Source organism: Lactobacillus acetotolerans DSM 20749 = JCM 3825, assembly GCF_001436775.1.
GTDB lineage: Bacteria > Bacillota > Bacilli > Lactobacillales > Lactobacillaceae > Lactobacillus > Lactobacillus acetotolerans.
Genome location: NZ_AYZC01000008.1, coordinates 1 through 48,089 on the forward strand (window position 1 = coordinate 1; position 48,089 = coordinate 48,089).

Sequence of the window (48,089 nt, forward strand, 5' to 3'; positions counted from 1 at the left end):
CAAGCCTCTATTAATCCTGTATTTTAAACTGTCTAATTTTTAGGTCTCAGTTCACAATACATTCTTTTTCATATTAAAAATTTAGTTCTTGTTACCCTTCTCTTGTTTGACTAGCTTATTATCATAAAGTTTAAAGAATGGATAATAAATTAGTACGGAAATAAGTAGATTAAGAAACGCAATTATGACTGCTGGGAAATTACCGCCAGTACCGAGCCAGGCACCAACTCCGACTGGCAAAACCCATGCAATAGCAGTATTAACGTACCCGACGAAACCAATTTTAATCGCAAAATAAGCTACTGAAGCTAGCACCATTGGATTAATGATAAAAGGAATAATCAAATACGGGTTATAAACGATTGGCGCACCAAAGATAACTGGCTCATTAATGTTGAAAATAGCTGGTAAAATCGCAGTTTTACCAAGAGTTTTTAACTGCTTAGATTTAGCTTTAAACACCATCAAAAGAACCAAACCTAAGGTACCACCAGCACCACCAATGAATACCCACATGTTATAAAGTCCCCTGCAAAAATATTATGAGCACCATTAATATTTTCAGTTAATGCTACCAATAAAATTGGGTTGATAAAACTATTCTTAATAATCGCAGTTCCGTGAACACCAACGATCCAAAGCAAATGAATTAACAATAGAATAACCATTAACCCTGCCCATGAACCTGTCAGATTCTTAACAAAGCCAAATGGAGCAGATAATAGAGCATGCAAATCTGTATTAAAGAAAGCAAGGATTAAATCAATCGCGATCATTACAAAACCAACTAAAATTGCTGGAACGAGTGACGCAAATGATCTACTAACCCCTTCTGGCACACCTTGAGGCATTTTGATAGTTACATTTTTATTTACACAAAATCTATATAATTGAACAGCTAGGATTCCAGTAATAATAGAAATAAAAATTCCGACTCCGCCAAATCTTGTGATCCATCCGTTTGTTAATGAGACACCATTTACGATCGCGACACCATTAGTAAGTTTAGCGTTAGCAACTTGAGAAGCTCCAGCTTTAAAACTAATTGACGGAATAGTAAGAAGAAAAGCAAATAACGATAATAAGGAACCCGTAAATGCATTTAACTTTTTTTCCCCAGCTCTTCGATATTCGTCAACATAATAATATCCGACTGCAAGTGAGTAATAAATAGCAATGGAACCCAGTGCCATAGTATTACCCAAATTATAGAAATTACTAAAGCGCAGGATCGTATTCTTAAAGAAATTAGCAGCAAATGGGAAAATTTGCGGTAAGTTATTAATTATTAAAAAAATCGAAGAAACAATTGTAAAAGGAACTGCAGCTAAACTGGCATTCATTATTCCTCTAACAACCTTAGTATTTGCTACCTTATTAAGTGGAGGTAATAAATACTTTTGTAAAAAATTAAAAAACGATTTCACTTTTATTCATCTCGCTTCCTAAAGAAATTTTAACGGTAAGAATATTATTTTTTATTTATTATCAAAATTATATTTATTCATAAATCTGTATAGTTAAAATATATCATATTTACTCAATTATTTAGTTGATCTTGCTCATAGCAATTTTTAACGCAAAAAATCCTACTTCTATTAGCAGAAGTAGGATTACATTGAAATGCTATAAATTATTTCTTAGATTTATCTTTTTTAATTGGTACTAATGCCAACAATGCTTGATTTGTAGCATAAGTATCAGGAGCTGGATTAACTTCTTTATAATTCTTAGAATTGGTAATAATCATCATAACAGTTGGATCATAACCATCTTTTTTAATTGCCTTGTAATCAAACTGAACAAGAGGTTGACCAACTTTAACGTGATCATTTTGTTTAACCAATTTCTTAAAGTGTTTACCGTTTAATTTAACCGTATTAATACCAATATGAATTAAAACTTCAATACCATTATTTGAAGTAATACCAATAGCATGACCTGTTGGGTAAAGTGCGCTGACTGTTCCCGCAATTGGGGCTTTAACAATATCACTTGATGGGACTACAGCAATACCTTTGCCCATAGCACCTGAAGCAAAGACTTGGTCTTTAACATTCTTCAGAGGAACAATCGTACCTTCAACTGGTGCATAAACATGGTTTGGATTTATCGTCTTAGGATCAACTGGTTTAACAGTTGTTTTTGCTGGTTGATCATTTTTAACACCGAAGAAATATGTTAATACAGCTGAAACAAGAAATGCAACCGCAATACCAATTACTTCTCCAACAAAACCTTTACCAAGATAAGTCGGTAAAGCTAATAAACTTGGCATGGTGAAGGAAGTAGCTACAGCATGAGCCATAGCAGCAATAATACCACCAATTCCACCACCGATCATTGAGCAGTAAAATGGGCCCTTTAATTTCAGAGTAACACCATAAATGGTAGGTTCAGTAATACCAAACAAAGCAGTAATAGTACCAGATCCAGCTAATCCTTTCATCTTTTCATCTTTAGTCTTTAAGAAGACACCTAAAGCAGCACCTGCTTGAGCAAGAACTGCCGTAGCTGTAATTGGTAACAATGGGTCATAACCTAATTTAGCAATATTTCCTAAAGCTAACGGAAGGAAAGCCCAGTGGACACCAAAGATAACAAATACTTGCCATAAAGCACCAACAAGAGCACCGGCAATAACTGGTACAGCTTTGTAAATTGCTGAAACACCGGTTGCTAACCAGTTACTAATGTAACTGCCAATTGGGCCAACAACAATTAATGTTAATGGAACCATAATCATCAACGAGAACAGTGGAGTAAAGATATTCCTCACCGCTTCAGGGAAAATTTTATTCAAAAGTGGTTCCAAATAAGATAATGCCCAAACAGCTAACAAAATTGGAATAACCGTACTGGTATAAGTAGTTGGTACCACTGGTATACCAAAGAACGATAAGGTAATATTTTTAGCACCTAATTGAACAATTGATGGGTAAACTAATGAGAGCCCCAAAGCAACCGAAACAAATTGGTTAACCTTTAATTGCTTGGCAGCTGTGAAAGCTAGCAAAACTGGTAAGAAGTAAAATACACTATCGCCAGCTGCATACCAAATCTTGTATGCACCACTAGTTGTGCTCATCCAGTGCAACGCAACAAATAAAGATAATAACCCCTTTAGAATACCAGCACCAGCAATAGCACCAATAAATGGAGTAAATGAGCCTGAAAGAAAGCCAATTAATCTATTTAATATATTGCCCTTCTTTTTAGGAGTAGTATCCTTCTCCTTAGAAGCTTCACTATCACTTTCTCCAAGTGGTCCAGTAATATCAACTAAAGCATCGTATACTTTACCAACAGAGTTTCCAATAACAACTTGATATTGACCAGCACTATTAACAACTGTAATAACACCGTCTAAATCTTCTATCTTTTTTGTTTGCGCTTTACTATCATCCTTCAAGTAAAAACGTAATCTAGTAGAACAATCAATCCTAACCGATATTATCTTTACCACCAATATCGGTTAGGATTGATTGTGCCAATTTCTTATAATCCACTACTCTCACCTCAAAATTATTTAACGATGACTAATTTCATTCAATATACGCTGAATATGTATAGTTAAATACGCTTGTTCATTTAATGAAACTTTTTTATTAGTTTCACTTTCAACAAAAGTTACAATTTTCTTTACACATTCAAATGATGCAGGATACTTCTTAATTACGTGCTGATATAAAAAAATATCTGTTTCGTTACTTGAATTTTTTTCTTCTGAAGAATAAATTCTTTGAGCAAAATACTCTAAATGAGTAACTAAACGACGATAATTGATATCATCAAGATCTAACGTAATTCGAAATTGGTATTTAATAATATTTAAAATCCCATTAATAAGATCTGTTATCTGCTCAGTATTTTTTCTGGCAGGATTATCTAACCTATTTTCAACAAATTTTATTGCAATGAAACCTGCTTCATCTTCAGGCAATTTAATATTAAACTGCTTATTAATTAATGAAACTGCTTTTAACGCCACCTTAAATTCATCTTTATATATCCGCTTAATTTCCCATAAAATTTCATTTTTAATATCCATCTTATGTTGGTGACGGTAAACTGCAAAATGAATATGGTCCGTTAAAGATATCAATAAATATTCATTAAATTTTGTATGTAAATCCTTCATTGCTAATGAAATAATCTTATCTGTTAATTCAAAATATATTGGATCAATATCATTCATCAACAGCATAAAGTTTTTTAACCAACTTTTTGATTGTGGCGCATAAATTTTTTCTATTTTCTTTTCATCAACTTGATCTTTAGGATGTTTTTGAAAACCAATTCCACGCCCCATGATTACCACTTCGTGATCAACATCATTAGCAAGAATAATATTATTATTAAATATCCTTTTTACCTGCATCTACTACATCACTTCCCTATTTAAGATTATAACAATTAAAAAACCGGATCAAAAATAAACATAATAAATGTTTTATTTTTGATTCGGTTTTGCCCACTATTAAAAATGGTAACAATCCAAAGTGCTTATATATTTATTATAAATAATAATGGAAGCGATTGCAATAAGATTTAGACTATTTTTGCACCTAAATTATTCTTCATATTATCCAAAGCAAATTTTTGATTTTCTGGAGATGTAGCAGCAACTGCATTCTTATGAATGATTAGTTTATAACCTAAATTATAAGCATAAATAGCTGTTTGCAATACGCAAATATCCGTACAAACTCCAATTAAGTGCAAGGTTTTAACGCCTCGCTCACGCAATTTAAGGTCAAGATTCGTTCCAACAAATGCACTATACCTTGTCTTGTCCATCATCCATACGTTGGATCTGGTTGAATTTTCGTCATACCATGATTTTAATTTGCCATAGAAATCTCTTCCAACTGTCCCCTCAATATTATGAGGCGGGAATAATTTGGTTTCTGGATGGTATGGATCATTCAATTGGTGACAATCTGTCGGTAAAATAACGTAATCATTCTTTTTAATAAATTCATTAGCTAGTTTAATTATTGGTTCTTCACACTCTTGTCCTGGTTTTCCGCAAGTCAATGAACCCATGTCAGCAACAAAATCATTGGTGTAGTCAATAATTAATAGTGCTTCTTTATTATCTTCCATTCGTATCTCCTAATTTATTAGAACTATTTCTTAAATTTGATAAAAAGAAAAAATCTTTTCTTCCTATATTATACTTTTAAAACAAAAAGCAAGCCTACTTAAAGACTTGCTTTACTAACTTAACCTAATTATTTAAATCTTCAGTGATTCAGCGTTAATTGCGACGATTACCGTTGATAAGGACATCAGAATTGCCCCAGCAGCCGGATCTAATATAATTCCAAATGGTGCTAAAATACCAGCGGCTAAAGGTATGGCAACAATGTTATAGCCAGCTCCCCACCAAAGGTTTTGAACCGTCTTTTTATGAGTATTTTGAGCTAACTTCAAGAATTTAACAATATCAACTGGATTGCTGTTAACCAGTACAACATCAGCAGAGTCAATTGCGACATCAGTACCAGCACCGATAGCAACACCAATATCAGCTTTAGCTAAACTTGGTGCATCATTGATACCATCACCAACCATCATTACTTTCTTACCTTGCTTTTGCAATTCACCAACAACTTTTTGTTTATCAGTAGGCATTAACTCAGCTCTTATTTCGGTAATACCTAATTTGTTAGCTACACCTTGCGCAGCCTTCTTATTATCACCAGTTAACATAACAGGGGTAATGTTCATCGCTTTAACTTGTTTAATCAACTTAAATGCTGATGGCTTAATCTTATCACCGACCGCAATATAGCCTAATAATTTATCAGCTTGAACCAAATAACTGACAGTGTAATCAGAAGAATCAATAGTTGGAAATTCTTTTACTTGTGAACGAGCAGTTTTTTCATTAACTAACTGATAATTTACGCCATCGATCTTACCTTCAACACCTTTACCAGCCAAATTATGTGTATCAGTAGCAGGTATTAAAGAGATTTTCTTATCTTTAGAATATTGTAAAATACTTTGAGCAATTGGGTGAGTTGAATCTTGCTCTAATGAAGCAATTAAACCAAGCAGCTTTTGATCACTAATTTTATCATCTAAAGATGCAAACTTACGAACAGTAAATTTACCTTCAGTCAAAGTTCCAGTTTTATCCATTAATAAGTAATTGATATTAGAACTTACATCGATTACATTTCGATTTCTAATTAATAATCCATTCTTAGCTCCAAGTGAAGTACTACGAGCATTAACTAATGGAATAGCCAAACCTAGTGCATGTGGACACGCAATAACTAAAACGGTGACCATTCTTTGTAAACCATTGGAAATATTAGTAATTGCGGACCAAACAATCAAAGCAATTATTCCGAAGATCAAAGCAGCATAGAACAACCAACCAGAAACTCTATCTGCTAAAGACTGTAACTTTGACTTATTCATCTGAGATTGTTTAACCAAATTGTTAACGTTTGCTAAGAATCCAGAATTAGCTGCGTTGGTTACCTTAACAGTTAAAGTACCTGAGCCATTAATTGAACCACCAACAACTTTGTCACCTTTTTTACGTGCAACCGCCCTTGATTCACCAGTAACCAAAGACTCATTGACACTGCTATTACCTGTTAAAACAATTCCATCCAATGGAACACTTTCACCAGCCTTAACAACTATGGTTGCATCTTTCTTTACTTGATTAAGCGGAAGGTCTTCCGTCTTTTCACCATTTTGTACATGCACCTTATCAGGCAGTAATTTAGCTAAATCATTAACTGAACTATCAGCCTTCATAATGGAATTCATTTCAATCCAGTGACCAAGCAGCATAATCAAAATTAACGTTGCCAGTTCCCAGAAGAAATCCATAATATGCTGATTGCTGTGTAAGATATCATTTTCAACAAAAGCATAAATACTATATACATATGAGGTTGTAATACCTAACGAAATCAGGGTCATCATTTCAGGATGTTTATCCTGCAATTCATAGTAGGCTCCCTTTAAGAAAGGTCCACCACCATAAATAAATAAAATGGTAGCAAAGATTGCTACTACCCAGTTAGAGCCTGGAAATGAAAACTGGAAGAATAAATGCATCCCCATCGCTGGTGACATAAACAAAATTGGCAATGACAATATCAGTGAAATCCAAAATTTTTGTTTCAAATTTCCCATATGCATCATATGACCACCATGCATCATCATGTCATCAGAATTGTCCATCGACATATCTTTTTTCTGATCATCTTTCATATTATCCATCGTTCCTACCTCCTACACAGTTACAATCAACCATCTTTGGCGCTGTTTTAATCTTTTTACTTAAAAGTGATTGCATTTTTTTAATATCATCTTGATCGATCTCAGTTTCATTTAATAAATTAAGTAAAACTTGTCCTTTGTGCATATCGCACAAGTGCTTAAATAAATCAGATGATACACGATTCATCGCTTTAGTTTCGTCTACAAGTGGGTAAAAAATATAAGGACGCTTAGCCGTTTTTTCACCCAAAAACTTTTTGTTAACCAGACGACCAATTAATGTCTTAACGGTTGCTGGTTTCCATTTCTTTTTTTGTAAATTATCAATAATGTTTTTAGACGTAGCTTGTTTAAGCGTCCAAACAACTCGCATTACTTCCCACTCGGAAGTTGAAATTGTCTTCATATCATCGCCTCACTTTTTATAGTTTACAATTGTAAACATAAAATGTCAAAAAAAAGATTCTGAAAAACAGAATCTTCTTAAAATTAGTTTAATTAAACTTTACCAATAGCCAATGATCTTGGTCCATAAAAGACCGCCACCAAGCCAAATTATATTGAGCACTATTCCAATAATTGCACTTAATTTCCACCAATCTTTGTTAGAAACATATCCGGTTGATGAAAGTAATGCAGCTGGACCGGCAGAATAACTAGAAGTTGATAAATATAATGATCCATCAAATGCTAGCATTAAAGCAGCCATCAGTGGCGGAACACCAGCACCAATAGCAACGGACAGGAATCCAGCATATAATGCAGAAATTTGTGTAGAAACACTTGGAAACAGGTAGTGTAAATAAAAGTAAACCAAAAATAGAATTACTAATACCCAAATCCAGCTTACACCATGCAGTGCACTACCCAAAGTCTCTGAGAACCAAGGGAAGAATCCTAATGTCATCAACTTTTGGGACATTAACATAATAACTGATAACCAAGTTAAAATGTTCCAAGCAAAACTTTGATTCAACATGTCTTTAACATTGATCACACCAGTAATTAATAGCAATGCAACGGCAATAAAACTTACTTCAGTGGCATCAATTCCAATTTTTGGACCAACGAGCCATAAAGCTACAGCTAAGACAAAGACAACTAACATGATTTCTTCTGCTGCCGTCATCTTACCCAACGATTTTAACTTCTTATCTGCCCAAGCATGTGCATTCGGAGTTTCTTTAATCTTGGGTGGATAAATCTTATAAAGAATGAAAGGTACAAGTATTAATGAAATTATTCCAGGAACAATAGCTGCTAAGAACCATTGCATCCAAGAAATATTAACATTTTGCGTTTTAGCTATACCTAATGCAACCATGTTCCCGGCTAAACCTGTTAAAAACATAGTCGAAGTAACAATATTTACTTCATATTCATTGAATACAAGATAAGATCCCATTTCTCGTTGTGTACCCTTCTTAGGATCTGAACCCATTTCCTTAGAAAGGTTATCAATGATTGGATACATAATCCCGTTAACCCGGGCGTTATTACTTGGGATACCAATTGCTAAAACAGTTTCAACTAAAGACAAAGCATAAGCCAAACCTAAAGTTCTCTTTCCAAATGTTTTAACAAAGAAATAAGCTATTCTCTTACCTAAACCAGATTTAATGAAGCCAGCAGCCATGAACATACACATTGCTACCATCCAGGCAGTAGGATTACCAAATCCAGCTGCAACTTCTTTCATCTTAAAAATCCCAGTTACGGTTGCAATTGTGATAGCAATTAAAGTTGTTGCCATCATCGGCAACGGTTTGGTCACACAGGCAATAATTGTTGCAATAAAAATTGCAAATAAATGCCATGCTGGAACGCTAATAGCTGCAGGTTTAAATGGTGTTACTAACCATAAAATTATTCCCACGGCTAATGGAAGGATCCATTTTTTCCATTGAAATTTATCTAACATTTTCTTCCTCCTTCAAAATAATTATCTTTTTGCTTTTTTAATCGCATTGTTTACAGCTTCTTCTAATGCATTAGTAGTTGTTGAAGCTCCTGAAACAGCATCAACATTCGTTGAGTTAGCAGAAACTATTTCTTGGGGTAATTTCTTAACAGCAACGGCACCGATACCTTCTGTTTCATGATTTTCGATCACTTCAACCTGCTTAATCTTGTCATTTGCATAAGTCACACGAACTACAATTTTGCCACCTATACCTGTTTCAGAAGAGCCAAGGTATTGATCTGGACCAAGTTTAATTTGTCTTTCTTGATTCGTGTTTACTAAATCATTAATTGATGGAACAGCAGCTACTAATTTAACATCCTCATGAGTAGCTTCAGAATTAGCAGCACGTTCCCCAGCAATTTTGCCAAAAATCAAGCATTCAGCTAAATTGCCACCACCTTGGTAACGGTTAACACACATTCCACCCAATTCACCTGCACTAAAAAGATGAGGAATTGCTTTATTATTTGTATCTAAAACTCTAGCTTGCTTATCATGTTCAGGTCCACCTTGAGTATTTAATACTGCTGGTGCTAGCTTAATTGCGTAAAATGGGCCATTATCAAATTTCTCAAGTGTTTCTGGAGCTCGTCCAAATTTAATATCTTTGCCATTCTCAGCAAAATGGTTAAATTCTTTAACGGTATTCTCAAGATTTTCTGCTGGCAGATTGGTCTTATTTGCCAAAATAGTAATCGAATCTGCTTTTACCATTTTCTCAAAAAGTTTTTGATACTTTAACTTACCAGTTTGTTTTTCTTCAAGAAATCTCTGGTATTGTTTCTGGTCAAATATTATCCAGGCATTGTCATAAGCGTGCGGCAGTACATAGTCGCCGTGCTCATAAATATGTCCATGCCTAAACTTCACATCTTCACGCATAAAACGTGTGCCATCATTAGCAACCGCAAAAATTGAACCAGACTTCATATTCTTCCAACCACCAATCTGGCGGCCACGTTGCCCATCTTTTTCAGCAATCACATAACTAGGAACAATCCCCAGAGATTCATAGTTACTCATATGCCATATTTTGGCACCAACTTCTTCAGCCATCCGAATACCATCACCCTGGTTATATAAGGTACCTAAAGGCGTCAACTTAGTGACATGCAGATAATCTTGTTGCATATGAGCATTGTTTTCAAAACCACCAGTTGCAAGAATCACTCCGTTATTTGCATGCAGATAGTACTTTCTGTGGTTGCGTTCTACTATCACACCTATGACTTGATTATTCCCCTTAGCTTGAAGTAAATTTTCAGCTTTTGAATTAAGCCAAATATCTATCTTATCTTTCCGCTCGAGTACCTCCTTGCGAATAGCTTTCCATAATCCAGCATCAAAATCGCGATTATGAACCAAAGCAAAATCAAAGGTATCAGAGCCTTTATACTCTGGGTATTCACATAGATGAGCCTTGTTAGCTAGATGATCACCAACTTTATAATCCTGTGACCAAATAAATGGTTTAATCCCTAGGTACTTTTCAAAATACTGCGGCATATTCACAAATCCATTTAGGTAAGTATCCATCGTTTCCTTAGATATTGCATAAGGTGCTGCAAGTTCATGGTAATATTCCGTAATTTTCTTCTTGTCATGGGCCATAGCAACATGTTGTGCTGAATAACGGGTATTGCCACCTTCATGTCCATATGGAGCGGCATCAACCAATAAAACTTTTGCACCATTATCGGCAGCGAATCGCGCAGCTGTTCCACCAGCACCACCAAAACCCAGAACAATAACATCGTAATTACCATTCCATTTAGTATTGTTATCTACTCGCAAATTTTTACCTCCTAACCATTAATGCTTAACATTTTTCAACGCCTGATTAACCGCTTCTTTAAAAGCTGAACTGGTAGTACTTGCGCCACTCACAGCATCTACATCGGTCGATTGCTTATTTAACATCTCTTGGGTCAATACAGGGATAGCTTTACCACCTAGTGAAGGAGATTCTTTTTCTTGTAAAGTTTCGATTTTTTTAATCTTATTTTTATCATCTACAGTTACCCGTACGACAATTGGTAAATCATTAATGCCGTTAGCACTCATGCCGATTCCTTGGTCTTTACCAGCTTCAAAATCCATTGAAGAAGTATGTGCGTCTGACTTTAATTCAGGAACCTTAGAAGCACCCGTAACGGCATCAACTTGTTCCATCTTTCTCTTAGGCAAAGCTGCATTTTCACCGGCAATTTTCCCAGAAATTAGCAGATCTGCAATACTATTAGCACCGAGATACTTGCTAGCAAAAATATCGCCTAACTCACCAGCTTCATAAAGATGAGGAATTACATCCCCCTGCATATTGATAACTTCACACTTTTCATTGCGGCGGCCACCACCATGAGTATGAAGAATATTGTGTCTTACGGGAATTGCATAATATGGACCCGCGCCAAATGAACGCATAGTTGCAATTTTGCGGTTTAGGAACATGTCCCGCTTCTTATCGTCAGTCAAGAAATTAAAATCTTTGACTGCTTGTTCCAGCTTCGGAGCATGAATCTTATTGGCTAATTCAGAAATTGTTTCTGCTTTAACTGCGTAAGAAATCAATTGCTTAATTTGATCAGCTTTAGCAGATTTATCGTTTGCTAATTGATCATATTGCTTTTGATCCATTACAATGTGGGGATGATTTTGGTTAGGAATCATAATCCAATTACCGTGATTATATTTATAACCATGACGGTCCTCTTCGTCTTCTCGGAAATAACGAGTGCCATCATCACCAGCAACAAAAATACTTCCATTAAACAAAGTCTTCCAGTTGATCATATAAGCAAACTTTTCCCTTGCTTCACCTTCACGTAACGACAATCCATGAGAATCATAGTTTGACATATGCCATAAACGTGCGCCTGCCTCAATCGCAAGATCAATTCCTTTACCCTGGTTATATAAAGTCCCAATTGGTGCTAAAGAACCTTGACCCAAAAAGTTTTGAACCATATCCTGGTTGTTTTCAAAACCACCACAACTCAAAACAATTCCATTTCGGGCTGCAATATACCTTATCTGGTTTTGACGTTTAACTTGAATACCCAAAACTGTTCCAGTTTCTGGATCTTGAATTAAATGTTTAGCCGGTGTACTAAACCAGATATCAATTTTATCTAAACGTTCATAAACCTTCTTACGTAGTAATTTCCAGAAGCCACCGTTATACATGCCAGCGGTCATGCTTTGTGACTGCATAGCATCCGAATGACGGTATTCAGGATATTCACCATTTGGTCTTCTACCGGTAGCTTTGGCTTCAATACCAAAATATTTCTTTGAATATTCCTTCATCTTTAGAACATTATTTACAAAAGTATCCAAATCCTTAGGATCATATTTAAACGGATAATAGGTTTGTTTGTAGTAATCCTTTAAATTATTAAAATTTTTACCCCAAGCAAAGGCTCCACCAGCGTAACGGGTATTACCACCTTCACTACCTTCCGGTGCCGAATCAATAAGTAACACGTGCGCATCGTGATCGGCAGCAAATCTAGCTGCACCAGCGCCAGCACCACCAAATCCGACTACTATAACGTCATAAATTGCATCCCATTTGAGTGATGAATTATAGATCATAATATTTACCTGCACTTTCTGATTTCGCTTACATTTGCAATATACCATTTTCATAAATATAAATCTAATTTATTTTGATAGTTAAATTTACAATAATTTTAATTATAAATACCAGCATATCAGTTACTTATTGCATGTTTCAGGTCCTTTTAATATAATTAAAAAAGATATACTTATAAAAAAGATTTATTAATTTTGGACAATAAAAATGAATGAAAAAGATCTATTTTATTTTTGTAAATTAGTAGAAACTGGTAGTTATACAGCAACAGCTTCCTACTTTGATGTTACTCAACCCACTATTTCAATGGCTATTAAACGTTTATCTAATAAATTTGATGATCCGTTAATCATCCAGAAAAATAAAAAGAGTAAATTACTATTAACCACTGCTGGTGAGTTACTTTATAAAAAAGCAGTTATTCTTTTACGAGACATTTCGAGTATCAACTACGACGTTAAACATGCCAGTGATAAAAAAATCCGCCTCGCCTTTTCAGGTGAAGCGGGAAGTATTTATATTCCAGACATTATTAAGAAATTTTATCAGGCCGGCATCACCTCATTACTCGATACTCACCTTGAAAGATCATCTGATGCCTTTGAAGGATTAACGCAAGGGGATGTTGACGTAGCTATCTATTCTTGGATGGTTCCAATTAATGATCCTGATTACTTTATTCATAATTTAGAAAGAACAGAATTGGTAATCATTACCGGTTTAGATGATCCGTGGAGTAGGATCAGTGAAATAAGTGCAGCTCAGTTAAGAAATCGAAAATTTATTGCCCGTTCACATGGTTATTTAACGCGTGAATGTTTAGAACAAGAAGCAAAGTTGGGAGACTTTAATCCTAATATTATTTATACTGCTACTACGATGAAGCTAATGATCGATTTAGTTAAAAGAAATGTAGGAATCGCTTTGGCTATGGAAAGTAGTTTGAGGAATGTAAACGACATTCATATCATTCACTTACATTCCGGGCAAAAATTATGGGCTTACATGCAAATAGCCATGCGTAAAAGCTTTGTCCCTAACAAATATCAAAGAAAAGGAATTAATATTCTGCGGCATTTTCATGCATAAAAAAAATACACCTCAAATTAACTTTTGAGGTGTATTTTAAATAATAACTATTTTATTTTCTAACTACCTTATAACGATTACTACGATCTTCTTCAGGTGTTTCAGCTGCATGACCAACTGCAACAATTACAGCAGTCTCATAATCTGAATCGATTCCTAATTCTTTTTGTAAATCTTTGGCGGAATTAAGATTACTTGCTGCAGCCATTAAGTAAACCGAACCAAGGTTTAACTCAGTTGCTTCTACCATCAAATTCTCTGCAGCTACTGAAGCATCACGAAGACCAAATTGGTTATTCTTCTTTACATTAATTACGAATAACAGTGGTGCTCCATAACAAGCATTACTGGTAGCTTTTTCTATTTTAACAAGTAAATCACTATCTTCTACAGCTGTCATCTGCATAACATCTGTTTGGTGCATGCCACATGGTGCAGCTTGAAAAGCTGCGATTAATTTATCAACATCTTCCTTAGCAACTTGTTCTTTAGTATATTTACGAACTGCTACTCTCTTTAAAATTGGATCTGTCATATATATACCTTCTCTTTAAACTCTATTTATACTTTGCATATTTATTATAACAGCTTACTTTTAATTCGTATGATAAATTAAATAACTAATTATAGAAAGAGTGATTGCTTGGTAATCAACCAAACAATCACTTCTTTATGCTTTATTTTATGTACGTATGTTATTTAGCTAGGGGCAGACTAAAAATTAGCTCTCTTTAAATATTTGTCAAAATCAACAATGTAGTAAGCTTTGCCATGAATTGCAACTGGATCACCATAAGTTGGAATTGACTTCCCTTGTTTTAAGACTTTACGGTCTAAACGGTTACCGTATTGACTATAGATATGAGCATTGTGTGTTAACTTACGGTTAATAGCGTCAATGTTACCAGCTGCCAAGTAATAAACATTAGCCAAAACATAGAACTTTCGACCGTTAATCGTCTTCGTTCTGTTCGTACCTACCTTTGATTTAGCTTTCAAAATCACCTGGTTAGCCCTTTGACCATTATCATCATAAAGATAAGCGTTGTGTAATAAGGTTTGTTTGTCAGAACTAGTTCCCGTATCGGCATTAGCTTCTTGGTAGTTATTGGTTCTGGGCTGACAATTATTAATCTTTACAAAATGATTATTGCCAATAGCATAATATAACTTGCCCCGCATAATAACTGGAATACCGTAAGTCTTAATTGAATTACCGCGTTTCAATACCTGCTTATTAGCACGCTGGCCGTACTTGTTATAAACATAAGCATTATGAATCAACTTCCGAGCTTTACTTAAAACATTTCCAGCAGCCAAATAGAAACCTTGATTCAAATTAAAGAATTTACGACCATTAATCATCGTGGTGCCATAGGTATTAACTTGAGAACCAGTCTTTAAGATAACTGCATTAGCACGCTTACCTTCTTTATCATACAAGTAAGCATTGTGTTGCAAAGTCTTAACTTCAGCTGTTCCAGTATTATTGCCATTACCGTTGGCCTTCTTATCAACGATATTAACTGTCACTGGTACTGAAGTATAAGTACCGTCTGGATAAGTTACTGTAACAAAGCCTTTAGAAGTACCTTTAGTTGAAGTATCTGGTGCTGGGTTCCAAGTATAAGTAGTACCACCTGGTAATTGGTCCTTATTCTTAATGGCATCACCAGCATAAGTTGAGTCACCGCTTAAATCAGTTCCTTGCGGGATATCAACCGTACCACCTTGTGGGTTATACGGGTTATTATTGCCACTGCCTGCTTTAGGAACGCTGTAATAGAAGATAATTGTTTGTTGAGGATCGACACCTGGTGTTAAAGTACGTTTCTGTTCTGCTTGGTTATCTAAAACGTAGCCTTTAGGTGCAGCTTGCTGGGGATCAGTTCCACTAGCACTAACAACATCACCATAGCGGCTACTGTTGACTGTCCCTAAAGTATAATCTGGCATATTTTTTACTCTCGTGATAGTACCAGCATAGTAATGGATAACTTTCACCAGATCATTACTAGCGGTTATTACCTTACCAACAACATAAATAACCTTATCTTGTTCTTCAGTACCATAAGTTATAACTCCTGGCTGAATATAATCAGCTGGCATATCGTCGGGACTGGTTGCATATTCATAACCGTTTGGAATTGGATTAGCTGCAATAAAAGTTCCATTTTGACTTAAATCAAGTGTATCACCAACCCGGTTACCAGTCGGAGTAATCGTATCACCGACTTGATTGCCATTCTTCAGCTCATACTTAACTGTTACATTAGTTTCCGGGTCACCAATTAGATAGATGGTGACCGTATTACCTGCAGCCTTGAATTCCGCTTCTTGGGGTTGGGTATTACCATACAAATCAGCAGTAGCTGTTGCATATGTATAACCTGTCGGAATGTTAGGAGTAATATAAGTGGATTTGACTGTACTATCCGTTAAATCCAGGGGCTTACTAGTAGAACCTGGAAGAGCATCACTGGTATAAAGTACTTTATCGGTATGTTTAGCATTAACAAATTTAAGTGTGACAGTACCATCTGTTCGTATCCAGGTACCTACATGTGGCTGATTATCATCTAAAGTAGCTGTTTGAGAAATATCATTTTGCTTGTGCCAAGTACCACTAGGTAAATTAACAGTATTAGCTAATTTTGTTTTTTCACCCAAAGTCAATTTTTCTAAACTACTAGCATCCAACATATCGCTCATATCAGTAACATTACTAGTATCAAAGTTAGAAATATTTAAACTTGTTAAATTTGAATCACCATTAAACATCTGTTTCATATTAGTTACTTTACTAGTATTAAATTTAGATACATCTAAATTAGTTAGACCACTGTCACCAGAAAACATATAACTCATATCAGTAACATCGTTAGTATAAAAATTTGAGGACAAATTCAAACTAGTTAGACTATTGTCATTAGCAAACATATATTGCATATTAATGACATGACCAGTATTAAAGTTAGAAATATCTAAACTTGTTAAACTACTATCACCAGAAAACATACCCCACATGTTAGTAACATTATCTGTATCGAAATTAGGCAACTTCAAACTTGTTAAACTACTATCATTATTAAACATAGCCCACATATTAGTAACATTACTAGTATTAAACTTAGATACATTCAAATTTGTTAAACTATTGTCATTAGCAAACATACTTTGCATATTAGTGACTTTACTAGTATCAAAGTTAGAACCAGAAATATCCAAATTAGTTAAAGCACTGTCACCAGAAAACATACCTGACATATCGGTTACATGACTAGTATCAAAACTAGACAAACCTAAACTCGTTAAGGCCACTGTCACCAGAAAATATATAGCTCATATCAGTTACATGACCAGTATCAAAGTTAGATAAATCTAAATTTGTTAAGCTACTATCATTCTCAAACATACTAGGCATACTAGTTATATTACTCGTAACCAGGTTACTTAGCCCAGTAATATCTTGTAGTGACGCTAGCTTACTATTATTATTAGCAAACAAAAATGAAGCATCACCATTTGCTACAGTTACCCTTCCAGTAATTTTTATATGTTTGATCTCACCAGTAATAATTGATAAAAATTTCCATTGATTATCGATTTCTCCTGCTGAAATGGTGACCGTTTGGCTATTTGCATCATAAGAAATATTGCTGTTAACTACACCTAACTGAAAGATAATATTATGTGCAGCTTGGGCTAGTTTATTAGTAGTAATTTGATTGTTTTTAGAACTAGAATTTACATTTGTATCAACAGTAGCTGCATTGTTGGAAGTTACAACATTTAAAACCATTATATTTGTATTGGCTACAGCCTTATTTTTATTATCTTGATCAACATCCAAACCAGCTGCATTTGTTGCTGTTTGCATAGCATTATATTTGTTCAGCAACTCCTTACCAGTTTGAATAGAAGTTCGCAATTCTGTTTGTTTTTCAGCAGTCATTTTGCTAAATGCTGCTGAATTGATATAAGCATTGCCTTGATTAATTGCAGCTTGCAAACTTGCTGCAGCCTTTGTTAAAGCACTTTGATTATCAGATTTAGGCATAGTTTGTACATTCTTTTCTGACGTTTTATCAACTGCATTAGTCTGATTTTTATTAGCAGCAGTATTTTTATTTTTTGCTGGCATTGTATTATTAGCTGAACCTGCTGAAGTATCATTATCTACTTCAGATTCATTTCCTTGAACAGATGTTTGTTGTCTAGCTTCTTGTTCATTAGTTCTAAAGAATGAGGTTAAACCTGAAAAAGTCCTTAAATTATCCTGCTTCTTATTTTTAACAGAATCAGAAATAGCACCCGTGTTACTTACACTGGTGCTATTTGTTTTATTATTTTTCTTTACTGTATTCTGATCGTTAATTGTAGAGGATGTATTGGTATCAGAGTCTTCTGCTATTTTAGCAGATGTGGGCTTTAATACCCCCCCCTAGTGTTTTGGGCAGTCTGGTTTGCAGATACTATTTCTTGTTTATCCTGTTTTACTGGATTAACTGTCTCAGCTTTAACTGATTGTGCAGTTACACATATAAAACTAAAACCTAACAGTACAGAAGCTGCACCGATGGCTAACTTACGGATGGAGAAGCGATCCTTTTTAGATTGCATTTCCATCTTTCTTAATTTCTCGTCAAAATTATTTTTACTTAACATACATACATCCTCATATAATTAACTATTTACATTTACAATAACAATATTAAAGCTACTAACATTTTTTGTAAACATAATACTGTTTAAATAATTGGTCTGCTCCAAAAGAAAAAGCCAAAGTAATCAAGTCTGATCTACTTTGGTTTTACTATATTTAGTTTTTATAGATAATTATTTTAACTTCATTTTAACCGATACTATATCAAATGGATCAACGCTACTTGTTTGCTTCACTTTTTCTTCAAGAGCATTAACAATTTCACCATTCTCATATAGTTTCTTAGGTAATTTTATCTCATGATCAGTCATATTCTGTATCCGAATAATATAAGAATTCGTATCATCATAAGAAGGATACAAAGCTGATACATTAATATTGGCAGGAAGATCTAAAATTGAATCTTCCTTAGGAATTGAATGATTAATATTCGTATCCCAAATTTTATTATCTAATCGGTTAATGAAAACATTCAACGTCTGTAATTGATAAGACACAGACTGCCTCAACCAATTATTAGTTAAAACATTATTAGCTTCATAATCAAATGGTTTATCTTCTAATTGAAACGCAAAATCAAATTCGTTATGACCTAATTCCTGTGCAATCGGAGTTTTCATCATTATATGACCTTGATTGGTCGTATCTCCCGATGCTCTACCAGGACGCCATTCTAAATTTGGTTTATCCAATTCACCAGTAGTTGCCATTAAGGTAATGTACAAGTCACCATTTTCATATTGATAAGTCTTCTGTTCTCCATCCCAAACAGTAAAGTGCTTCTCAGAATTTGTAAGGTTAACTGATTTATCAAAATTAAAAATATTCACCGGCTTTTCTACGAACTTCTTTTGCCAATCATCCGGAATCTTCTGATTTTTAGTACTTTGATAACCAGCCTGAATTTCAGCTAAAACAGAATCTGTTTTAACTTTTGGAGAAAACTTTAACCTTAAATTGTGTGACAAAACTTGATTATTCAAAGAAAGATGAGCTTCAATTCTACCCTCTGCATCAAGTGACATTCTTATTTTATAAATCAAGTCTCCATATTCAGATGTGGTTGATGCTCGATCACCCAACGTCTTTGGCAGTTTTGCTGCTCCATAAACAATCATTGTTGGTAAAGATGTATTCTCAAGGGTAACAGTTTTTTGTAACGGTAAAGTTTGCACCTCATCATTGGCCAACGGGGAATAATCATAAGTATCGCCATCATTAGCATTATCAACTAAAGATAAGATGTTTTTATAAAGTGTACCATCTACCTTCAAGTTAATTTTCCCATGATTAAAGCTTAAAATATAATCCCCATTGGAAATTTGTGCTCTATCAGATACCTGACCTACTTTTGGAAGACGTAATTCATTCTCATTATCATCCGTAACAACATTAAATACCTTGTAACCTAATGCAGATAACTGCACCTCACCACTAATTCTTAGCTTGTAATATGCAGGTTCCTTTGAATATTCTTGCCCTTTAGCCGTCATTATTAAAATATGATCCCTAAGAGGATAATATTTTTCATTTTCAAGACATAAGTTGGTAATCCCAGCAATCTTAATATGTTTAGAATTCGTTAATAATTCGTTAATAAGGTAAAGGATTTTCTTCCTTTAAATTCATGCGGATCGGTATTGAATAAGATAATTTGCTTAGAGGTTAACTTCAGTGATTCAGCTATCTTCTTCTCAATCATATTCTCGATGCCATCGGCTATCTCATTTGCCTCTTTATACCGGTGCAGGATATCAACGACAACATTATCTGTAACTGAGCCACCCATCGAATCATGCGCTTGGTACTCAAGCAACTTCTTCCATAGTTTAATTAATATTCCGTTACCAATATTAATTCCAGCTTTTTTACCAATTACGACCAATGGTTCCACCCTGCGTAAGATCTTTTGCTCAAGTAAAAAGCTTTCTTTTTTCAGCTTATATCTAACCGCACCAATTGTTCTATGAACCCGTGCATAAGTTGGTAATCTAATTTCAACCTGATAATCAGGCAATTCATTCTGTTTTCCTTTAAGCAGTTTTACAAAATTTGGATACGTGTCGATTACAATTTGGTTGGCACTAATTTCATTGATTTTTTTAACTGTTTTGAAAATATTCTTAACGATATTCAATTGATCCATACCGGAAGGAATCAAAACATCATTATGGTTACCATGTTCAGCTTCAAATTTAATTGCAGGATCAAGTCGCTTAGTAACCATTTCTTTTAAATGTTTCTGATCATCTGGAGAAATTTTTCCCGTAAAATAACCGAACGGAAAATCGATTGCTACAACTTTCTTATTAGCCAAACCTTTCCAATTAAAGTAAACAGAATCAGTGATTTTATCAAAATTTATTCCTCTCCAAAAGATAAAATTATCAATACCAACCTCATTTAATAAAGTTGGCAGTTGCGCATTAAAGCCAAAAGTATCTGGAAGATAACCAACCATCATTGGATTACCATACTTCTCTTGAGTTTCTTTAATACCAATCACAAGGTTACGAATAATAGATTCTGCATCAGGATTCAAAGCATCGGTTTGCGTATACCATGGACCAACAAATAACCTCTTTTCACTGACTAACTTTTGAATTCTTTTAACAGCTTCCGGATGAATCTCCACGTAATCATCTACAATAGAAGTTTGACCATCTAAGCAGAAATTTGCTTCATGATTTTTTTCTAATTCATCTAAAATTTCGGTAAAAACCTGTTCACTTAGAACTTGGGCGTCCATGGTAGTAAAATACCATTCTCGATCCCAGTGCGTATGATTTACTAAATGTGCTTTAACCATTAACTATTCCTCCGCATCTTCAACTTGATGGTGAGTAACTTTCTTTAAAAAGTTAACCATTAAAGCTGTAACTACGGCACCGATAATAATCGATAAACCATATAGCCAAATATTAGAAGCAAATGGTAATGCCATTAATGTTGCCATTGCAGTCTTTTGAACTACACCAAATGCTGCATTGACAGCACAAGCTGCAGCTGTTCCAACCATAATACTTGGAATAACTCTCAGTGGATCTGCTAAAGCAAATGGAATTGTACCCTCAGTAATACCAAAGATACCCATGATTGCTGCAGTACGACCATTTTCAACTTCTTCTTTAGAGTATAATTTTTTATCTAAAAGTGTAGCTAAAAACATACCAAATGGTGGAATAGCAATTGCTAAAAACATTGCGGTACTTGGCCCATAAACACCTTCTGCATAACAGTCAATACCAAAAGTATAAGCAACTTTGTTAACGGGACCGCCCATATCGAAGGCCATCATTGCTCCAATAATTACTGCTAACATTACGCTGTTAGTACCTGTACTCATACCTTTAAGCCAACTAGTCAATCCAGCAGTGAATCCTTTTAACGGAATTCCTATTACATACATGTACAGCAGTCCAACAACTGCAGTAGATATCAATGGAATTAAAATCAAGGATTTAACTACAGATAATTTCTGCGGAACGGGCATCTTCTTCAACCATTTTGTTAAATATCCAACTAATAATCCAACGATAATACCGCCAATAAAACCTGTTCCGGACTGTTGTGCAATTAAACCAACGATAAATGCAGGTGCAAGTCCGGGGCGATCAGCAATTGAAAATGAAATATATGCCGCAATTATAATCGGAATAAAACCTAATCCCGTTGTACCAAGTAACTTTACATGACCCATGACCCCAAAACGAATTATTCGAAACATTTGTGCCACCACAAATTGTCGCTAAGGACATAAGTAATCCAGAGGCAGTTACTAGTGGGATCATATATGAAACACCAGTCTGCAAATGGTTACCTATTTGTTTCATCTCACCTTTAAAAGACATAATTATTGCTTCTTTCCATTAACTAAATCTTCAGCTTTCTTAATTGCTGAGTCTCCATCTTTGATGACTTCGGAAGTACCAATTTTTAACACTTTTTTACCAACAAAACGTTCCTTTCCAGAAACACTGGTGTCCACAGCAAAAATTACAACGTCAGCATCTTCAATATCTTGGGAAGAAAGTTTGTTTTCAATTCCCATTGCTCCCTGCGTTTCAACTTTAATTTCGTCGCCTTCTTTTTTAGCATATTTTTTCAAATTTGCGGCTGCCATATAAGTATGGGCAATGCCTGCAATACAAGCAGTAATAGCAACAATTTTAGTCATAATGATTTTCTCCTAATCTTCTAATAAATTTAAAATATCTTTTGTTTTATTTGCTTTATTCAATTTAGAAACAAAGCTATCATCCATTAATTTCCCTGAAAGATGTGCCAACATTTTTAAATGTTCTTTATCACCGTTATTCGTACTAACCGCCATTAAAAAAATCATGGTAACTTTTGATCCATCAAGTGAATTCCATTTTAGTGGGGTCTTATTTTTAGCAAAAACCATCGACGGTACCTTAATGGCAGTACTTTTACCATGTGGAATGGCAATATGCTTACCAATACCAGTGGTTGTCATAGATTCCCTCTTCAATACATCCCTAGTAAACTTATCAGCATCAGTAATAATTCCATTTTTGTAAAGCACCTCCGATAGCTGTGCTATTGCATCTTCACGACTTTTAGCATCGAGATTCAACACAATATTATCTTTCGTTAAAAAATTATTCTGCTTCTCCATTAGCATTCACCTTCTCTCAATAGCGCAATAACTTTTTCTACTGAATTACTTTCACTAATTCTTTTAAGCAATTTTTTATCCTCTAATATATTGTCAAAATAACTATAAATTTCTTCTATATGTGGTTTGATTTCTTGATTTAGTGCTAAGAAAAAAACAATTTTAACCATTTTGTCTTGCCATTCGATCTTTTTCTTATCTATATAAATGGCTATTACTGGTTTATTAACATACCTAATGGGCGCGTGTGGAACCGCAACTATATTGATTGCTGTACTTGCCATTTCTTCACGTTTTATCGCTGCCTGTCCAATTCCCGTTCGAACAAATCCATCTTTATAAAGTGCATCCGTTAATTTCTTAATTACTCGATTTCTAGTGATTTTCTTGTCATTAAGAAATATATATTTAGGATTAATTAATGACATGAAAGCTTCGGGTTTGGCTTTGCCATTATTAAATTTAGAAATCACACCATTTATCTTTCGAATTCCGTTTTCATCTAAGAAGGGAGAAACAACTATCAAAGGAACGTTTGGTAATTTGATATTAATAGTACTAATCACCAAATCCTCACTTACCGGCTTTTCTTTGATTTCTTGGACTGACACAACTCGAGAAATTTTAATCTGATTAGAAAACTGTTTCTTAATTCTCTGCTCTAAAAGTCTTGCTGTACCAAGACCGGTACTGCAAACCAAAGCCACCGTCATAACTTTATTATTTCTTTTGTTAAAAGCTTCAATGTGAAGAGCTATGTAAGCCAGCTCGTCATCATTAAGAAATATTCCATAAGCATTTTTAATTTTTATTCCTAAATCAACCGCTTCGTTGTATGCCCTAGTAAAATATTTCTTAATTTTGGATGTATATGGATTCCTAATTGTGAGTCCTAGTGACAATCTCTTTAGAGCTGGAATTAAATGGACGGTTAAATTTTTGATCAAAGTAGAATCAAATTGTTTTAAACTAGCCGTTAAAAAGAGTGAAACATTATTATTTTGTAATTGTTTATCTTCATCTTATTCGTTAGTAGTTAAAGAACTTTGAATAGCAAGAATATGAATATTTAAGTATTGTTTCTCATCTTTGGGCAATTTAATTCCAAATTCTTTTTCTATAACCTTGATTAAAATAAGCGTGTTTTTTTCTAATACTGAATTTTTGGAAGAGAATTTTATAACTTCATTCCTCTTTATTCGTTCAATCGCAATAGTTAAGTGAATGGCAAGTGATTGATATTCATAATCACTCATTTTTAATCCAGAAATCTTTTTAAACTGATTTAATGCATTTAATACTTTAATCAAAGTTTCCGGGCTAAAAAAGACACTTATATTTGTAGATACGTCTTGAGCATCTTTCATTTGTAATTGCCGTTCTTTATTTAAATAATCATCTCCCCAATAAAGACTTATTAATTCAGACATTAATCTCCTCTTTTCTCGTTCGCTAGCTACAATCACAATTCCTTCTTTCGTAGTCAGCAGAGAAGCTCCAAATTTATTTAAAAATTCCTTAACAGCTTTCAAGTTGTTTTCTAAAGTACTCCGACTAATAAAAAAACTTATCTGCTAATTCTTGAACTGTAATAGCTTTGTTAGTTATTAATAATTCAGTCAAAAGATCTAAGGAACGTTGCTTAGAAATATTAAATTTCAAAATATTATTTTCTTGAATAGATTCACTTAATTTAGAGATATTACCTTCAAAATAGATCCCAACGTTGCGTTTTCTTATTAAGCTAACATCAAAATGTTCAACGTAATTCGCAATATTATCTAAATATTTAGCAATAGTCTTTCTAGATTTACCTATTAAGTTAGCAATATCTGAATAATGGACCTTACTAGAATTAAGTATTGCTTCAATAATTTTAATTTCATCATTATTCATTTCGCTCACTTCTTCTCTTCCTGAATTCGCTTTCATTGTACATAAGATTTAACTCCCCACATATAGAAAAAAGTACACTTATATAAGTGTACTTTCCTTAATTTATAAATTTTATGCATAGTATAGCTACATTAATTATGCATTAGCATGCTTAACTGCGTCGTTAACCGCGTTCATAATTACTCGACTAATTTTAGAAGCACCTGACACTGCATCAACTTGTGGAATGACTTTTAATGCGTTTTCAGCAACGTCCTCACTTTCATTTTGATCTATAATTTCAACCTTTTTGATGATTCTATTATTTTGATCATAAGTGACACGAACTTTAATTTGGTCAACCATCCTTTCGTTCAATACTCCTAAATATTGATTTTTAGCTAATTTTATATTCTCTTTATTATGATTTACTAAACTCTTTTATTTACATTAATTATTCTATTTTATTCTGGAAATATCTCGTTGATTCTACTTTCATTAAAGCCAAAGAACCAAGTAAGAATAAATCCACCTATATAAGCAATCAGCATCGCAATTAAAAATTCTATCTGTTGACCTGGTTGAATTATAAGCAAACCAAATATTCCTGAAACACCTTGAGAAACAGTCCCTAAGTGAAATAGTGAAGCTACGGCACCACCAAAACCAGCTCCTAAACAAGCCGTAATAAATGGTCGTCCTAATGGCAAAGTTACGGCATACATTAGTGGTTCGCCAACTCCTAAAATGGCTACTGGAATTGAACTCATAACCATTTTTCTAAAACGCTTATTTTTACTCTTTAAATATAGTGCAAGACCAGCACCAACTTGGCCACCACCAGCCATCATTAAGATTGATAGCAGGTAATTAATACCATGAGTCGGTCCGGTTGGATCGTTTAACATAACATGAATAGGTGTCAAAGCTTGGTGCAAACCAACTGATACCAATCCTAAGAATGTTGAAGATAGAACATAACCACCAATCCAGCTAAGTCTAGTATACATAAAGTCCATCACTACGTAGATTAAATTAGTTAACCAGCTGCCTAATGGCTGTAAGAATACTACTGATACCAAGCCACAAAAGATCAGAGTCAAAATTGGAGTGAAAAATGTATCCAAAATATCTGGCATCCATTTTCTTATTGTTCTTTCGGTCCAAGCGATAAAAATACCCATAAATAAAGCAGTTAACAAGCCACCAACACCAGCAACATACGGTTTATTTGTAAACGGCATTGAAACTGCTAATGATGATAAAGGAAAATCTGGCATCTTTACATTTAAGCAAAGAATACCTCCAATACCACCTAGAATAGGTGAACCTTTAAATTCTTTAGCAGCATACATACCGACAAAGATCGGCAAAAAAGTAAACAATCCCCAACCAATGGTTTTAATTGTTACATACCACCAGTCATTAGCAAATACATTGCCACTTTCATAATCAATTACGTTAGTAATACCGTTAATTAATCCAGCAGCAATGATTCCTGGTAAGAGAGGAATAAACACATTTGCAATGTGGTGCAACCCTCTTTGCAACGGTTTATCATGTTTGGCTTTTTGAGCTGCTTTATTTTCTTTAGCCTGTTTTTTAACCTCTTCTAAGTCTGCTCTATCGTCAGTGTTTTCTTGCCCCAAATCTAAGTGTGCAAGTTTAGCAAAAATTTGAGCAACTTTTGTAACCTTTCCTGGTCCTAAAACTACCTGCAACGTTTCAGATTGAACAACTCCTAAAACACCATCAAGTTTCTTTAATGCATCAACATTAACCTTAGAATCATCTTTAATAGTCAGGCGCAATCGTGTCATACAAGAAACAATCTCACTAACATTATTTTTACCGCCAACCAATTTTAAAATTTGCTTGGCTAATTCTTCATCCGTGCTCTTTGACATATTTTATTCACCTCACTAATTCAATTCATCTAAAGCCCAGCTATAAGCATTTGGAGCTGCTGTCTTCCAATAGTCCCAATTGTGGTTACCACCGTTATCTTTAATAAATTTGACACTAATATCATTACCCTTTAATGTCTTTATAAACTTAGTGACATCTTTAATGGGAACGGTTGTATCAGTAGAGGTAGATTCAATGAAGAATTTATCCTTTTTCGATTTATAATTAATATATCTGGTTGGAAATACAGAATCATAAACTTCATCCGACCAATGCTCTTTACCGTCAGTAAAAGCATGCATATTCTTTCTAATTGGATTAGCTTTAGGCAAGTTATACCAAACAGATGGTGATATTAGCACAGCTTTATTAAACAAATTTGGGTATTTCAGTGCTAAACGAGCAGCACCATAACCTCCCATTGAAATACCACCAACAGCATTAGAATTAGCGTCAGTTTTGGTTCTATATAACTTATTAATAGTGGGGACAAGGTCATCAACAATAGCATTCTCCATTTGCATACCATTCTTTTGATTAATGTAAAAACTATTGAAACCATCAATAAAGACAACTATCATTTGCTTCTTTTTACGATGTTCTAACCCATCTAAAATTTGTTGTGAATTAAACCTTTCAAGTAAATTACGGTGATTACCATAAATACCATGCATCATGTATAAAACCGGATAACGTTTTTTACTATTTTCTTTGTAATTTGCTGGTAAATAAACGTCATAATTCCAATCCATATGTAACTTCTTAGAATAGAGCGTAGTTGTCACCACTTGGCTTTGATTAGGCTTTACCGCTGGAGCCGGAGCTGCGGCTGATTTCTTCTGGCTACTGCAACTAGTTAAAATCAATCCAACTGGAATCAATGACAATAACGCTAAACACCATTTTTTAAATTTCATTCTAGCTTCTCCTTTTGCTTTAAGTATAAGCGCTTACATAAATCTACTATATAATTTGTGTACTTATAATTCAATAAATTATAAGAAAAAAGGTTTCACAACTGTTAATAAAAATATTAACAATTATGAAACCTTATTAATAAATCTCTAAGCGACTACTTCAAATAATAGAGCTGCTAAAGATCCGCCAACAAGCGGTCCAAAGATTGGTACCCAACTGTAAGCCCAATCAGAACCACCTTTATTGGCTATTGGCATAAGTTGGTGTGCTAACCTTGGTCCCAAATCACGAGCAGGGTTAATTGCATATCCAGTTGGCCCACCAAGTGAGAAACCAATTGCGGTAATTAATAAACCAACTATAAATGGATTAAGCCCAGCTGCAAAGTTACCTTTTGTAAAGGCGAGAAGTCCAAAGACTAGGACGAACGTACCTATTAATTCAGCAAAGAAGTTCCAGAAGTAACTTCTAATTGCTGGTTCAGTACAAAAAATCGTTAAAATAGTTTGTTTATCCTTAGTTTCTTTCCAGTGCGGGTAATATGTCAGCCAAACTAGAATACCACCGATAAAGCCCCCAGCTATCTGAGCAATAATATAGGGTAAAACCGACATCCAGGGAAATTTACCAGCAATTGCCATGGCTACAGTTACTGCCGGATTAAAGTGACCCGGGCTTAACCAGCTGACAAAGTAAACACCAAATGCTACGGCTAATCCCCAGCCTAGAGCGATGACTACCCAGCCACCACCATTAGCTTTTGATTTTTTCAAATTAACCGCCGCACAGACACCATCACCAAGCAGGATAATAAATATTGTACCCAAGAATTCACCAAGCATCTGCATGGTCAAACTATCATGCATCATAATTAATCCTCCTACTTCAGGTAATCTAATTGTGATTGGGCAATTGTTGCATTTAGCTCTTGCAATTGCCTTGCTTTTTCTGCATCATTCCAGTTCAAATAACGAGCCATTTCATCAACTACCGGTTGCTTAATTTTAGGAAGTGTTTCGGCGGCAAATAAAATTCTATTTGTCCGACGCAACAAGAAATCAACAGCTGACATCGTCATTTCATGATCTAACGCATAGTGTAAGGATAATGTTTCCCCAAGGTTTAATCCTGGAGCAGCTTTAAGATTATCCTTATTATCGAAAATTGCTGGTGAATTACTGCCGTATCTGTTGGCCATTCTATAAGCAGTATCCTTATCAATACCACGTTTTATTCCGTATTGGGCATACTTATCGATAGTTTCATCAACCTTAGTCGGATCAAAGTGTCCACCAGAAACCTGCATCTTCTTAGAATCTTTCAATTCTACTTTCATGCCAAAATCGTGTTCCAAGATTTCTTTGATCTTATCCATGGCACCGGCAGCCATTTTACGGTAATCGGTGATTTTACCACCGGCTAAAATCAATAAGCCATCCTTATCTTCTTTTAACGAACTTCCACGCGAAACGGAAGAAGCACTAGGCTTAAGCTCAGAATTAACTTTCTGAATTCCTTGAAGAACAGCTTCAACGTCTTGCTTACTCTTCTTACCGGCCTCATAAGCTTTAACGACATCAACTAATTTCTTAAAATCAGTATTACTTATCCTAAACTTATTCCCGCCGTTATAATCAGAACCTCCATTAGATGATAACAAAGGCCGTAGACCAGCCCAACTAGCTTCAATATCATCAAGGGTAATATGAGCATTAGGATAACGATGATTAATTACGTTTAACAAGTAATCAACATCTTGTTTAGTAACTGTTGGATTCTTGTAATCACCTTTATAGTCAGTATCGGTAGTACCAAAGTAAACCTTACCTGCTGATGGAATTACAAACACCATTCGTCCATCTTGATCACCAGTATCAAAATAAGTGGTGGCCGGCAGTTTCAATTTTGCATCACTAATAACTAAGTGAACGCCCTTTGTAGGACGAATCTGTCCTTTGCTAGTATCATCTTTATCTAATTTACGGACACGATCAGACCATGGACCAGCAGTATCAATTACAATCTTAGATTTAATATTAAATTTATCACCGGTTACCAAATCTTGAGCTAAAACACCATTAGCTTTTCCGTTGGCATCATGAGTAATATCAAGGGCTTTTACACGGCTAACAGGTAAAGCGCCGTTAGTGTAAGCTTGCTTAATATTTTCAATTACTAACCTAAAATCATTATTTCTAAAGTCTAAATAAATACCTGCGCCCATTAATTTATCTGGATTTAAAGATGGTTCTAACTTCAAGGCTTCATCCCTTGAAATAACTTTGCTTGCATACTTTCCAGTTACATTAGCTAATTTATCATATAACTTCATCGCAATCTTAACGGAAAACATGTCAAAAGTTGAACCTGGTTCATCATAAATTGGCAAAATCATTTTTGCCGGTCGCGGTATGTGCGGCGCGATACCTTGAACAACGGCTCTTTCTTTAACAGTATCAGAGACGACGCCAACATCAAAAGTTTTCAAATAGCGAATACCACCATGGACTAACTTAGTTGATCTGGAAGAAGTTCCACCAGCAAAATCTTGCATTTCGATTAATCCGGTTTTAAGACCATCACCGGAAGCTTGAATAGCGACCCCAGCACCGGTAATACCACCGCCAATTGCTAATACATCTAATTTAGTATTTTTTAATTTATCAATAATTTCAGATCTATTCTTAACAGAAAAATTCATAAGAGACTACCTCCCACATTAGTTCTTATTTGGTTTAAACATTTGCGTTGCTTTCACAGCAAGCTTCCAATTACTATATAGTTTCTTACGTTCACCATCAGACATCTTTGGCATAAATTTTTTGCCATTTGCATACTTATCTTTAATCTCATCAATATTCTTCCAATAACCAACAGCTAAACCTGCTAAGAAAGCTGCTCCTAAAGCAGTAGTTTCTAAATTAGGTGCCTTTTGTACCGGGGTATTCAAAATATCAGCTTGAAATTGCATCAAATAATCATTGTTTGCGGCACCACCATCAACTTTTAATACAGGAATATTAACTTTAGTATCTTTCTTCATCGTATCGACAACATCCCGAGACTGATAAGCGATAGATTGTAAAGTTGCTTTAATAAAATCTTGTCTTGTAGTTCCCCGAGTAATGCCGAAAACAGATCCACGTGCATCTGGATCCCAATATGGGGCTCCTAATCCAGTGAAAGCTGGAACAACGTAAACCTCATTATCGTCTTTGGATTCCATGGCAGCTTCATAAGAATCAGAAGCGTGGTCAATTAGTTTCATTTGATCCCGCAACCATTGAATTGCCGATCCGGCAACATAGATGCTTCCTTCTAGTGCATAGTTAATTTTGCCATTTATACCATACGCAATCGTAGTTAAAAGATTATTCTCTGAAAGTTTTATCTTATTACCGGTATTCATAACAACGAAGGCACCGGTACCATAAGTGTTTTTAACCATTCCGGATTCAAAGGCCATTTGGCCAAATAAAGCAGCTTGCTGGTCACCGGCCATGCCTGAAATCGGCACCTCACTACCATAGAATTGATAGGTAGTGGTTTTACCATAAAGTTCAGAGTTAGAACGAACTTCAGGTAGCATCTGCTCAGGAATATTTAGATACTTTAGAATATCCTTGTCCCACTTTAAGTCATGAATATTAAAGAGCATCGTACGGCTTGCATTCGTATAATCAGTAATATGAACCTTACCGCCAGTCAATTTCCAAACAAGCCACGAATCAATTGTTCCGAATAATAATTCGCCATCTTCGGCTCGTTTTTGAGCTCCATCGACATGATCTAAAATCCAACGAATCTTAGTTGCTGAAAAGTACGGATCTATCAGTAACCCGGTCTTTTCATGTATTTCATTGGCCAAGCCATCTTTACGCATTTTCTCAGCAATTCCTTCACTTTGGCGTGATTGCCAAACGATAGCATGGTAAATTGGTAACCCTGTTTTCTTATCCCAAATCACGGTAGTTTCACGTTGGTTCGTAATACCAATATCTTGAACTTGATTTGGTTTTATACCTGACTCAATAAAACAATTGGCTATTGTTGATAAAACCGCTTGCCAGATTTCATTAGCATCGTGCTCAACCCAACCAGGGTGAGGAAATATTTGTCTAAATTCACGTTGAGCGTCGGCAACCTTATCTCCCTTTTTATTAAAAATTATCGCACGAGTACTTGTAGTTCCTTCATCAATCGCCATTACATATTTTTCATTCATTTTTGTTCCCTCTTAGAATCAAAATATAAAATCACAATCTTTCTCACATATGCAAGCGCTTGCAAACCTAATGTACAACATTATTAGTACTATGTACAGTATTTTTCACATAATTTATTTACGCTTAATTTACTGATATATAAGCATTTATGGACTATACCATTAAGAGATTGTGAAAATACAATCTAGAGAATTTAATTAAGAAAAGCAAAAAAGCAGAATTCATTACTTTGTGAATTCTGCTTTTATACTATATAGATGCCAGCATTTTATTTAAATAACTGGTTAATTAAAATAAATTAATATCTAAAATATATTGCTTTAAAATCTTACTTAAGTGAAAAAATGAACTACTATTTTTATAAAAATTAAGCAATTAAATAAAAGAAGGAAACACAGTAAACTGCACTATTCGTCAAGAATTTTTAATAGTAATTCTAAAAATTCTAATTCGAAAATATAATCGTTTTTCACTTAATAAAAAAATAACTATAAATTTTTTCTCACAGAAGTTTTTACTAACCGGCAATAATATATATCCCCTCTATTTATATTAGTAGTCAAATTTAATAACATATGATATTTATTATTAGGAACTTGCTTATAAACGCTTTATAGCGCAATTTTTTAAATTGTTTTAAATAAAAAAGCGTGCTATGTTGAATTGTGCAATCAAAGAAAGCGCTTTAATAAAAATAAGGAGGTTGAATTATGAATTTCTTAAAACCACATATTGCTAAGAATAAAGTACCAGCGAGCAAAGTTGACAGTACTTATAAAAGACTTCGACTACAAGTATTTATAGGTATTTTCATAGGTTACGCAGGTTACTATTTAGTACGCAACAATTTTTCATTAGCTATTCCTGGTTTAACACTCCAAGGTTTTACTAAAGGTCAATTGGGTTTAGCATTTTCAGCGGTTTCTTTAGCCTATGGAATTAGTAAATTCGTAATGGGTACTGTATCAGATCACAGCAATGCACGAATCTTTTTACCCTTAGGATTAATCCTAGCCAGCATAATAAATTTAGCTTTAGGACTTATTCCTGCCCTAACTTCCAGTATTACAGTCATGTTTATTGTTCTTTTCATCCTTGGTTGGGTCCAAGGCATGGGGTGGCCTGCTGGTGGACGGGTATTAGTCCACTGGTTTTCAATCAATGAGCGTGGTAGTAAAACTTCTGTCTGGAATATAGCCCATAACATTGGTGTTGCTTTAATGGCACCAATCGCTACCGCTGGTATTGCTTTAGTCGGCAGCTACTTTGCCTTTACTGGCATAAAGTCATACAACGGCGCATTTTTACTACCAGCAATCTTTGCTATTATTACAGCGATTCTTGCTTATTTAGCAATCCGTGATACGCCATAATCAGAGGGGTTACCACCAATTGAAGAATATCGAAATGATTATCCAAATAAGAGTCACAAACTAGTTGAAAAAGAACTTTCTACCAAAGATATTCTTTTTAAGTATGTTTTAAATAATAAGTGGGTTTGGATAATTTCCATTGCTAATGTTTTCGTTTATTTAGTTCGCTACGGAGTTGAAAATTGGGCCCCAGTTTACCTAACTGAGGTACAACATATCACTTTATCTTCATCAGGCTGGTCATACTTCTGGTACGAAATGGCTGGTATACCCGGAACTCTAATAGCAGGTTGGATTTCCGATAAAGTCTTTAAGGGACGTCGTGGACCCGCTGGTTTCTTTTTCATGCTCGTAGTTACCGTATTTGTTTATATTTACATGCATGCTACCAATATGTTTATGATTAACTTCTCCTTAATTATGATTGGTTTCTGGATTTATGGTCCCGTTATGCTAATCGGTTTGCAAGCTTTGGATTTAGTACCTAAAAAAGCAGCCGGTACTTCTTCTGGATTAACAGGATTGTTTGGCTATCTATTTGGCTCTGTTGCAGCTAATGCTATTTTAGGCTGGACAGTTGACAAATTTGGCTGGCAAGCAGGTTTCTATATTATTTTAATATCTTGCATCTTGGCAGCTGTCCTGTTTGCCTGCACTTGGAAAGTCAGAGGACAAGAAGAAAATGCCGTTTAAATTTTATATAAAATTCTAAATTAACAAAAAAATAAACCTTGACAGGCTTTTAACCTATCAAGGTTTATTTATTTCTTACAGATTAACTTTAATTACTTTTTAACAATAACTTTAGCACTATCGTGATCAAGGTTAGCCCATTTTACAAATTGGCTCTTACCAACACTAATTTGGACGTAGTTCTTGCCCTTAATAATCTTAGTACCGATAACGTAAACATACTTGCCTTTCTTCATAGCTTTCTTGTTTACGCGCTTACCCTTAGCAGAATAAACATAGGCATTGTGGTTCAAACTATATCTTACCTTGGTAACATTCTTACTTGGGGTAACATTGTGTTTTTTAATATAGCCATTCTTGCTAACTTGAATATAAGCTACATGATTAATAGTAACTTTACCTAAAGCTTTAACAGATTGACCTTTTTTCAAGGTTGGGGTCTTAATCTTCTTACCACTTAAATCATAAGTATAAGAATTATGGGTTAAAGTATATTCAGTTGTTGTAGTGGTCTTATTATCAGCGGTAGTAGCAGACTTATTATCAGTTTTACCATCATTTGTGGCAGTCTTGTCGCTGGTAGTAGCACTAGTTTTATTAGTAGTTGTACTAGTTGGATTTGGACTAATTACATTTGCAGCTTTTGCAGTAGTAGTACCTAATCCAAATGATAATAAAGCAGCACCAGCTAAACTAACCAAAATTTTCTTATTCATATAATACACACCTCATCAATAAATTTATTAGCCTTCGTGACCAATTATTTATATTTTACTACTAAAATTATCATTTAGTTAATTATTAAAAAAATAACTTTGCATTTTTAACCGCAAAGTTATTTTAATTAATATAAGAAATCAATTTGTTGCTGGAGCAGCAGCTGGATTCTTAACTTCCTTTTGAACAGCGATGATTTCTTTACCAACCGTTGTTTCACCAGCTTGAGTTGGCTCATGTTCTTGTAATCTTTCGAGTTAGTAATGATTACCATAACTGTTGGATCTAGTTGATGCTTCTTGATAACATCGATATCAAAAGTACCTAATAATTGACCAGCTTTGACTTCCTGACCAATTTTAACTTTGGTATTAAATCCTTCACCTTTCAATGAAACAGTATCAATTCCCAAGTGGATTAAAATTTCCATTCCATTTGGAGTCTTTAAACCATAAGCATGACCAGTCTTTGCAACTACTGACATTTTCCCATCATTAGGAGCATAAACACTGATCTTGCCACTACCAGATGGCTGAATGGCAATACCTTTACCCATCATCCCTGATGAGAAGACCTGATCTTTAACAGTCTTTAATGATACGGCTTCACCAGCTACTGGTGAATATACAGCATCGTCTTTTACTTCTTTAACTGGTACACCTTTAGGCTTATCAGGTTGCAAAACTTCTTTAGGAATTGCAAATGCATTTGTTAAAACAAAAGCAAGAATAACTGTCAAAATTGAAACGATCGTATAAATTATTAAATCTCTAAAGTTATAAATATACATTAAGTAAGATGGCAATACAGCTAAACCATATGAGTTAGCAGCAACCCTGAAGATACTCAAAACTGCAGCGCCAATGCCAGAGGTAAGTACAGTTACCATTAACGGTTTCAAATTATACCGAATTAAAACACCAAAAATAGTTGGCTCAGAGACACCAAACAGTTGAGAAGCCATGGCTGACATTGAAGTCTCTTTGGCTGACTTAGATTTTGCCCTTAAGAAGATAGCTAAGGCAACACCCAAGTTAGCAAATCCATACATAGCTTCCAAGGTAATTAATGGGTTTAAGTGCGTGGCAGCCAAAAGTGAGGTTTCGATGGCAATCATCATCTGGTGAATACCAATAACAACCATTAATGGGTAAGCAGCACCAATTAAGAAGCCACCAATACCATATGGGATGTGGATGACACCTTCGACGGCGGCAAGCAAGAGGTTTTCAACCCAATGAACAATTGGTCCAACACCTAAGACCATGATTGCAAATGTAACTAGCAACGTTAGAAATGAGGTCATAATCTGCTCAATCACATCAGGCATGTGTTTCCTGAAGAAGAGCTCGGATTTTGCACCAATATAACCGGCTACTAAGGCCGTTAACACTGATCCTTGGGCACCAATTACGAGAATAACCCCGAATAATTTAATTGCCTTTGCCGTTCCGTTGGCTACCGAATAAGCATTTGGCAGCAGTGGTGAAACCAGCATTAATCCTAAAACAATCCCGATTATGGGCGTTCCCTTAAAGTACCTAAAGGTTGACCATACGATCAATGCAGGCAAGAATGAGAAAACAGTATCAGTTAAAACAGAAACAACCGTTAATAAGTTAGCCGGTATCTGACTGGGTACCATTCCAAATAATTTCAATACCTGCGGATTAGTAAAAGTACCCTTTAATCCAAGGAATAAACCAGTTGCGGCAATTACCGGAACAATAGGAATAAAGATTCCAGAAAGCATTGCCATGAATCTTTTACCCCAGGATTGGTTGGCTTTATCTTTATCTGAGTCATCACCTTGGGCATCATCCTTACCGTAAATAGTGTTAACTTCCTTACCGTAAATAGTGTTAACTTCATGCAACTTATCGATTGCCGCATAAACATCATTAACAATCCCAGTACCAAAAATTACTTGGTATTGTCCAGAGCCATAAAAGACCCCTTTAACATCTGGTAAATTTTGAATAGCCTTGTCATCAATCTTCTTACGATTCTTGACAACAAATCTTAATCTAGTTTCACAGTGAGTTAACGAAACAACATTATCTTTACCGACAATATCGATTAGTTGTTTGGCAACGTCTGTGTAATCCTTCTTTTTACGAGCCATTTCTACTCCTCAACTTTCTTTATTAAAACAGCCTCATAAGGTTTTAATTCCAAATTCTGATCAACCTCATGTTGCTCCGAATAATTAGAAACTAATATTTTAGCTTTTGCACACGGAAGCCTCTGCCTTTCTTCACTCATATTAACTAACACCTCGTAATCTTTACCACGCTGATAGCCAACCACCTTATCAGGTAAATCACTGATTTTTTTATAATCTCCATAGATTAAACCGTCCGAATAATCAGGATTATTGCGTAGACTAATTAATTGCCGATAAAAATTTAAGACCGATTGCTTATCCTGCAGTTCATCTTTAGCGGTACTATTACCAACGTTCTCATTTAACTTGAGCCAGGGTTTAGTTCCGTTGTTAAAACCATTATTGACGTCATTATTCCACGGAAACGGCGTTCGGCCATTGTCACGCGAACGTAGATTGATATAATGCAAAGCCTGCTTAGGACTAATACCTAACTTCAGCATTTGTTCATAATTACTAATGCTGGAAACATCATTAAATTCGCTTATATCTTCACGTTCAAAATTTTGTAAACCTAATTCCTGCCCTTGAAAGATAAACGGGCAGCCACGCAAGAAGAAATACATAATTGCTAAAGCTTTAGCGCCAATCCCATTATTTCTATAGGATAATGAGCGAATGTACTTAGAAACACTACGTGGTTGATCATGGTTTTCCAAAAAGTTGGCAGACCAACCACCAGGAGTCTGTTCAATTGACTCTTGACTGGCATCAATTAATTTCCTTAAATCTTTTGGCTTCCAATCAGTCCGCTTGTACCATTCAGAACCAGATTCAACGTCAATATCAGCATAGTGAAAATCAAAGGCCATCGAGAAGACACCATGATCCCCAATATAAGTAGGAAAATCTGAATACTTCAGTCCTGAGGTTTCGCCAACGGTGACTATCTTGCGGCCCTTAAAACAGCGATCGCGCATTTCACGCAGGAATTTTTCAATTCCTGGTCGATTCTCAGTCTTCTTTTTTACTTGAACTAATCCATCCGGACCGTCGGCTGGCAAAGACTTGAAGTCTTGATCTTTCTTAATGAAGGTAATGGCATCAACCCGGAAGCCATCAACTCCCTTATCAAGCCACCAATTGATCATTTTATAAATTTCATTGCGTAATTCTGGATTTTCCCAATTTAGATCAGGCTGTTGTTTAGAAAAGACGTGTAAGTAATAATCATTACTGGCACCTACTCTTTCCCAAGCTGATCCATAACCGAAGTTGCTCCGCCAGTTATTTGGCGGATTATCGCCGTCACCCTTCTTAAAGATATAGTAATTACGGTATTTAGAAGACGGATCTTTAAGTGCTTTTTTAAACCAAGGGTGCTGATCAGAAGTATGGTTAACGACCAAATCCATAATTAGCTTCATACCCAATTGATGAACCTTTTTTAATAATTCATCAAAGTCCCTCATATTGCCAAAAATAGGGTTGATTTTAAAATAATCTGAAATGTCATAACCGTTATCAACCATCGGCGATTGATAAATTGGAGACAGCCAAAGAACGTTTACACCTAAATTCTTCAAATAGCCTAACTTAGAAATAATACCTTGGATATCTCCAATGCCATCATTATTTGAATCTTTAAAAGAGGCAGGATAAATTTGGTAGAAAACTTCTTTTTGCCACCATTTTTTATTTTTAATCACAAATTTTAACTCCTTTATCTGGTATCGATTCCACAAAGTATACAAAAAAACTTTAAGTACTTTTTCGAATAATAACCTTCAATTTCATTTTTGGAACTTGAATATGATTCTTTACCTTTAAATTATCTAACAGTTTATGGACTGCAGCTCTAGCTAAATCATCAACAGGCTGATGAATCGTAGTAATCGGCACCGCCGCATATTTAGAAAGCGGCTGATCGTCATAACCCATTACGGCTATATCATTAGGAATCTTAATATTATGCTTTTGCAAATTGACTATTAAACCCAATGCAACTTCATCTGAGTTAGTGAAAACAACTTCAGGCTTTTGCTTTAAATTCAATATATTGTTTGCTAATTTAAAACCATCATCAATAGTGTGGTAACCCTCAAAAATCCAATCAGCTTTAATTGTCAAATTGTGTTCCTGCATAAAATCTAGAAAAGCCTGTGTTCGGGTACTCCCATGATCACTGCTAGTAAAAGAACCGCCAGTTACATAAGAAATTCTTTTATAACCTTTATTGAACAGATACCGTAAGCCAGTCTTAACCGCATCATAGTGATCTAAAATAATTGAATTAGGCCTTAATTCTGGTATATCTTCATTTACTAAAATAACTTTGCCAGGATATTTTTTCGCCGTTTTAATTATCTGATCGGCTTTCTCAATCGATGCAAGCATAATAGCATCAACTTCATGGCTATCTAACATCCCCAGAAAATGTTGTTCAACTTCTGGATCATCATAAGTTTGCATAACCATTACGCTATAACCATATTTATGCAATAGCCTCTCAATCCCATCAATCAGCTGAGCAAAAAATGGGTTCGTAATTCTCGAAACTAAAACACCAATCTGGTTAGTTTTATGTGTTCGCAATTGCTTGGCAACCGTATTGGGAGTATAGTCAAGCTTTTTAATTGCTGCTTCAATCCGTTGCCTTTTCTCTTTACTGACATAAGGTTGATTATTCAAATACCTTGATACCGTTGTTGTACCAAGATTAGCTTCCTTAGCTATCTCAGAAATTGTTGTCATTAACTCATCTCATTTACATATGGTATCGTTTCCATAATCATAATATAACCGCTTACATTAAATGTCAATGCTTTTAGTAAAAAAATTCACTTTCAACAATATAAACAATTATAAATAAAAAAATAACTACGACAATCCTTTAATCATCGCAGTTATTCAAAAAATCTATATTATATACTTAACTAGTTCATAATTATTGCTTAACAATTACTCATTGATAAGTTCAAACTTTACCAGTTGTAATTTTCAGGATCCTTCTTACCTAAACCAGTTGCCTTATCAAGCATAATTCTTTGCTCAAAGTGAGCAACATTAAGCTTAGTTTGTTTAACCATATCTGGGTTTACGGATACGTAGTCGATACCACTGCGTACCAAGAATTCAGTAAATTCTGGATACTCTGAAGGAGCCTGGCCACAAATTGAAACGGTCTTACCGTCATTGTGAGCAACCTTAATCAGGTGCCGAATTGCGCGCTTAACAGCTAAGTTACGCTCGTCGAACAGGTGAGCAACAACGTCATTGTTACGGTCACAGCCAAGGATCAACATGGTCAAGTCGTTTGAACCAATTGAGTAACCATCAATAAATTGGTCAAATTGGTCAGCTAAAATGATGTTAGAAGGAATCTCAGCCATCATGTAAACCTTGAAGTCAGCACTACGTACCAAACCTTCTTCACGCATAATATCTGTTACCTTACGAGCCTCATCAACGGTCCGACAGAATGGAATCATTACGTTCAAGTTCTTCAAACCATACTCATTACGTACCTTCTTAACAGCTTGTAATTCCAACTTAAATGCTGGCAAGTATTTAGGATCGTAATACCTTGAAGCTCCACGCCAGCCAAGCAAATCGGCTGATTCATGCGGCTCGAACTTATCTCCACCCTTTAAGTTCCGGTATTCACTTGACTTAAAGTCTGAAAATCTCAAAACTACCGGACGTGGTGCCATTGCTCTAGCAACTTTACTGATACCGTTAGCTAATTCATTAACAACGTATTCTGGGTGACCAGTTTCAATTAAGTAAAGTGGGTGCTTGTGAATGTAAGTAGTCCATAAGAACTCTTCACGCATTAAACCAATACCATCGGCTGGTAAACTAGCGTACTTTTCAGCAAGATCTGGGTCACCTAAGTTCATCATTACCCTAGTTGCTGTTGGTGGGAAGTATTCGGCTGCTGGAGCAGCAGTTGCACTGTTAGCTGCCTTCTCCTTCGGCTTAAGAATATTCTCTGCACGGCCTTGGTAAACAATACCGTTCTTAGCATCAATAGTTACTTCTTGACCAGTCTTTAATATCTTAGTAGCAGCGTTACCTCTGCTTGAAGTACCTACCAAACACGGAATCTGCATTTCACGAGATACGATCGCAGCGTGACAAGTCATACCACCATTGTTAGTAACAATTGCGGCAGCCTTCTGCATTGCTGGTACCCAGTCTGGTGAGGTCATCAAGGTTACTAAAATTTCGCCCTTCTTGAACTTGCTGATATCCTTTGGATCATCAATAACGTGAACTGTACCGGTTGCAACGCCAGGACTTGCTGGCAAACCTTTAAGCAGAACCTTATTATTAGTGGCTTTAGTGTCGCTTCCTTGTTCTTGCTCCTCAGGCTTCTTATCACCATTCTTCTTACGTTGTGACCAAACTGTTTCTGGACGGGCTTGGACTAACCATAACTTATCGTCTGGATCAAGAGCCCACTCCATGTCCATGTAACAGCCATAGTGCTTCTCAATTTCTTCAGCGTAACGAGCCAATTCTACAATTTGCTTGTCATTCAAAACTGAGCTCTTAGCCATCTTCTCTGGGACATTCTTTTGTTCAACGCCACCATTTGGCATACGAACTAATTCGATATTCTTGCTTGGAATGGTCTTATCAACGATCTTCATTGACTTCTTGTCAACAATGTAATCATCTGGGGTTACGGTACCTTGTACCGCATACTCGCCAAGGCCCCAAACAGCTTCAATCATGACTTTAGTATCGTCACCGTTAGCTACGTTAACACTGAACATAATTCCTGATCCCTTTGAAAAGACCATCATTTGAACAGCGGCTGATAGAGCAACTTTTTCTTGTGGGAACTTTGCCTTAATTCGGTAATAAGTTGCACGATCAGTAAACAGTGATGCATAACACTGTTGGACTTTTTTAATGACATTATCGCGGCCATGAACATTTAAATAAGAATCTTGTTCACCAGCAAAGGATGCATTTGGCAAGTCTTCAGCAGTGGCACTCGAACGAATAGCTACAAATGGTTCATTTTGACCCATCTTTTTGGCCAATTGGTCATAAGCGTCACCTATGCTTTTAGCCAGGTCATCTGGCATCTTGACGCTTGTCATAATCTTTCTAATTTTTGAACATACACGATGTAACTCATCGGAATCTTCAGGATCTTTCAAGGTCTTGAGTAAAGCATTTACTTTATCATTACAACCGGTTTCTTTCATAAAGTGACGGTAACCGGCTGCGGTTGTGGCAAAACCATAAGGAACAGGTACATTAGTCCCTGATGTTAACTCACCCAGTGAAGATGATTTACCACCAACTAAATTAACGTCCTTACGACGTAAATCATTGAACCATAACACAAAAGTTTTATCTCTAGACTCCATAAATTCACAACTTTCTATGCTACTAATTTGTTACTTTTGTAACCGTTTTCATTGTCTTATTTTTTGGCACTTTTGTCAACCTATCTAGACCACATTTATAAAAAATAAGGTAAGCTTAACAGCAAAAACATGGCTATAGTAAACGATAAAACCAACAACAGAAAATTAAAATAACAAAGACAAAAATAGCCACCTTCTTGGGTGACTATCTCTTTTATTTATCGTGTTCTTTATGCCATTGCTGAATCTGTTCTAAGCGCTTTTTAAAACGAATTTCGTGTCCTTGAGTAGTCGGATGATAATAATGGTGCCCTTCCAGTGAAGGCGGCATTGTTTTCATTGTAGTTAACTTATCCTTAGCGGCATGAGCCAATTTATAATTCTTACCGTAACCTAAATCCTTCATCAATTTGGTAGGAGCATTCCTAATTTGTAGCGGTACTGGTTCATCCGGATAATCTTTAACATCCTTAGCTGCTGCTAATTTTGCCTTATAAATTGCGTTCGATTTAGGTGCCATCGCTAAATAAGTGACAGCTTCAACCAAATGGACATCACATTCTGGCATCCCCAAGAATTGGCAAGCCTGAAATACATTAATGGCTACATTTAAAGCATTTGTATCTGCCAAGCCGACATCTTCACTGGCAAAGCGGACTAACCTACGCGCAATATATAGTGGATCTTCTCCACCAGCCAGCATCCTAGATAACCAATAAATTGCCGCATCCACATCACTGTTTCTCATTGATTTATGCAGGGCGGAAATAATATTGTAGTGCTGCTCACCTTTCTTATCGTATAAAACAAATTTCTTATTAATTAATTGCTTCAGATCGTCTTTAGTGATGGTAATATTCTTGCCATCCTTTTTACCATTTAAAACCGCCATTTCCAAAGTATTCAAGGCAACACGAGCATCCCCATTAGCGAAGTTAGCAATTGCCCTTATTTCATCTTTACCAATGATGATTTTATGATCTTTAAAACCTTCCGGATTTTTTAATGCATTCTGCAACAACTGCATAATATCAGCAGTCGTTAGCTCTTTAAGGACGAAGACTTTACAGCGGGACAACAAAGCTGAATTAACCTCAAACGATGGATTCTCAGTAGTAGCTCCAATTAAAATGATGCTGCCACGTTCTACGTATGGTAGAAATGCATCTTGCTGTGCCTTATTAAAGCGGTGGATTTCATCAACAAAGACGATCGTCTTTTCACCTACTTCCCGGTCTTTCTCCGCCTGGTGCATAACTTTTTTAATCTTACTGATACTGCTGTCAACTGCACTGAAGCTCAAAAACTTAGCTTTAGTTTGCCTGGCAATAATTTCAGCCAAAGTTGTCTTACCGACACCGGGAGGTCCCCAGAAAATCATTGAGGATACTCGATCTGTTTCAATAATTTCACGGAGTATCTTACCTTTTCCAAGCAGCTGCTTTTGCCCAACAAATTCGTCTAAAGTTTTAGGTCGCACCCGACTGGCAAGCGGTGTATTATTCTCTGATTGATTAGCAAACAGTGATTCTTGTCGCATATAATCACTTTCTAACATTTAAGTTTCATTAATAAAAATCTATTTAGTTAATTGTAATCATTCCCATGCCTTTATGTAAAACTGAACGACACAAGTATTTAGTTTTGGGATACATAAAAAATTTTATTCTACGATTTTATGTATTCTAATACATGAAAACCGCTTTTTCTTAAAATTCTTCTTATTGTATAATTAATTCATAACCTAAAAATATGATTCAAGGAAAGAAAACATGGATAAGCATAAAGAAAACCCAATTGAAATCCTGGTAACGATTAACCAAAACTACATCAAGCCACTAGAAGTAATGTTATACTCAATGCGGCTTAATAACCCGCAATCTCATTTTCGCATCTGGGTTATTTACGAAGATATTAGTGATGCGGCACTTAATAATCTCAAAGGATTCACTGACAAAATAGGTTTGGCTTTAAAAAGTTTAGCCATGAATCAAGATTTTCAGTTCCCCCAATCATTAATTAACCTGCATGATTATCCTAAAGAAATGTACTTCCGCTTACTGTGCGGCAATATTTTGCCAGCTTCATTGCATAAAATTATCTATTTGGACCCAGATATTCTCATAATCAATTCGATTGCACAGTTATGGAACTTGGATCTTAAAGGCAATATGTTTGCTGCTTCAGTTCACGAAGGCTTAACAGATATCATGAGTTCAATTAACAACATCCGTTTAGGCACCAAGTATGGTTACTTCAATTCTGGAATCATGGTCATGGACCTGGATAAAATGCGTAAGATGGTTAAATTAAGAGATATAAGTGCAGTGATCAATAAGCATCATGATGCTTTAATTCTGCCTGACCAGGATATTTTGAACTACTTATACGGGAAGTACATTCTGAAAATTCCGGAAACCAGGTGGAATTATGATGCCAGAGCCTATTCTATTTATTTGGTAAAAAGCAGTGGCAAATATAATCTTGAATGGGTAATGAAAAACACTTCAATTCTACATTTCTGCGGTAAACCTAAACCATGGCAAGACAAGAATAATACCCGCTTCAAAGCGCTATATCTCAACTACCAGCAGATCGTAAATAAATTGATTGCAAGCCAATAACAAAAGCGCTACTGTATATTTACAAGTTAATAAGACGATGACGTTCGTCTTAAAAATTGCTAAGCAATTTAATGACGCCTATTGCACAAACTCTTATAGAGCCCAATGTAATAGGCGTTTTTTTGATGTTAAATTTTGAGGTGATCAGCATGCTAGAAAAAGAAGATAAGATTCAGGGATTAACCCGAGAAGCAGCAAAAAACAAATTAATGGTTGATGGGCCTAACGAGGTAGCAGAACCAGAATTCAATTTTTATAAGGAAGTACTAAAACGACTTTGGGAGCCGTCAGCCTGGATCCTTGAAGTAGCCCTCTTAATTGAATTTGTCTTAGGAAAATATATCCAGGCATTCTTTGTGGTGGCAATGCTCTTGTTTTCCGCATTCACCGGAGCTATTCAGTCAAGACGGGCCAACACAGTTCCTGCACTCTTTAGCACACAAATTAAATCCAACTGCTTCAGTTAAGCGGTCTGGTAAGTGGATTAAGGTTCCTGCAAGAGAATTAGTCGTAGGAGATATAATCAGCTTAAAGCAGGGTGATATTATCCCAGCTGATGTAAAAATCCTAACCCACCCTATTTCCGTTAATGAAAGTAGTATTAGTGGCGAGGCAAAAGCTGTCACCCATTCGGTAGCTACTGCTGCTTTTTCAGGCACCGAGATTCTAAGCGGCCATACTTTAGCAATCGTTACCAAGACTGGTAAAAATAGTCGTTCTGGAAAAACGGTTAGCCTAATCAATAAATCATCTGCTCCTGGACAATTACAAATTCTCTTAGGCAAAGTAATCGGCTATTTAGCAATTCTTGATGCTATCTTGGCAATTATATTAATTATTGTGGCGATAATTCGGCACGAAAATTTAATTAATATGTTGCCATTCTTAGCAATGCTTTTTATTGCGACCATTCCAATTGCAATGCCCTCAAGCTTTGCAGTTGCTAATTCAGTTGAAGCCAAAGAATTAAGTAAACATCATATCCTAGTCAGCGATTTGAGCGGAATTCAGGAGGCTGCCAATTTAAACCTATTATTAGTAGACAAAACCGGTACAATTACAGCTAATAAACCTGAAGTAGTCCGTTTTTATAATCTAAGTCACGTTAACACCAGGGATGCGATTCAGTACGCTGTCAGTGTAACCGATCGGCGTAATTCTAGTGTGATCGATCTGGCCATTTTAAAATATGCAAAACAACAGGGAATCGAGTCTCTAAACAAAACTAACTTCCAGCCGTTCAATCCCGATATAGGATATTCAGAAGCAACAATTAATGATAAAACTATGGTGAAACTTGGATCCCTCAAGAGATTAAGCAACATAGCCCACTCACCTATTAAATTACCAGAAAAGATCGATTTTTCTTCTGGGCGAACAGTTGCCGTGATGGTAAATGGTAAAATTATTGGTATTTTTATTTTAGAAGACCAACCACGTCCTGATAGTGCTGCAGCTATTAAAAAGATCCAAAGTCGTGGTGTAAAAGTCATCATGCTAACCGGTGATAATCAAAAAACTGCGGCTGCCGTTGCCCAAGAAGTTGGGCTTAAGGGAAAGGTAGTTTCGTATTCTGATTTAAAAAACGTGCAAATTGACCAATTAGCCGGTATTTCTGATGTTATTCCTGAAAATAAGCTAGAAATGGTTAAACTAATGCAGAAACAAGGCTATATTGTAGGGATGACCGGTGACGGTGTTAATGATGCAGCTGCATTAAAACAAGCAAGTGTGGGAATTGCTGTAAAAGATGCCGTTGATTTAGCTAAAACTTCTGCAAAAATGATTTTAATGAGGGATGGATTGATGCCAATCATTGAAATCTTAGACAGTGGTCACCGCGTTTATCAGCGAATGTTAACCTGGACAATTACTAAATTGTCTCGTTCAGCTGAACTTTCAATGTTGCTAGTCTTTGGCTACATTATCTTCCACTTCATGCCATTAGGACTAAACGCGATGATTCTAGTAGCCATACTCAATGATTTGGTAACTTTAGTATTGGGTACCGACAATACTGTCATTACTCATAAGCCTGAAAGTTGGAATTTATTTAATTTAAGTAAAATTGCGATTGTATTAGCTATTGGTTGGACAGCAGTTGGATTCGCTATCCTTTACTATCTAAATGCAAATAACTTCTCAAGCGGTCAAATAAGTTCTGCGTTATACTGCTATCTAATATTCAGTGCAATGCTCACCATTTTAATGACGCGCACTAAAAAGACATTCTGGTTAGGTAAACCAAGTAAAGCCGTAGCCACAGCAATTATTCTTAATTGCATTATTACCATTACCCTTTCTCTCACTGGTTGGGGGATTACTTCTATCAGCATGAAACTAATCTTAACGATTGCCTTCATTTCAGTACTCACAGCTTTAATATTAACTGTCATTCGTAAAATATAATTAAAAATCAATAAGACACAAAAAAGGTTCTGTAATCGAAATAATTACAGAACCTTTCTATTTACGCCCAATAAATTGTGTACATATGTTAGGACATTGCTAAACCTTAACGAGTTTCAAAATTTGCCCGTTTGAGGTAACGACCGGAACCAATGATGTAATAGCTCTTACCACGAATCCCAACGGGATCGCCATAAGTTCCAACTACTTGGTGCTGCTTCACCACCTTCCGGCCGATTCTATTACCATACTGGCTATAGATATAGGCATTATGCGTAAGTTTACGTTTAGTTGCGTCAATGTTGCCAGCTGCAATGTAGTAATTGTTAGCTGCCACATAGAACTTGCGGCCATTGATCGTCGTTGTGCCATAAGTCTTTACCTTGGAATTCAGATTCAAGATGACCTTATTAGCACGTTTACCTTCCCTGTTATACAGGTAAGCATTGTGCTGCAAAGCTTTGACTGTGAATGCTTTGTTGCTATCTTGCTTAGCGTTTGGTGATAATTCACTATTAGCCAAGTCTGGATTAGCAATCTTAGTAAAGTTATTGGCTTTCATAAAGTGATTATAATCAATGGTGTAATACTTCTTACCACGGATCGTGACAACAGTCCCGTAAGTAGCCAT

At 35.5% G+C, this 48,089-nt stretch carries 34 protein-coding genes and 5 pseudogenes; 4 read left to right on the top strand and 35 right to left on the bottom strand.

Annotated features, from left to right (window positions below):
- Window positions 1-81: 81 nt before the first annotated feature.
- From FC77_RS02200 to FC77_RS02240, 9 genes and pseudogenes are all read right to left on the bottom strand, one after another.
- Window positions 82-1,310, bottom strand: a pseudogene (locus FC77_RS02200) (PTS transporter subunit EIIC).
- Window positions 1,311-1,633: 323 nt separating this feature from the next.
- Window positions 1,634-3,509: pseudogene (locus tag FC77_RS02205) on the bottom strand (beta-glucoside-specific PTS transporter subunit IIABC).
- 20 nt (window positions 3,510-3,529) lie between these two features.
- Complete coding sequence (licT, locus tag FC77_RS02210; protein WP_056969950.1) at window positions 3,530-4,381, bottom strand: BglG family transcription antiterminator LicT; 852 nt, start codon at window positions 4,379-4,381, stop codon at window positions 3,530-3,532.
- A 170-nt stretch (window positions 4,382-4,551) separates the two neighbouring features.
- Window positions 4,552-5,109, bottom strand: coding sequence for a cysteine hydrolase family protein (locus FC77_RS02215; RefSeq protein ID WP_054681491.1), 558 nt, complete (start codon window positions 5,107-5,109; stop codon window positions 4,552-4,554).
- Window positions 5,110-5,241: 132 nt separating this feature from the next.
- Window positions 5,242-7,257, bottom strand: a complete 2,016-nt coding sequence (locus FC77_RS02220; protein WP_056969951.1) for a copper-translocating P-type ATPase — start codon at window positions 7,255-7,257, stop codon at window positions 5,242-5,244.
- On the bottom strand, window positions 7,250-7,663 hold the full coding sequence (locus FC77_RS02225) for a CopY/TcrY family copper transport repressor (protein ID WP_056969952.1): 414 nt from the start codon (window positions 7,661-7,663) through the stop codon (window positions 7,250-7,252). The genes FC77_RS02220 and FC77_RS02225 overlap by 8 nt, the downstream gene beginning before the upstream one ends.
- A gap of 99 nt (window positions 7,664-7,762) precedes the next feature.
- The gene (locus FC77_RS02230) at window positions 7,763-9,178 is read right to left on the bottom strand and encodes a DASS family sodium-coupled anion symporter (RefSeq protein ID WP_056969953.1); all 1,416 of its coding nucleotides are present in this window, start codon (window positions 9,176-9,178) and stop codon (window positions 7,763-7,765) included.
- A 21-nt stretch (window positions 9,179-9,199) separates the two neighbouring features.
- The gene (locus FC77_RS02235; RefSeq protein ID WP_056969954.1) at window positions 9,200-11,017 is read right to left on the bottom strand and encodes an FAD-binding protein; all 1,818 of its coding nucleotides are present in this window, start codon (window positions 11,015-11,017) and stop codon (window positions 9,200-9,202) included.
- An 18-nt stretch (window positions 11,018-11,035) separates the two neighbouring features.
- Window positions 11,036-12,820: an FAD-binding protein gene (locus FC77_RS02240; protein ID WP_056969955.1), complete on the bottom strand. Its 1,785-nt coding sequence runs from the start codon at window positions 12,818-12,820 to the stop codon at window positions 11,036-11,038.
- A gap of 208 nt (window positions 12,821-13,028) precedes the next feature.
- Between FC77_RS02240 and FC77_RS02245 the strand changes: the two genes are divergently transcribed.
- Window positions 13,029-13,910 (top strand): LysR family transcriptional regulator, encoded by an 882-nt coding sequence (locus FC77_RS02245; protein ID WP_056969956.1) that lies wholly within the window; start codon window positions 13,029-13,031, stop codon window positions 13,908-13,910.
- A gap of 52 nt (window positions 13,911-13,962) precedes the next feature.
- Here the strand turns inward: FC77_RS02245 and FC77_RS02250 are convergent, their stop codons facing one another.
- From FC77_RS02250 to glpK, 19 genes and pseudogenes are all read right to left on the bottom strand, one after another.
- Window positions 13,963-14,445, bottom strand: coding sequence for a nitroreductase family protein (locus FC77_RS02250; RefSeq protein ID WP_054681487.1), 483 nt, complete (start codon window positions 14,443-14,445; stop codon window positions 13,963-13,965).
- Between the two features lie 179 nt (window positions 14,446-14,624).
- Window positions 14,625-17,231: an SLAP domain-containing protein gene (locus FC77_RS02255; protein WP_236699541.1), complete on the bottom strand. Its 2,607-nt coding sequence runs from the start codon at window positions 17,229-17,231 to the stop codon at window positions 14,625-14,627.
- On the bottom strand, window positions 17,203-18,054 hold the full coding sequence (locus tag FC77_RS02260) for a BspA family leucine-rich repeat surface protein (RefSeq protein ID WP_056969958.1): 852 nt from the start codon (window positions 18,052-18,054) through the stop codon (window positions 17,203-17,205). Before FC77_RS02260 ends, FC77_RS02255 begins: the two co-directional genes overlap by 29 nt.
- 287 nt (window positions 18,055-18,341) lie before the next feature.
- Complete coding sequence (locus FC77_RS02265) at window positions 18,342-18,533, bottom strand: YSIRK-type signal peptide-containing protein (RefSeq protein WP_229773305.1); 192 nt, start codon at window positions 18,531-18,533, stop codon at window positions 18,342-18,344.
- A 216-nt stretch (window positions 18,534-18,749) separates the two neighbouring features.
- Window positions 18,750-20,069, bottom strand: a complete 1,320-nt coding sequence (locus FC77_RS08225; RefSeq protein WP_225723717.1) for a glycoside hydrolase family 38 C-terminal domain-containing protein — start codon at window positions 20,067-20,069, stop codon at window positions 18,750-18,752.
- An 89-nt stretch (window positions 20,070-20,158) separates the two neighbouring features.
- Window positions 20,159-21,385 carry an alpha-mannosidase gene (locus FC77_RS08230; protein WP_225723716.1) on the bottom strand — a complete coding sequence of 409 codons (1,227 nt, stop codon included), beginning with the start codon at window positions 21,383-21,385 and terminating at the stop codon, window positions 20,159-20,161.
- Between the two features lie 3 nt (window positions 21,386-21,388).
- Window positions 21,389-22,303 carry a PTS fructose transporter subunit IIC gene (locus FC77_RS02275; RefSeq protein WP_225723715.1) on the bottom strand — a complete coding sequence of 305 codons (915 nt, stop codon included), beginning with the start codon at window positions 22,301-22,303 and terminating at the stop codon, window positions 21,389-21,391.
- Between the two features lie 126 nt (window positions 22,304-22,429).
- Window positions 22,430-22,753 (bottom strand): PTS fructose transporter subunit IIB, encoded by a 324-nt coding sequence (locus FC77_RS02280; RefSeq protein WP_056969960.1) that lies wholly within the window; start codon window positions 22,751-22,753, stop codon window positions 22,430-22,432.
- A 12-nt stretch (window positions 22,754-22,765) separates the two neighbouring features.
- On the bottom strand, window positions 22,766-23,218 hold the full coding sequence (locus tag FC77_RS02285) for a PTS sugar transporter subunit IIA (protein WP_225723714.1): 453 nt from the start codon (window positions 23,216-23,218) through the stop codon (window positions 22,766-22,768).
- Window positions 23,218-23,931 (bottom strand): PTS sugar transporter subunit IIA, encoded by a 714-nt coding sequence (locus FC77_RS08405; protein WP_338084849.1) that lies wholly within the window; start codon window positions 23,929-23,931, stop codon window positions 23,218-23,220. Before FC77_RS08405 ends, FC77_RS02285 begins: the two co-directional genes overlap by 1 nt.
- Window positions 23,932-23,967: 36 nt before the next feature.
- A pseudogene (locus FC77_RS08355) lies at window positions 23,968-24,177 on the bottom strand (PRD domain-containing protein); the annotation flags it as partial.
- A 63-nt stretch (window positions 24,178-24,240) separates the two neighbouring features.
- Window positions 24,241-24,750, bottom strand: coding sequence for a PRD domain-containing protein (locus FC77_RS02295; RefSeq protein WP_151443602.1), 510 nt, complete (start codon window positions 24,748-24,750; stop codon window positions 24,241-24,243).
- 22 nt (window positions 24,751-24,772) lie between these two features.
- Window positions 24,773-25,123, bottom strand: a complete 351-nt coding sequence (locus FC77_RS02300) for a hypothetical protein (RefSeq protein ID WP_151443600.1) — start codon at window positions 25,121-25,123, stop codon at window positions 24,773-24,775.
- A gap of 126 nt (window positions 25,124-25,249) precedes the next feature.
- The gene (locus FC77_RS02305; protein WP_054681471.1) at window positions 25,250-25,459 is read right to left on the bottom strand and encodes an FMN-binding protein; all 210 of its coding nucleotides are present in this window, start codon (window positions 25,457-25,459) and stop codon (window positions 25,250-25,252) included.
- Between the two features lie 98 nt (window positions 25,460-25,557).
- The gene (locus FC77_RS02310; RefSeq protein WP_056969965.1) at window positions 25,558-27,000 is read right to left on the bottom strand and encodes a PTS transporter subunit EIIC; all 1,443 of its coding nucleotides are present in this window, start codon (window positions 26,998-27,000) and stop codon (window positions 25,558-25,560) included.
- Window positions 27,001-27,015: 15 nt separating this feature from the next.
- Window positions 27,016-27,918, bottom strand: a complete 903-nt coding sequence (locus FC77_RS02315; RefSeq protein WP_056969966.1) for an alpha/beta hydrolase — start codon at window positions 27,916-27,918, stop codon at window positions 27,016-27,018.
- Window positions 27,919-28,065: 147 nt separating this feature from the next.
- Window positions 28,066-28,785 (bottom strand): MIP/aquaporin family protein, encoded by a 720-nt coding sequence (locus tag FC77_RS02320; protein ID WP_056969975.1) that lies wholly within the window; start codon window positions 28,783-28,785, stop codon window positions 28,066-28,068.
- A 14-nt stretch (window positions 28,786-28,799) separates the two neighbouring features.
- Window positions 28,800-30,620, bottom strand: a complete 1,821-nt coding sequence (glpO, locus tag FC77_RS02325; protein ID WP_056969967.1) for a type 1 glycerol-3-phosphate oxidase — start codon at window positions 30,618-30,620, stop codon at window positions 28,800-28,802.
- An 18-nt stretch (window positions 30,621-30,638) separates the two neighbouring features.
- The gene (gene glpK / locus FC77_RS02330; protein ID WP_056969968.1) at window positions 30,639-32,144 is read right to left on the bottom strand and encodes a glycerol kinase GlpK; all 1,506 of its coding nucleotides are present in this window, start codon (window positions 32,142-32,144) and stop codon (window positions 30,639-30,641) included.
- Window positions 32,145-32,855: 711 nt separating this feature from the next.
- On the opposite strand from glpK, the pseudogene pgtP reads away from it, so the two are divergent.
- Window positions 32,856-34,211: pseudogene (gene pgtP / locus FC77_RS02335) on the top strand (phosphoglycerate transporter protein PgtP).
- 92 nt (window positions 34,212-34,303) lie between these two features.
- Here pgtP and FC77_RS02340 read toward each other — a convergent pair.
- From FC77_RS02340 to FC77_RS02365, 6 genes are all read right to left on the bottom strand, one after another.
- Window positions 34,304-34,927, bottom strand: a complete 624-nt coding sequence (locus FC77_RS02340; RefSeq protein WP_056969969.1) for an SLAP domain-containing protein — start codon at window positions 34,925-34,927, stop codon at window positions 34,304-34,306.
- Between the two features lie 128 nt (window positions 34,928-35,055).
- On the bottom strand, window positions 35,056-37,053 hold the full coding sequence (locus FC77_RS02345) for a PTS sucrose transporter subunit IIABC (RefSeq protein WP_151443598.1): 1,998 nt from the start codon (window positions 37,051-37,053) through the stop codon (window positions 35,056-35,058).
- A 2-nt stretch (window positions 37,054-37,055) separates the two neighbouring features.
- A complete protein-coding gene (locus tag FC77_RS02350) occupies window positions 37,056-38,744 on the bottom strand; it encodes an alpha-glucosidase (protein ID WP_056969970.1) in 1,689 nt (562 codons plus the stop codon).
- Window positions 38,745-38,796: 52 nt separating this feature from the next.
- Complete coding sequence (locus tag FC77_RS02355) at window positions 38,797-39,789, bottom strand: LacI family DNA-binding transcriptional regulator (RefSeq protein WP_056969971.1); 993 nt, start codon at window positions 39,787-39,789, stop codon at window positions 38,797-38,799.
- A gap of 230 nt (window positions 39,790-40,019) precedes the next feature.
- Window positions 40,020-42,425: a phosphoenolpyruvate synthase gene (gene ppsA / locus FC77_RS02360; RefSeq protein WP_056969972.1), complete on the bottom strand. Its 2,406-nt coding sequence runs from the start codon at window positions 42,423-42,425 to the stop codon at window positions 40,020-40,022.
- A gap of 214 nt (window positions 42,426-42,639) precedes the next feature.
- Complete coding sequence (locus FC77_RS02365) at window positions 42,640-43,965, bottom strand: replication-associated recombination protein A (RefSeq protein WP_056969973.1); 1,326 nt, start codon at window positions 43,963-43,965, stop codon at window positions 42,640-42,642.
- A gap of 232 nt (window positions 43,966-44,197) precedes the next feature.
- Here FC77_RS02365 and FC77_RS02370 point away from each other — a divergent pair, with 232 nt between their 5' ends.
- Both FC77_RS02370 and FC77_RS02375 read left to right on the top strand, forming a co-directional pair.
- On the top strand, window positions 44,198-45,049 hold the full coding sequence (locus FC77_RS02370) for a glycosyltransferase family 8 protein (protein WP_054681463.1): 852 nt from the start codon (window positions 44,198-44,200) through the stop codon (window positions 45,047-45,049).
- A gap of 149 nt (window positions 45,050-45,198) precedes the next feature.
- Window positions 45,199-47,458: pseudogene (locus tag FC77_RS02375) on the top strand (HAD-IC family P-type ATPase).
- 106 nt (window positions 47,459-47,564) lie between these two features.
- Here the strand turns inward: FC77_RS02375 and FC77_RS02380 are convergent.
- On the bottom strand, window positions 47,565-48,089 hold a 525-nt coding region (locus FC77_RS02380), incomplete at its 5' end, for an SLAP domain-containing protein (RefSeq protein ID WP_056969974.1).

Bases quoted from the DNA above. Each gene is read 5' to 3' on its own strand.
- licT (WP_056969950.1), bottom strand. From the start codon at position 4,381: ATGCAGGTAAAAAGGATATTTAATAATAATATTATTCTTGCTAATGAT.
- FC77_RS02215 (WP_054681491.1), bottom strand. From the start codon at position 5,109: ATGGAAGATAATAAAGAAGCACTATTAATTATTGACTACACCAATGAT.
- FC77_RS02220 (WP_056969951.1), bottom strand. From the start codon at position 7,257: ATGGATAATATGAAAGATGATCAGAAAAAAGATATGTCGATGGACAAT.
- FC77_RS02225 (WP_056969952.1), bottom strand. From the start codon at position 7,663: ATGAAGACAATTTCAACTTCCGAGTGGGAAGTAATGCGAGTTGTTTGG.
- FC77_RS02230 (WP_056969953.1), bottom strand. From the start codon at position 9,178: ATGTTAGATAAATTTCAATGGAAAAAATGGATCCTTCCATTAGCCGTG.
- FC77_RS02240 (WP_056969955.1), bottom strand. From the start codon at position 12,820: ATGATCTATAATTCATCACTCAAATGGGATGCAATTTATGACGTTATA.
- FC77_RS02245 (WP_056969956.1), top strand. From the start codon at position 13,029: ATGAATGAAAAAGATCTATTTTATTTTTGTAAATTAGTAGAAACTGGT.
- FC77_RS02250 (WP_054681487.1), bottom strand. From the start codon at position 14,445: ATGACAGATCCAATTTTAAAGAGAGTAGCAGTTCGTAAATATACTAAA.
- FC77_RS02260 (WP_056969958.1), bottom strand. From the start codon at position 18,054: ATGCCAGCAAAAAATAAAAATACTGCTGCTAATAAAAATCAGACTAAT.
- FC77_RS02265 (WP_229773305.1), bottom strand. From the start codon at position 18,533: ATGCAATCTAAAAAGGATCGCTTCTCCATCCGTAAGTTAGCCATCGGT.
- FC77_RS08225 (WP_225723717.1), bottom strand. From the start codon at position 20,069: ATGACGGCTAAAGGGCAAGAATATTCAAAGGAACCTGCATATTACAAG.
- FC77_RS08230 (WP_225723716.1), bottom strand. From the start codon at position 21,385: ATGGTTAAAGCACATTTAGTAAATCATACGCACTGGGATCGAGAATGG.
- FC77_RS02275 (WP_225723715.1), bottom strand. From the start codon at position 22,303: ATGTTTCGAATAATTCGTTTTGGGGTCATGGGTCATGTAAAGTTACTT.
- FC77_RS02280 (WP_056969960.1), bottom strand. From the start codon at position 22,753: ATGACTAAAATTGTTGCTATTACTGCTTGTATTGCAGGCATTGCCCAT.
- FC77_RS02285 (WP_225723714.1), bottom strand. From the start codon at position 23,218: ATGGAGAAGCAGAATAATTTTTTAACGAAAGATAATATTGTGTTGAAT.
- FC77_RS08405 (WP_338084849.1), bottom strand. From the start codon at position 23,931: ATGACGGTGGCTTTGGTTTGCAGTACCGGTCTTGGTACAGCAAGACTT.
- FC77_RS02305 (WP_054681471.1), bottom strand. From the start codon at position 25,459: ATGGTTGACCAAATTAAAGTTCGTGTCACTTATGATCAAAATAATAGA.
- FC77_RS02310 (WP_056969965.1), bottom strand. From the start codon at position 27,000: ATGTCAAAGAGCACGGATGAAGAATTAGCCAAGCAAATTTTAAAATTG.
- FC77_RS02315 (WP_056969966.1), bottom strand. From the start codon at position 27,918: ATGAAATTTAAAAAATGGTGTTTAGCGTTATTGTCATTGATTCCAGTT.
- FC77_RS02320 (WP_056969975.1), bottom strand. From the start codon at position 28,785: ATGCATGATAGTTTGACCATGCAGATGCTTGGTGAATTCTTGGGTACA.
- glpO (WP_056969967.1), bottom strand. From the start codon at position 30,620: ATGAATTTTTCTGTTAAGAATAGATCTGAAATTATTGATAAATTAAAA.
- glpK (WP_056969968.1), bottom strand. From the start codon at position 32,144: ATGAATGAAAAATATGTAATGGCGATTGATGAAGGAACTACAAGTACT.
- FC77_RS02340 (WP_056969969.1), bottom strand. From the start codon at position 34,927: ATGAATAAGAAAATTTTGGTTAGTTTAGCTGGTGCTGCTTTATTATCA.
- FC77_RS02345 (WP_151443598.1), bottom strand. From the start codon at position 37,053: ATGGCTCGTAAAAAGAAGGATTACACAGACGTTGCCAAACAACTAATC.
- FC77_RS02355 (WP_056969971.1), bottom strand. From the start codon at position 39,789: ATGACAACAATTTCTGAGATAGCTAAGGAAGCTAATCTTGGTACAACA.
- ppsA (WP_056969972.1), bottom strand. From the start codon at position 42,425: ATGGAGTCTAGAGATAAAACTTTTGTGTTATGGTTCAATGATTTACGT.
- FC77_RS02365 (WP_056969973.1), bottom strand. From the start codon at position 43,965: ATGCGACAAGAATCACTGTTTGCTAATCAATCAGAGAATAATACACCG.
- FC77_RS02370 (WP_054681463.1), top strand. From the start codon at position 44,198: ATGGATAAGCATAAAGAAAACCCAATTGAAATCCTGGTAACGATTAAC.